Origin of the sequence: Stutzerimonas stutzeri, assembly GCF_002890915.1 — a bacterium.
Taxonomy (GTDB): Bacteria; Pseudomonadota; Gammaproteobacteria; order Pseudomonadales; family Pseudomonadaceae; genus Stutzerimonas; species Stutzerimonas stutzeri_AF.
The window spans coordinates 1-46,478 of record NZ_POUT01000021.1; the positions used below are offsets into that span (position 1 = coordinate 1).

Here is a 46,478-nt window from a genome sequence, read left to right on the forward strand (position 1 = left end):
TCAAACCCAGGCAACCGTTCGGACTAGTGGGGAGAAAAACCTGCTTCGACCCAAGCTCTCTCACGGTCTCGTAACCAGAGGGAAGTACGGCCTGAAGCAGGCTAAGTTAAGACTTACAAGGGAAGTCGGTTCCATATCGCCCCTATGAGCGGGAGGCTCCGCCCAGTCGCGGCGACCGAACGCCGCTTCGCTCGCCTCGTCCGGCCGCCATCCAGGCTCGCTAGCTCGCTTCGGCCTGGCGCTGGCTGACGCGGGGGCGTGGCGCGGCGATGGTGCTCTGCAGTTCCGCCACCAGCGCATCCACCTGACGCAGCGCCTCGGCCACCGAATTGGCCAGCAGCTCGCCCCCCACCTCCTGGCCCTCGATGGCGATCTGGTGGATGCGGGTGATGCCGATGAACCCCAGCGCGGTCGCCAGGTTCGGCTCCAGATGGTTCATATGCGCCATCGCCCCTCCGGGGCCGAAGCCTACGCCGCCCCGGGCGGTGAGGATGACCGCGTGCCGCTCCCGATCCGCCAACATGGGCACGTAGGGATCAAGCGGGTTGCTGTCGTCCAGCCCGACCGTGCGGTTCAGGCGCACCACCTGATCGATCCAGGCCTTGAGCGCCGCCGGCATGCCGAAGTTGTAGAGCGGCGTGCCGATGACCAGCACATCGGCGGCCAGCAGTTCGTCCACCAGCCTGTCGCTTTCGGCCAGGGCATCCTTCATCCAGGGTTGTTGACGCTCCTCTGGCGTGAAGGCCGACGCGATCCAGTCGTGGCTGACGAAAGAGGGCGGGTTCTGGCCGATGTCCCGGTAGGTCACGCCATCCTGCGGGCGACGCGCCAACCATTGACTGATGAAGCGCTGGCTGAGGTTGCGGCTGTGAGAACCGTGTTCGTCCTTGCCGGCAAGGCCGGGGCGGGCGCTGGCGTCGAGGTGCAGAAGGTGCGTCATGGCGAATCTCCTCTGTGATTCAATTCATCTGTCGTTCGCGGTAAATCCAGCCTAGGGCTAGGCTGTACGAGCGACAAACGACCATTTCTTCCAACTACAGATGAGAGAAACTCAGCCATGGCGCACCGCCGCTTACCTTCGCTTTCTGCGCTGCGAGCCTTCGAAGCCGCCGCTCGCCACGAGAGCGCCAAACAGGCTGCGGAGGAGCTGTCCGTCACGGCTACGGCGATCAGCCACCAGATTCGCTCGCTGGAGGAGTCGCTCGGCGTGGCGCTGTTCCTGCGCAAACCGCGCAAGCTGGAGCTGACCGACCCGGGGCGCGAGCTGCAACAGACGCTGGAAGCCGCGTTCGACAGCATCAGCGCCACGGTCGAACGCCTGAGCGCGAAGCCCTGCCGCCAGGCGATCACCCTCAGCACCACACCGGCCATCGCGGTGCGCTGGCTGGTGCCCTGGGTGTGCCTGCTGCGCGATTCGCATCCGGATATCGACCTGCGCTTCCACACCTCCCACGAGCCGGTGGCGCTGGATGGCGTCACGGCCGACATCGCCATCCGCTACGGCGACGGCCGCTGGCCCGGGCTGGTGGCGGAGAAGCTGTTCGATAACACCTTCGTCCCTGTCTGCAGCCCGCACCTCGGCTTGCGGGATATAGCCGAGCTGCCCAAACACCCGTTGATCCATTTCCGTGCGCAAGCCGCCTTGTCCGCGCCGATTCATTGGGCGTCGTGGCAGAAACTCGCCAACGTGCCGGGGCTGGATGTGAGTGCCGGGCTGGTCTTCTCCGACGAGACCCACGCCATCTCCGCCGCCATCGGCGCGCAGGGCGTCGCCTTGATGAGCCGTCAGTTGATTGAGGATGAACTGAGGGAAGGGCGGCTGGTGCAGCCATTCGGGCCGGAGATGGAGGGCAAGCCGTTTCATCTGGTGTACCCGGAGAGCCGTCGGGATGATCCGACGGTTCGGGCGGTGAGGGAGTGGGTGATGAAGGTGCCGGGTGGGTTGTGTGAGCTGACTGGCTAGTTCACCGCAGCGTAGGGTGGAAAACGGCGAAGCCTTTTCCACGTATTTCTTCCAGATATCCTCGCTTACATCATCATTCGCTGACCTCAGCTCATCCGTAACCGCACCAGTCGATCGTATAGATGCCTTGTCATAAAGCCCGATGGAAGCTGGATCGTGGCCAGTCGACTACGCGCTCGATGAGTTTCGTCCAGCGGCTGGCATGTTGTCCTAATGCAACTCAGACATCCACTGCCAAGCGCCTTTCCGGGCCTCAAGGTTGGCAAGGTGCTCAAGTCCCAGCAATCCGTATAAATGATTTAACGATCAGTGGATGCCGGAGCTGTAACAACCACGTTGCGTCAGGAGTGGCGATCCGCGCCAAGGGTTCAATACCTCCTCTATTCATCGCGAATGGCTTCAGTGAAGGATTTGTCGATTAGCTCGCGCCGGCTGCATCTGTGCTGTAGGAAAAGCTGACAAGTTAGAGCTAATGGATCATTGGCAACAAACTCTAATTTGTTCACTGCCTGCCGCTTGCTGTCATCGCTACCGCTTCGCAGTGACTTGGCTGGTATGCCAAATATCTTCAGGCTAATCGATATGCCCAAAGCACTAAGGAAATCCTATCAGATTAGGTAGGTTGCAGCAGGCCTTGAATGATGAAACATTCGAAACTCTAAGGTGAAAGGATATAAAAATATTCTAATACTTTTAATCTTGCTAGGAACTACTTGGCCTAAGTGGCTAGATCCTACCGGTAGGAGATCGCAACCGGGCAGTAAGAAAGGGGAAGGCGGAATTATGTCTAAGCAATTAGAGCTTGACCAGGTTGGCAATACGCCAATGCATCGTGTAAGCAGTATTAATTTAAATGGAAATACTGTGTTTGCAAAATGCGAGTTTATGAATCCAACGGGAAGTCATAAGGATCGGACCTTCTTGTATATGGTAAATAAATTAGAGTCTGAGGGGAAGATAAGGCCAGGGATGACTCTCGTTGACTGCTCGACCGGTAATGGGGGAGCCGCTCTTGCCTGGGTTGGAAAAAAGAAAGGATATGATGTAAAAATATTTATGCCAGAGGGTATGACTGATGAGCGTAAAGCCCAGATATACGAATATGGTGCGGAACTATTTGAGACGGAAAAATCTTTGTTCTTGAATGGGGCTGTTCAGGCTGCCCAGGATTTTGTTAGGGGAAAAGATCCAAGGGAGATTTATTTTCTGGATCAGGGTTCGAATCTTCTTAATAAGGCTGCATGGCTAGAATGCGGCAATGAAATTGTTAGATACCTTGAGTCGGAGGATGTTGTCCCTGACTATTTTGTGTGCTCAATAGGAACTGGTGGCACTTTTTCGGGGATATCGGAAGTGTTGAAGTCTCGTTTTCCTAACATAAGTACAGTAGGTATTGAGGTCGATAAGTCAGCGCCTTTGTATGCGAAGAAAAATAATATGGAGTTTACGCATGCCCCACACAATATGATGGGTTTGGGGGCGGGTGTGCTTTCTAGTAATACAAATGAATCGGTTGTGGATAATATAGTGATAGTCAATGGGGAGAAATCTTGGAGTCGAATGAAACAGTTTATTGTGGAAGAAAATCTAGGGATTGGACCTACCTGTGGAGCGAATTTGCTTGTTTGTGAAGAATTGTGCCGCATGCTTCAAAGTAAGGTGGTTATAACTTTATTTTTTGATTCCTCTTGGAAGTATAAAAGTCGTTGGTCTGGTGTTTATCCTGAATACTCAGTAAGTTAATTATGACGCGAGGGTATGAAAATGCTTCTGAAAAGCGTATATGCGGCGGCAAGAGTTGTGAAGTCAGGGAAGCACCTAACAACTGTAAACGAATTTACGGATCAGCTTCCGGCTCTTAGGCCAACGGTTTTGTGGGAAGCTGCCTTAGCTGTAATGCAAGTCGGAGATTTAAAAGTAACTAAAATAGTTACTGAGGAAGATAAGGGTGCCCCCTTAGCAACCTTGGTTTCAGTGATGTCGAATACTCCACTTGCGATTGCGCGTTGGTACCCCTATGGTCTAGATTCTTACAATGAGGTAAAAGTTGAGTTGGAGTCGGAGTATTTCCAGGGGGTCTTATATTTGAATGGAATTGTGCCTGGGGATAAGGTTGCAATTATTGATGATACTATTAGTACCGGAGGAGCTTTGATAGCCCTTGTCAAAGCAATACGGGCTGCGGGGGCTGAGGTTAGCGAAATTATTTGTGTTGTTGAGAAAGTTGAAAATGGTGGTGTGGCCAGAGTATTAGAAGCAACCGGATTGCATGTCAAAACTGTGCTCAAGATTTTCGTAACTGAAAATGGTGTTGAGGTACTCGAAGATGCAAAGCATTCTTGAAAACTATCACTCCGTTAAAAATGAGATCCAAGCAGCATCAGTATTAAAGCCTAAATGTCGCCTCGTAGTGGTGTCAAAGTTTCAAGGGGCTGATAGAATACGTCTATTATTAGCTGAGGGACATAGGGTTTTTGGGGAAAGCAGATTAGAAGAAGCGCTTGGGAAATGGCCCTCTTTATTACAGGATTTCCCCGATACTAAGCTGCATTATATTGGTGCCCTGCAGTCACGAAAAATCAAAGATATCGTCCGGATGTTTGATGTTGTTCAGTCTATAGACAGAGTAGAAGCTGCTGCCCGGATAGCACGCGAAATTGTTGCGCAAGGTCGAAATTTGTCATGTTTTATTCAAGTAAATATTGGAAGGGAGCCTCAGAAGTCGGGGGTTTTTCCGGAGCATTTTGAGCGCTTGTTTCGGCAGTGTGTTGATGAGTATGCCTTAAAGATATCCGGCGTTATGTGTATTCCTCCTGCATGTGAAAAGCCTGCCCCTTATTTTTCGAGAATGAAAGCCATTCAGGAGCGATTTGATCTTCCCGAGTTAAGCATGGGGATGAGTAGTGATTATCTAACGGCTATAGAATATGGTGCTACAATAGTAAGAGTAGGGGCGAAAATTCTTGGCTCACGCTAGTTGACCACAGTAGAATGCAGATTTATTTGCGGTAATTTTGATTTGCGGCTTGGAGATTTGAGGTCTGGCTTTTTGATAGTGGCTTTCAGTAAGTATGAAATTATATTTTTTGTAAAACATTGCTATCAATGGAAAGGAAATGCATAAGAGTGCCTCTGGATTGCCAGTGTTTGCTTGTTTTTGTTTGGCTATTTCTATGTTTATGGTTGGAGCTAATATTGCCATTGGAAAGCTGGTGATTTTAGAGCTTCCTGTTTTTCTTTTTGCGGTTTTGCGATTTTTCATTGCTAGCGTGGTATTGCTCCCCGGGATGTTTCGATCGTCATTTCGACAGGGGCTAAATTTCTATGCGTGGCGTGGGCTTTTTATTCAATCTTTTTTCGGTTGTTTTTTGTTTAGCATATTTATGTTGTATGGTGTGAAGTATACAACCGCAATGAGTGCTGGGGTTATAACAAGCGCTCTTCCGTCCATAATAGCTCTGTTGGCTTGGGTATGGTTGCGTGAGCGAACACATGGCCGAGGAATAGTAGCAATTATTTTTGCGGTTACTGGTATAGCTGTTTTGAACCTACAAGATGCCGCTTTCTCCGGCACAATGACTGTTCTAGGGAATGCCTTGGTGCTGGGGGCCGTTTTGGCTGAGGCAATTTTTGCTGTTTTTTCTCGACACTTATCTCTTACAGTACATCCGTGGAGTATGGCGTTTGGCGTTAATGTTGTTGGATTTATCTTGTTTATGCCTTTAGCTATTCCACAAGCAATAAGATTCAATTGGACTGGCCCATCTGCAGAGCTTTGGGGTTGGGTTGTATTTTATTCTATCACTGCAAGTGTTCTTTCATTTCTATTTTGGTATAGGGGGATTTCGCAGGTTCCGGCAAGCGTAGCTGGATTATTTACTGGCGTGATGCCTATCAGCGCAGCGTTGATAGGTTTCGGAGTGTTAAGTGAGATTTTGTCATTTGGCCAGCTTTTAGGCATGGTTCTGGTTATTTTGGCAATATTATTAGGTGCTAGCCAGAAAGCGATTTAGTAACCATGATGCCTCTCTAAGCTATTATTTTTGTGCCACCTGTGGTTGGTTTTGAAAAAATAGCCATATGTTGGCTTCCTCCTTCAGCGATTTTGGATGTGGTCAATCAATCCAGAATCCCCAAACCATCCGCGTTTCCTGGTTCATAGCCGCTACGGGTAGTCGCGGCACTCCCTTTTCGCATTCAGACGAGCTTTACCTGCGGTGGCCAGCACATGCTGGCGTACTTTGGTGTGGCCGAACTGGTGCTTGATCATCTGGGATGGGCGATCTTGGCTCTAGCTGTTTCTTGGCTTTCTCTATCGTGCGCCTTCGGTGCCCAGAGCTTGCCATGTTTCTTGTGGCTGTTGCAGATGGTTTGTGACGGTGACGATCTCATGCTCGGGATGCTTTTCGATCTTGGCATATCTGGTGCGTTTCTGGGGTACGCTTGCCTCCTTGTTCTTGAGCAGACTCGGCGTATGATCCACATAGCGTCAACGATTGCGCTCTGGCACAGCGTGGCCATTAGCGGATAAGCTGGATGATTGCGGCCATTTTTATTTCTCAGTAACGTGGCATGATCAGCACAATCAAATCTCGGAGTCACCTGATCCCTCTTGAATCGGCTATTTCTTAGAGCGACTACTTAGGCCAATTCGTGGCTTTGAATCTATGGAGATGGCTAGTCTAAGCCATTAGTCGTATATGCACAGCGAGCTGGGGCGAGCATTCTCGACCATAGCTGTGTTGTTAGTTCTATCCGAGCAGATTTTAGGCGCGCAGGCGTTGTGTTTTGAGTGTATTCGTTAAAACTTGTGCTCAAGTATGCGGATTCATTCGGAATTGCATTCTTTGATTTCGTGTTCTCTGCGTCTAATTGGCGAGTAAAGCTTCAGAACAGGGCTGCATTTTGCAAGTGCCTTACGCGTCTATGCTAATTGAACTATGACAGCAAGCCAGCAAATGGCTCCACAGCTTTTAGTAGTATCAGCGCTAACGGCGCTATGAGATGTCTGTTGGAGCAAACATGCCCATAGACAGATGATAGCGAGCCTATATGTACGATTTTTCCGAACTCTTAACTGCCACGAGCTTGACGGAGTGGTTCTCTAAGCTTGTTCGCCTATCCGCAAGTGTCAATGCAGAGCAGGTTCTCTTCGCGCTAAAAAAGGAGAAGCTGGCTCCTAATGACAATGCGATAATTCTCAGCACCTATCCCAGTGAATGGCGTCAGAAATACGACGAAAATGGGTATGCTTCTGTCGATCCCGTAGTTCAGAAGAGTTTTGCTTCAGCTTTACCAATCCTCTGGGACCGGAGCATATATGAGACGTTTGAGCAGTTAGCATTCTATGAAGAGGCTGCGGCCTACGGTTTGATTCAAGGAATCACTTTGCCTCTGCACGGGCCGGGGGGCGAAACCGGCCTATTAAGCTTTAAATTTACTCTTTCAGACAGGATGAATTATACAAAAAACATTGAACGTTATCTGCCAATAGCCTCGTTGCTTAGAGATTACGCTATATCCAGCAGTACAGCGCTGCTCAAGCTAGATCAGAAGCAGAAGGTGAACCTAACGCGCAGAGAATACGAGGTACTAAAATGGTGTGCTGTAGGTAAAACCGCTTGGGAAACATCAATAATTTTGTCGTGTAGTGAAGCAACCATTAATTTTCATTTGAAAAATGTACGGAGGAAGTATGGTGTTGATTCCAAAGGGTTGGCGGTTGTAAGAGCAATACAGGGAGGAGATATAATTATTTGATGGTTGCTCTTCGGTTTAGGCATGGTGCGACAGTGGTTTTGTGGTTGGTAGGTGTGCGAGGGGAGTAAGTACAATATTGATAGAGATCTTCGTCGTCAATAATTCCTGCGAGATAGAGCTCTGCTAGTAGTAATACCGGTGAAGATATTTGACTGGTGCATTCAATTCGACTTGCTCCGGCTTGACTGATGCCAAATTTCATCCAGAATTCGCTTTGGCTTTGCTTTCTTAATAACCTCAGGCTTCGCATGCGCTCAATTATTAAATTGGCCCGCTTTCCCACGTTTTGCATGTATCACCTCCTGCTAAACAAGTTACTCTATCTCTCTGTACTTTAATAAGTAAGCTATCAGGATTGATAGCTGTTCCTATTTATTCATATTGAATAATGTGCACCTTCATTCTACGCGAGGTGCTGACTATGTATATAAAGATAGGGAAGCGTACGGAGTTTACCGAAATCCAATTGCGCGAAATGTATAGCCTGAGGGCTGAGGTGTTTAAGCATAAAAAGGGGTGGGAAGTACAGGTCATTGACGGTATGGAGCTAGATGGGTACGACGCGCTTGACCCCTATTATGTAATTGCTAACAGATCAATAGATAATAGAGTCAGCGGTTGTTGGAGGATCATACCGACTGTGCGCCCCTATATGCTTGAACATACATTTCCAGAGCTTCTTTATGGGCAGTGTGCACCAAAAGCAGCGAGCATTTGGGAATTGAGTAGGTTTGCTATTATCGCCGAGCAAAACAGGTCGATGGCATTTTCGGACATAACGCTAGAAGTGATAAGAAAAGTATTTGAGTTTGGTGTTAGTCAAGGAGTCTCTGAGTTTGTGACGGTAACGGTCCCAGGAATTGAGCGCATGCTCAGGCGTCAGGGCTTGGTTATCCGACGATATGGCCCCCCCATTCAAGTGGGAGTGGAAAGGGCTGTGGCCATCATGATTAAACTTAACAAAGTATCACTTGCCGCGGTTGGGATTGTAGATCAAGAGAAATTGCAGAATCAAGAGCTGGCGGCGTGACCATGTGAATAACAACCTGCCAAGTGCGGTGGGTTGTTATTAATATAAAGTATTGCAAACAATACTGCCTGTCGATATTCTGTCCCTAGATAAAAGTCGGAGATATTTATGGAGTTAGGCCCACCTCTGTCTGCCGCAGGTTATAACGATTTATTTTTAATAGTGGCGTTGTCGGGTAATCCGTAACGGGGATAAGTGGAGTGTTGCCCGTGCTACAGAGCTAATCCCGTAGGATGGACAGTGCCTGATTCATACGCGGTGTGGTCGAAAGGCGCGCTGCTGGATAAGCGGAGTGTTATCTAGCGTCATCACGTTTTTCTATCGATAATTGCCGAGCGTGGCGTGGAAAATGGCGAAAGCTTTTCCCTTCTATGCATTATATAGGGGACTTACTTTAAGATAAGGTTATATCAGGAGTATTAATGTTTAGAAAGATTTTTGATGGTGCCTTACTTTTAGCCCTGTTGACCGGGTTTCTGTTTTGTGCTGGCACAGCTAAGAGACACGGATACTTTCTGATGCTTGGCCTTGATTCTGATGTGTTGGGAGTCGATACGGCAGCCATTTTATATAACGGGTTGTTGATTTCTTACGGTCCTGTTTTTATTTTCGCACTTGGCTTGTTTCTTTGTGTTTTTGTATATTCCTATCTTATATTGCCGGCATATATAGACTATGGTCGCAGCTCTTTTGGGCGAAGGAGGAAGCTTATTAAGTTGAGACGATTGTGTTTGGGGAAGAGAAAAGATACTTTGGTGGAAAAGAAGGCAAAGCGCTTGGTGGTGAGTTTTGGTATTGTATTGATTTTGTTGATGGCTTTCTTGTTTTTCTTGGCTTCAATGGAGAGTAAAGGGAGGACTCAGGCTGCAGATATATTGGTGACTGCTAAAGGTGATGATTCGGCAAAGAATACTAAAGTCAGGATTCTTGGACAGGATATCAGTTACGTTTTGCTCGCATGTGGCTCAAGGAATTGTGCTGCATTGAATCCATTATCTATGGAGGTCCAGTATTTCTCGCAAGATAAAGGGTTCTCATACGTTGTGGAATAAGTTACTAGCTCACCAATCGAAGGGTATTGGTAGCGCTATATATTGTGCTCGATTAGTTTTATCGTGTGGAAAAACGTAACCACTCCACAAGCCTCGTCTCCCTTTGACGAGGCCCTCTATCAGGATGCTGTTCGCGGGCAGTTCCACGGCGGCATTATTAAGTTAATTATCTTTAACCCTTTTTTGATACCAGTCAGTACAATACCTTTCTATATCCCAGCTGCTAGTGGAACGTATTGATTTCATAGTGGGTGTCTTAGGCAATGTGTTTATAATCTCTTCTATTTTGTTTGCTAGCGGAGGGGCAACCGTTTTCCAACTTTGGTGTGCGTACAATAAGAAATAGAGGTAATCTTCGCTGCCTGATATTTTCAGCGTTTCGCCGATCCAGCTAAATGCATATCCTTTATTAAGCTCTTCATCTGCGGTGTTGTCTTTTGATATCAGAAGTGCTGATTTTGCATAACAGTTCAATGCATCTTCATATCTTTCCATAAAGTGAAGGCATCTTCCGGTATTTCCATATAGTGTATATGGTACTTCGCTATTAAAAGAGTTTGGAGATATGATTTCCTCAAGCTCGTAGCTGGATAAGAAGAAGTTTAGAGCGAGATTTATATTTTTTGCTATTTTCGAGTCTCTGTAAGCAAGATTTAATCGATGTTTCGCCGACCATATATCAGAGTCCCCACTCCTCGATATTAAGTGCTGGGCTTCTTCGCCGCACTTTATAGCGTCTGCGAAATTTCCATTGTACCAATGAAGGTGTGTGTATAATGATAAAGAAAGTATGTATTCGTTGTTTTTTCCGGCGATAGAGGTCTTGTAGCTTTCTAGATGTTTTGTTGCGGAGCTGTTGTCTCCATAGTCAATGATAGATGTGATGGCTTCGTTTATGAATTTTGGAAGGTTTTTTATTTGGCTTGTGTTTCTTTTGCTCCATTGTAATCCGTCTAGCAAAAGGCACGATAAGCGTACAAATTCTTCTATGTAGCCTGACCTGATTATTGCGTCATGTATTTCAAGTAGTAAGGCTATGGCGTCGTTATATTCTTTGTTGTTTATTTGGAGTTCAATTTTATTGGACCAGGATTTGAACTCGCCGAGGCTTAGTATTTGGTTGAGTCGAGGCTTTAGAAGTACGATTACTCTATCGTAATAGCTAATGAATAAAGATATGTATTTTTTTTGTTCGTGCGATGGGAAATTAGTTTTGATGAATTCTTTGACAAGTGGGTGCAGTTCTAGATACGACTCTTCACCCTTTACTACTATAAGATGAAGGTCTTTCAGTGTTCTTAGGGATTTTGAGAATTGATTATAGTTTAATTCGCTGCCAATGATCTTTGATATTTCCTCTTCAGTTTCAGAGGTGACTGCCTCCGCTAGAGTTCGCAGTAATATCTTTTGCTTGCTATTAAGGCTGTCCCATATCTCCCTCAAGATTCGCTCTGAAAGAAATGAGCTCTCAGATGGTGCTGTAATGTGTTTCTTTTCAATTTTTAATAAAAAATCGTCAACCTCGCGTAACCCTCTCTTGGCTTGAGCTAATATCAAGGATATCCATAGTGCATGACCGTCTGTAAATTTATGGGCCCGCTCGGCGATTTGCTCTATATGAGTACTGCCTATTGGTAGCTTTGATGAACTAAATAATTGAAGGACATCTTCTTTAGTTAGACCTGAAAGGCGAAGCTGTAAAAAGTCGACTCCGGCATAATGAATGAAAGGTCGACAGGTGAAAATAAATTTTGAGTTGTGGTGGTTTTTTAATGCTAGCTCTACAAGCTTTCCTATATTGCCTATGGGTTCGAATTTTTCAAGGTCAATATAGGAGTCTACATTGTCGAAAACAAAAAGGCAGCTTTTATCCTTTAGTTCTCTAAAGAAAATATTTATTAGCGTGTCGGTTTCAAGTCCTACCAGGTTTTCATGGGTTATATTGTTATAAGTTATTCTCTCTATGATGTTTATGATTTTTAAGTCGAAGTTGTGTTCTTGTTCCTTGAAGTCTCTCCAGTCTATGATTTCATATTTCTCAGATTTTTTACTTTGTTCGCTATAGTATGCAGCTAGAGAGGATTTACCTTCTCCTCCGATACCAGTGATAAAAAATACTTTAAAACTATCATCAATTCCTAAAGAGCGAAGCTCTGAGTCACGCCCTACCCAGTAGTCAATATTGGGTGGTATGTCTGTCCCTTCGTTTTTTAGCTCAAGCTCACTGCTTTTGTCCTCAAGCTGTTTCGAGGTCTCCTCAGGCAACTGCTGCAATGGCATAGGAGCTTGTTTTATATTGAGTAGATTGTCTATTAGCTCTTCTACTTCGTCATTTTTTGAAAGTTTAATTTTACTTATTCCATCGAATTCTCTCTCTGCAGTGGTTGCCCAGAAATGAGGGCGACCGAAACCGGAGTATAATGTTGATATCTTTTCAAATAATTTCTCTACATATGGATCGTTAAAGCTAAAGCCAATAAAGAGGCAGCTGCAGCTCGAGAATATCTTTTCAAGCTGGAATTTACCTAGTGTATTTCCGGAGTACAGCCTTATGTAGTCGTCGTTAAATACTATGCAACTATCGAGGCGGGAGATGTCGCCATGTATTTTTAATATGAACTCGCTCTGTGTGTCTATTTTGGATAGATTGTATGCGCTGCTGGTATCAATTACAGTGGCAGATTCTGAGTTATATTCTATTAGTTTATCATAGTTTGTGGTTATGATTTTATTTGAGATTTTACATAGTTTCTTGTGTATTTCGCTTTGGACTCCGTTGCTTAATTTTTTTTCAAAGCTCTCGTATATTTGCTTCTTGTACTTGTCTTTTAACTTTTCAAGTACCTCAATCGGTGAAAGTATTCCAACCTCAAGGTTTTGCTCGTACACATTGGCGTTTGGGATCCTATCTCTATTGTCAGTTAAAAATATTTTTACTAAATCTGCCCAAGTTGGTAGTCCTGCATTTGTTGAAAAGCCAGATCCAACAAAAAGCACAAGTGTGTTATTTTGCACTGATTCTTTAAGATCAAATGGGATGTTCATTTAACTTCTCTAGAAAAAAGCCCCGCACTAGGCGGGGCTTTTAAGTTAAATCCCAACATCCATGGCAGGTGTAGGGTTAATCTACGCCAATGTCAGTTGGCCATCAATCCCAGCTCAAAGCCCCACCCGTCTGATACTCAATCACCCGCGTCTCGAAGAAGTTCTTCTCCTTCTTCAGGTCCATGATCTCGCTCATCCACGGGAACGGGTTGGTGGTGCCTGGATACTCTTCCTTCAGACCAATCTGCGTCAGGCGGCGGTTGGCGATGAACTTGAGGTAGTCCTCCATCATCGCGGCGTTCATGCCGAGCACGCCACGGGGCATGGTGTCACGGGCGTATTCGATTTCCAGCTGGGTGCCCTGGAGGATCATCTGGGTCGCTTCGTCCTTCATCTCGGCGTCCCACAGGTGCGGGTTCTCGATCTTGATCTGGTTGATCATGTCGATGCCGAAGTTCAGGTGCATGGACTCGTCGCGCAGGATGTACTGGAACTGCTCGGCGGTGCCGGTCATCTTGTTGCGGCGGCCCATGGAGAGGATCTGGGTGAAGCCGCAGTAGAAGAAGATGCCTTCGAGTACGCAGTAGTAGGCGATGAGGTTGCGCAGGAACTGCTTGTCGGTCTCCGGGGTGCCGGTCTGGAAGGTCGGGTCGGAGATGGAACGGGTGTACTTGAGGCCCCAGCTGGCCTTTTTCGCGACGCTGGGGATCTCGTGGTACATGTTGAAGATCTCGCCTTCATCCATGCCCAGCGACTCGATGCAGTACTGGTAGGCGTGGGTGTGGATCGCCTCTTCGAAGGCCTGGCGCAGGATGTACTGGCGGCACTCGGGGTTGGTGATCAGGCGATAGGTGGCCAGCACGAGGTTGTTGGCGACCAGGCTGTCGGCGGTGGAGAAGAAGCCGAGATTGCGCTTGACGATGCGGCGCTCGTCTTCGCTGAGGCCGTCCTTGCTCTTCCACAGGGCAATGTCGGCGTTCATGTTCACTTCCTGCGGCATCCAGTGGTTGGCGCAACCATCCAGATACTTCTGCCAGGCCCAGTCGTACTTGAAGGGGACGAGCTGGTTGAGGTCGGCGCGGGCGTTGATCATGCGCTTCTCGTCGACGCGCACGCGGGCGGCTTCGCCTTCCAGTTCGTTGAGGCCTTCGCGCACGTCCAGTTCGTCCAGCGCACGCTTGGCGCGGGCGATGGCGTCGGAGTCGTCAGCGGCAACGGCGCGGGCTTCTTCCACGGAGCCGGCGGCTTCGTTGTCCAGCTTGGCGGCGGTCTGGCTCGCCGGCTGCGCGGCTGCGGTGGCCGGCGCGGCGGTGGTGGTTTCTTCTTCGTCGAATTCGTCCCAGCTCAGCATGTGCGGTTGCTCCTGATTGGGGACCGGGCATGGCCGGTCGGATGTATGGGTGGCTTTTGGTTGTGCACGCAAAAGCGCGGAAATTGTTGGTCGCGGTCGACCATGAGTGGGTCGCATCGGTGGATGCGGAAAGCGGCATCCACCCTACGAAACAGGCCACTCGGTGCGAGCGTGCAGCTGAGCGAGTGGCTGCAAGGCGCCCGGCAGGAGGAGCCCCTGAGCGTACTGATGTACGCAATGGGGGCCGACTCGCCGGGCAACGTCGCAGCCGCCGTTCAGATGCGCGCGACTTTCTTACTGACAGGCTTCGCAGTCGGGGTTATCGATGGAACAGGCCTGCGGTACCGGTGCCGGCTTCGGTTCAGCACTCAGGCTTTCGTCGATCACCGAGCTCACGGCGTTCAGCTTGCCGGTGTTGATGGTGGACTTCTCGGTGCTGGTCGCGGCCAGGGCACGGAGGTAGTAGGTGGTCTTCAGACCGCGGAACCACGCCATGCGGTAGGTCACGTCGAGTTTCTTGCCCGAGGCGCCGGCGATGTAGAGGTTCAGCGACTGGGCCTGGTCGATCCACTTCTGGCGGCGGCTGGCGGCCTCGACGATCCACTTGGTTTCCACTTCGAAGGCGGTGGCGTACAGGTCCTTCAGGTCCTGCGGGATGCGTTCGATCTGCTGCACGGAGCCGTCGTAGTACTTGAGGTCGTTGACCATCACTGGATCCCACAGGCCGCGGGCCTTGAGGTCGTGGACCAGGTAGGGGTTGATCACGGTGAACTCGCCGGACAGGTTCGACTTGACGTACAGGTTCTGGTACGTCGGCTCGATGGACTGCGACACGCCAACGATGTTGGAGATGGTCGCGGTCGGCGCGATGGCCATGATGTTGGAGTTGCGGATGCCTTTCTTGACGCGCTCGCGCACCGGCGCCCAGTCCAGCGATTCGGACAGGTCGACGTCGATATACTTCTGGCCACGGGCCTCGATGAGGATCTGCTGGGAATCCAGCGGCAGGATGCCCTTGGACCACAGTGAGCCGTCGAAGCTGGAGTAGGCGCCGCGCTCGTCGGCCAGGTCGCAGGAGGCCTGGATGGCGTAGTAGCTGATGGCTTCCATGGACTTGTCGGCGAAGTCGATGGCGGCATCGGAACCGTAGGCGATGTGCTGCAGGTACAGGGCGTCCTGGAAGCCCATGATACCCAGGCCCACCGGGCGGTGCTTGAAGTTGGCGTTCTGCGCCTGCGGCACGCTGTAGTAGTTGATGTCGATGACGTTGTCGAGCATGCGCACGGCGGTGCGCACGGTGCGCTCCAGCTTGGCCGCGTCCAGCTTGCCGTCATTGATGTGGTTGACCAGGTTGATCGAGCCCAGGTTGCAGACGGCGATCTCATCCTTGTTGGTGTTCAGGGTGATCTCGGTGCACAGGTTGGAGCTGTGCACTACGCCCACATGCTGCTGCGGGCTGCGCAGGTTGCACGGGTCCTTGAAGGTCAGCCACGGGTGGCCGGTCTCGAACAGCATCGAGAGCATCTTGCGCCACAGGTCCTTGGCCGGCAGGGTCTTGAACAGCTTGATCTTGCCGTACTTGGTCAGCTCCTCGTAGTACTCGTAACGCTCCTCGAAGGCGCGGCCGGTGAGGTCGTGCAGGTCGGGTACGTCGGACGGGGAGAACAGGGTCCAGGGGCCGTCATCGAACACGCGCTTCATGAACAGGTCCGGAATCCAGTTGGCGGTGTTCATGTCGTGGGTACGGCGACGGTCGTCACCGGTGTTCTTGCGCAGCTCGAGGAATTCCTCGATGTCCAGGTGCCAGGTTTCCAGGTAGGCGCAGACCGCGCCCTTGCGCTTGCCGCCCTGGTTGACCGCCACGGCGGTGTCGTTGACCACTTTCAGGAACGGCACGACGCCCTGGCTCTTGCCGTTGGTGCCCTTGATGTAGGCGCCCAGCGCGCGTACCGGGGTCCAGTCGTTGCCCAGGCCGCCGGCGAATTTGGACAGCAGGGCGTTGTCGCGGATGGAGTCGTAGATGCCGCCCAGGTCGTCCGGCACGGTGGTCAGGTAGCACGAGGACAGCTGCGGACGCAGGGTGCCGGCGTTGAACAGGGTCGGCGTCGAGGCCATGTAGTCGAAGGACGACAACAGGTTGTAGAACTCGATGGCGCGCGCTTCTTTCTGCTCTTCCTCGATGGCCAGGCCCATGGCCACGCGCATGAAGAAGATCTGCGGCAGCTCGAAGCGGACGTTGTCCTTGTGGATGAAGTAGCGGTCGTAGAGGGTCTGCAGGCCGAGGTAGGTGAACTGCTGGTCGCGCTCGTGATCGAGCGCCGCGCCCAGCTTGGCCAGGTCATAGCCCTTCAGCTTGGCATCGAGCAGTTCGAACTCGACGCCTTTCTCGATGTAGGCCGGCAGGGCCTTGGCGTAAAGATCGGCCATCTCGTGGTGAGTGGCGGACTCGGCTACGCCGAGGAAGCCCAGGGCTTCGGCACGCAGGGTGTCCATCAGCAGGCGCGCGGTGACCTGGCTGTAGTTCGGCTCGCGCTCGACAAGGGTGCGGGCGGTCATCACCAGCGCGGTGTTGACGTCCTTCTCGGCCACTCCGTCGTAGAGGTTCTTCAGGGTTTCACGCTCGATCAGCGCGCCATCGACTTCGGCCAGGCCTTCGCAGGCCTCGGTGATGATGGTCTGCAGGCGGCCCATGTCCAGCGGCTGCTGGCTGCCATCGGCGCGGGTGACGCGGATGCTCGGGTGCGGCTGGGCGATCTCGCCGGCAACGCTGGCGCTCTTGCGCTCCTGGGCGCGGGCTTCGCGGTAGATCACGTAGTCGCGGGCGACCTTCTGCTCGCCGGCGCGCATCAGGGCCAGTTCGACCTGGTCCTGGATCTCCTCGATGTGGATGGTGCCGCCCGACGGCATGCGGCGCTTGAAGGTGGCGGTGACCTGCTCGGTCAGGCGCGCGACGGTGTCGTGGATGCGCGAGGACACGGCGGCGTTGCCGCCTTCCACCGCGAGAAAGGCCTTGGTGATGGCAACGGTGATCTTGTCGTCGGTGTAGGGCACGACGGTACCGTTGCGCTTGATCACGCGCAGCTGGCCCGGGGCGGTGGCCGCCAGATCCGGGGTATCGGCTGAAAGCGGGTTCTCGCGAGTGGATTGGTTCTGCATGGGGGCTCCGGATTCTCTCTGGTCGCGGTATTCGTTCTGTGCCGGGCTCGGGTGAGCCCGGGCATTCCTTACTACATGACTGCATGAAGCATGCCCCGGCGGGCCGGCGCATGCGGTGTCGCAAAAAAAGGGATGACCCGACCTTCCCAGGTGGAGTCGACGTCCCGGAAGAATAGTCAGGCTGGATGAACTGTCAACACAATATGTTGTGTTTCTAGTCGATTCCTAGCACAGCTGCTTGGTCCGGGATTGGAGTCGCTGGCCAGCCGTCAGGACGCTGCATTCAGGCTTGACGGGAGGCGGATAAAGGTTGTTTCAGGTAGCGGAGAGAGGGGCTGCACGCTCGGCCTCTGGTGCTTCCGTGATTGTGTCGCAGTGCGCCTTCCACCCCAACATCTAGGGGGTAGGAAGCGAAGGGGCGACAAGATAATGCTGGCCCGGCGCCAATGCAAGGCGCATTGCCGGGATAAGCTGTGGATAACATGTGTGTGTTTTGTGGGTGAAATGCGCCACTGCCGGTACAGCCCGCATGGTATCGGCGCTTGCCCGGAAACCGACGAAATACGCATCGTTGAGGCATCTTCTTCCGTGGCGGCGCGACACTATATGTTGTGTTTGTTTCAGTACGGTTTTTCGGCCTCGTCTGGCATCCGGCCTTGGGTACAATGGCCGCCGTTCAGCGGGTGCCTGATGGATCACGGGAGGGCGGGGGATGGAACAAGAAGCGTGGCGGATTCTCATCGTCGAGGATGATCGGCGGCTGGCCGAGTTGACCCAGGAATACCTGCTGGCGAACGGCGGTTTCGAGGTCGCCATCGAGGCCGATGGCGCCCGCGCCGCCGAGCGCATCATCGAGGAGCGCCCGGACCTGGTGGTGCTCGACCTGATGTTGCCCGGCGAGGATGGCCTGTCGATCTGCCGCCGGGTGCGCGACCGCTACGACGGGCCGATCCTCATGCTCACCGCCCGCGCCGACGACCTGGATCAGGTGCTGGGACTGGAAACCGGCGCCGACGACTATGTCTGCAAGCCGGTGCGGCCGCGCCTGTTGCTGGCCCGCATCCGCGCCCTGTTGCGCCGCCGCGAGGGCCTCGAGGTGCCTCCCGCGGCCGTCAAGCGCCTGCAGTTCGGCCCGTTGGTGGTCGATAGTGCCCTGCGCGAAGCCTGGCTGCGCGAGCAGCCGATCGAGCTGACCGGCGCGGAGTTCGATCTGCTCTGGCTGTTGACCTCCAATGCCGGGCGCATCCTCTCGCGCGAGGAAATCTTCGCCCAGTTGCGCGGCATCGAGTACGACGGCCAGGATCGCTCCATCGATGTGCGCATTTCGCGCATCCGGCCGAAGATCGGCGACGATCCGGAGCATCCGCGGCTGATCAAGACGGTGCGCGGCAAGGGCTATCTGTTCGTTCCCGAGGCGGCCGAAGCGCTGCGATGAATTCCATTTTCCTGCGCATCTATGGCGGTGTGCTGGCGGTGCTGGTGCTGGTGGCGCTGCTCGGCACCGGCGGCCTGCAGTTGCTCAACGAGGTGCGCGCGGACGCGCATCGCGAGCGCCTGGCCGGCGGCACCTTCCGTCTGATGGCGCACAACATGAGCAGCATGACGCCCGTCGAGCGGCGCCAGGCGGCGAACCTCTGGGGGCGGTTGCTGGGGATTCCGCTGCGGGTGCGCACGCTGGACGATGTCAGCCTGGACAGCCGGCTGGAGGCACGCCTGCTGCGCGGGCAGGTGCTGGTCGAGCAGATTCGTCCGCGCAGCACCACGGTGTTCAGCCTGGTCAGTGCCCGGGATCGGCTGGTGCTTACCGGCGAGGTGGAGCAGGTCAGCGAGCAGCTGGCGCGCGCCACCATCTACCTGCTGATCGACGAGCTGATCCGCTACCCCGAGGCCGAGCAGCCGCGGCGCCTGGCCACGCTGAAACAGGCGCGCGGTTTCGGTTTCGACCTGGAACTGGTGACGCGCGACAGCGCCAACCTGGACGACGATCAGCGCCGCCGTCTCGACGAGGGCGACACGGTGATGGCGCTGGACCGGGGGGGCGAAGCCGTTCGCGTATTCGCCGCGATCGCCGGAACCGGCTGGATCATGCAGCTGGGGCCGCTGTATCCGCTCAATCCCTACCCGCCGCAGTTGCTGCTGCTGATCGGCGTGCTCGGCCTGTCGCTGATCGGCCTGACGGTCTACCTGCTGGTGCGCCAGCTGGAGCAGCGGCTGAGCGAACTAGAGGGCGCAGCCACGCGCATCGCCGCCGGTAACCTGGAAACCCGCGTGCCGGATGCCGGCACCGACTCGGTCGGTCGGTTGGCGGCGGCGTTCAACGGCATGGCCAAGCACCTGCAACGTCTGCTGGCGGTGCAGCGTGAGATGGTCAGCGCGGTGGCCCACGAGCTGCGTACGCCGGTGGCGCGCCTGCGCTTCGGCCTGGAGATGAGTGCCGAGGCGGCAAGCGACGAGGCGCGCCGCAAGTACCTGGAAGGCATGGACGGCGATATCGACGACCTCGATGCGCTGGTCGACGAGATGCTGGTGTATTCCCGCCTCGAGCGTGGCTCGCCGACGCTGAAGTTCCAGCGGGTCGATCTGCGCGCGCTGGTGGATCAGGTGATCGGCGAGCTGGCGCCGCTGCGGCCGGATATCGACGTCGCGCGTGGCGACTGCGTCGCGGCCGCGGATGGCAGCTGCTGGGCCGAGGCGGAACCGCAGTATCTGCGCCGCGCCCTGAGCAACCTGATCAGCAACGCCATGCGCCATGCCGAGCACCGGGTACGGGTCGGCTTCGCCATCGAGGCGCAGCAGGTGCGGCTGGACGTGGACGACGACGGTCCCGGCGTGCCGGAGGAGGACTGGGAGAAGGTGTTCACGCCGTTCCTGCGCCTGGACGACAGCCGCACCCGCGCCTCGGGCGGGCATGGGCTCGGCCTGTCCATCGTGCGGCGCATCATCTACTGGCACGGCGGCCGCTCGCAGCTGGCGCACAGCGAGCTGGGCGGCGCCCGTTTCAGCCTGGTCTGGCCGCGACGCCGGCCGGATTGAGCGAGGCGTCGGTGGTTGTGGTTGAGTCGGGCTCGAGGGCGGATGAGCGGGTTCGGCCCAGGTGTTGCTCTGCCGGTTCGTTTGTTGGGCTTCGCAGGCTCAACCCAACCTACGACCGGGTTTCGGCTCTGTAGGTTGGGTTGAGCGTAGCGAAGCCCAACGAGGGTGATGCCAGGCGATACGTTCGTGCGAGTTGGGCTTCGGCGCCGGGCGCCTCAACCCAACCTGCACGCCATTCAGTTCACCATGGGCGCGATGTCCGGAATGCGGCGCATGCAGCGTCATCCCCCGGTGATCTGCGGCTTCAACGTATCTTCCCGTCCTGCAGCTGCAGCTCCTCCTTGGCGAAGTCGTCCACGTCGATGACCGTGCGGCGCGCCTCTTCGGCGGTCTGCAGGCGCTGCGCTTCGGCTTCGTCGATGACCCCGGCGGCCAGCGCCACGGCGATCGGGTGGCCGTCGGCCTGCGGCATGATGGTGCCGGCCTTCAGCGCCTTGGCCAGTTTCTGCGCCGCGTCCTGGCTGGCGACCAGCACGTCGAAGGCGCGCTTCAGGGCGCCGAGCGGCTGTTGCGGGTCCTGTGGGCGGTACATGCCATCGAGGATGCGCTCCAGTGCCGGGTCGCCTTCCGGACGGCCGAGCAGGGCCGCCACTTCGGCATCCAGCGCATCGGACGGCCCCTTGTGGCGGGCGCCGAAGGGGAACACCAGCGCATGCAGTACGCAGCCCAGGGCACGGTTGGGGAAATTGGCGAGCAGGTTCTTCAGCGCTTCTTCCGCTTTGGCCAGGCAATCCTCCAGGGCCCAGCGCAGTAGCGGTTCCTGTTCGGCGGGCTGGCCCAGGTCGTGGAACCGCTTGAGTGCCGCCGAGGCGAGATACAGCTGGCTGAGCACGTCGCCCAGCCGTGCCGACAGCCGCTCGCGGCGCTTGAGTTCGCCGCCCAGCAGCATCATCGAGAGGTCGGCGAGCATGGCGAAGGCCGCGGCGATGCGGTTCAGTGCGCGGAAGTAGGGGCGGGTGAGGGCGGTGCCCGGCACGCGGCCCATGAGACCGAAGCTCAGCCCCAGCAGCAGGGTGCTCGCGGTGTTGCCGACGGCGAAACCGATGTGCTGCATCAGCAGGCTGTCGAATTTCGCCACCGCCGCTTCGCGGTCGGGTTCGTGTAGCACTTCCATTTCCCGCAGCACGAACGGATGGCAGCGGATCGCGCCCTGGCCGAAGATCATCAGGTTGCGCGAGAGAATGTTGGCGCCTTCGACGGTGATGGAGATCGGCGCCGACAGCCACAGGCGGCCGAGGTAGTTGTTCGGCCCGAGGATGATGCCCTTGCCGCCGTGGATATCCATGGCGTCGCTGACGCAGGCGCGGCCGCGTTCGGTGAGGTGATACTTGAGGATCGCCGAGAGCACCGAGGGCTTCTCGCCGAGGTCGACCGCGTTGGCGGTGAGGGTGCGCGCGGCGTCCATCAGCCAGGCGTTGCCCGCGATGCGCGCCAGCGGTTCCTGGATGCCCTCGAAGGCGGCCAGTGGCACGTTGAACTGTTCGCGGATCTGCGTGTAGCGGCCGCAGGTGTAGCTGCAGATCTTGGCGGCGCTGGTGCCGGTGGCCGGCAGTGAAATCGAGCGGCCGACCGACAGGCAGTTCATCAGCATCATCCAGCCTTTGCCGATCATCTCGCGCCCGCCGATGATCGCTTCCAGCGGCACGAAGACGTCCTTGCCCCAGTTCGGCCCGTTCATGAAGGCCGCGCCCAGCGGCAGGTGGCGACGGCCGATGGAAACGCCGGCGGTGTCGGTGGGGATCAGCGCCAGGCTGATGCCGAGTTCTTCCTCTTCGCCGAGCAGATGTTCCGGGTCGTAGGTCTTGAAGGCCACGCCGAGCAGGGTCGCGACCGGGCCGAGGGTGATGTAGCGTTTCTCCCAGTTCAGGCGCAGGCCGAGCACTTCCTCGCCTTGCCAGTGGCCCTTGCAGATCACCCCGCTGTCGTTCATCGCGCCGGCGTCGGAGCCGGCATAGGGACCGGTGAGGGCGAAGCAGGGGATGTCGGTGCCGTCGGCCAGGCGCGGCAGGTAATGGTTGCGCTGTTCGTCGGTGCCGTAGTGCAGCAGCAGTTCGGCCGGGCCGAGGGAGTTGGGCACCATCACGGTACTGGCCAGGTCGCCGCTGCGGGTGGCCAGCTTCATCACGATCTGCGAATGGGCGTAGGCCGAGAAGCCCTTGCCGCCGTATTCCTTGGGAATGATCAGGGCGAAGAAGCCCTCGGCCTTGATGTAGTCCCAGGCGGCCGGCGGCAGGTCCAGGCGCTGGGCGATGTCCCATTCGCTGACCATGGCGCAGAGCGTTTCGGTCGGGCCGTCGAGAAAGGCCTGTTCCTCGTCGCTCAGGCGTGCCGGCGGGTAATCGAGCAGGGTGTCCCAGTGCGGCCGGCCGCTGAACAGTTCGCCGTCCCACCAGACGCTGCCGGCCTCGATGGCGTCGCGCTCGGTGGCGGAAATCGGCGGCAGCACTTTCTTGAACCAGTCGAACATCGGGCCGCTGAAGTATTTGCGGCGAAGGCCGTCGGCCAGCAGTGGTACGGCGACGGCGATCAGCACGAGCCAAAGCACGAGCATCAGCCAGCCGGGTGGTTCCTCGGCGGCGCTCATGAGGATCAGGTAGGTCGCGACGATCGCCAACGCCGGAATCGGCGAGACGCGCAGATGAGCGATCACCGCGATGCCGAGCAAAAGAACCAGCAGCCAGAGCAACGTCATTGGTTTTTTCCTTGTAGGGCCGAATGTCTTCCTTGTTCAGCATAGGCCCTGGCCGCCGGGGCGACGAAGCGGCCCATTGCCGCCATCATGCCGTCGGTTGGGCATCCTGCGGCGGCTGGGAGGACGGCGCATCCTGAGTGGGCGCGGACTCCTCGCGGGGAAGCCCGGCCACGGTGACCTCCGGGAGCCTGCCGCCGATGAACTCGACGCTGCGGGTCGGGAAGGCGAACTGCACGCCCATGCCGCGGATGCCGTCCAGCAGGGCGAGGTTGATCTCCTGCTGGGTGTCCATGTAGCGGTTGTAGTCCGAGACCTGCATGATGTAGACGACCTCGAAGGTCAGCTGGCTGTCGTCGAAGCCGAGGAAATGCGCGCGGTCGAACTTGGCGATCTCGATGCCGTCGATGATCCGCTTCACCAGCGCCGCCACGTCCTTCACCTTCTCGCTCGGCGTGTTGTAGGTGATGCCGAACTTGAAGACGATCCGCCGGGTGTTCATGCGCTTGTAGTTGTGCACGATCTGCCGCAGCAGGTCGGCGTTGGAGATGACGATCTGCTCACCGCTGAGGGCGCGGATGCGGGTGGTCTTCAGGCCGATGTGCTCGATGGTGCCGGCGACCTCGCCGAAGACCACGAAGTCGCCGATCTCGAAGGGCTTGTCGACGCCAATGGACAGCGAGGCGAAGACGTCGCTGAGCAGCGTCTGCACCGCCAGGGCGATGGCGATACCGCCGACGCCGAGGCTGGCGACCATGGCGGTGATGTCCACGCCCAGGTTGGCCAGGATCGACAGCAGCATCATGGTCCAGACGACGATGCGGATCATGATGCCGATGATGGTGGTGGTGACCGGATTGCGTGCCTTGCCGTCGCGGGTCAGGCTTTCCATCCACAGGCGCACGCCGGTGTCCATCCACAGGGCGATCTGGAATGCCAGGGCGATGAACCAGCCATGGGACATCGTCGATTCCCAGCGCTCCGGCAACTCCACCGCCTTGAGAGCGATGAGCAGCGAGAAGGCCAGGATCAGCAGGCGGCTGGTGCGCGCGAGCAGTTCGGCGGCGATGCCGAGAAATGGGGTCTTGGAACGCGAGGCGAGTGTGTTCAGGCGCCTGGTGACGATGCCCAGAATGGTGCGCAGGACCAGGTAGCTGACGAGGGTGATGCCCACCACGATCGCCATGTTGATCCAGAATGTTTCGTTGAGCAGGGCGTCCCAGTTCATCTAATCCTCCGGCAAGGGTGCGCGTGAGCGGCGAAGACCACGTTTTTCAGTGGTCCTCACCGTCCAGAAGTTCCCGAGACGAAGGAGGAGGGCGCCGGCCCGGCGCGTCGGGGTGGCCGGGCTGGTCAGTTCTGGCGCAGCGCCGAGTCGAGCTGTTCGTAGCCGCCGGCGTTGATGACCTGGCGATAACCAAGCTCCTGCAAGAGATCCTGTGCCGCCGAAGAGCGTCGGCCGCTGCGGCAGTAAACCACCACCGGTGTGTCTTTGTCCGGTACCAGGCTGCCGATGCGTTGCGCCAGCTGTTCGGGGTCGATGCGGTTGGCCCCTGGCAGGGCCCCCGCCGCGAATTCTTCCGCGCTTCGCACGTCGATCAGCACGCTGCCGGGTTGCTGGAGCGCTTGCAGCGCCGCGTTCTGGTCGATGTCGCCTGCCATGGCGCCGAAACTCGAGGCGAGCAGTGCGATGAGGACGGGCATGCGCATGAGGCTTTCCTCGCAGCGCCGCCGGGGTGCGGCGCTCAGCTGAATATACGGGACAGATTGGGCAGGATCAGAATCACCGCCGTGGCGATGACGATCAGTGTTGCCTGCCGCAACTTCTTCTGCTTGAACATGGCGTGGCCTTTTCTTCTTCTGTGCCGCGAATTGTGGCGTGGCCGAAATGGTCGGGCGACATGCTGGCTCAGTTCTTTTCAGCCCTGCTCCGGCGCGAGAGGCACCGGACGCTCGCCCATGGGCAATTGACCAAGCAAGTTCCACACCAGCGCAGGCGTGGGGTATCGCAGCCGTAGGGCTCATTTCGTTGTCTTCATTGGGTAAGCCCTTGTACGGAGAGCGAGATGAGCAAGCACGAACTAGCGCTTTACCTGCTGCTTGCAGGCGCGTCGGCTGGTGCCCTGGCGCAGGAAGATGAGATGACCCTGCAGCAGGAGCGAGACCGGATGGGCGCCGAGATGGAAGAGAATCGCCAGCAGATCGGCAGGGATATCAACCGTATCCGTGAGCCGAATGGGCCGCCGGCGGATGCCGAAGGGATCGATCGCGGTGGCGTGCCGAGCGATGCAGTTCCTCCGCGGCCCCGCGCACCGGGTACCGCCAACCCGCCGGCAGGTACGTCGCGACCGGGTGGCGATGACGTGCGGCAGCCGACCAGCGGTCCCGGCGCCGATCCGGTACCGGTCATGCCGGGTGGTGCCAATGGAAACGTCAGCCCCGGCAGCGGCGTTTCGCCGGGTGGAATCGGAACAGATGACGGTAACGGCGCCGCTGCGGGAAGCAGCAGTGGCGGTGCGGCGACTGGCGGCCCGATGGGCGGAGCAGCCGACCAGCCTTGATCGCAGGTCGCTCGGGTTGCGCCGCATTCGTGCGGTTGTCTTCGAGGCTCAGCCGCCGAGGAGGGCAAGGCTCGCCGGGTCCGGCCGGCCCTCGAAGAATGCCTGCAGCGCTTCGTCGAACGGTGCCGGCGGCGGTGCGACGCGGGCGAACAGCGTCAGGCAGGAATGGAATTTCAGATCGTCCGGCGTGCCGAGAATCCGCTGCGCGCTTTGCCCGCGATGTTCCAGCATGGCGCGGGTACAGGCTTCCAGGCGCGGGCCGAGCAGGGGGTGTTGCAGGTAGGCGAGCGCTTCGGCCTCGCCCGAAATGGCGTAGCGGCTTGCCATGGCACTGTGTCCGAGGCCGCTCAGCTGGGGAAATATAAACCACATCCAGTGCGTACGCTTGTGGCCGTCGCGCAGCTCGCCCAGCGCCCGCTCGTACACCGGGCGTTGGGCGTCGACGAAACGCTGCAGGTCGTATCGATCATTCATAGGGGTAGCCGGGTTCCGGGTATTCCCTTGAACGGCCAGTTTGCTCCGGGGGATCTGGCTGAACAATGAGGTGCCGACGTGCGGCCGTGTTAATTGTTCGGGATAACTGTCGCGCAGGTTTCTGGATCGAATTCAATACGCGCGATCAGTAACTAAGCCCGTACACTTTGAGGGTAATTCTGGCTTGGTTTTGCAATGCCGTGAGTTGAATGGGGCGGGCGTAATTGGCGATTCATTCAATAAGCGAACCGATGTCGAAGTAATACGTTATTGCCTGCTTTCGGTAAGGCGAATGGTAAGCTGGATTTCTTGCTCAGCGAGAAGATTTCTTATGACGGGCCAGAATCTTTTTGGCCGAGGCGACGATTTCCTTCAGCGTATCCAGGTCGTCGGTCTGGTAGGCGATATCGCAAAGGCTGTGCCGCAGCTCCTGGCCGCTGGGTTCCGAGGGCAGGGATGCCGGCGCTACGGTGACGAAGAAGGATTCCATCGAGCACTCCAGGGCACGGGCCATTTCCTCCAGCGCCTCGAGCCCGGGCGCATAGCTGCCGCGCTCGTAGCGGCTGATGGTCATGGGCTCGCACCCTAGAGCCTCGGCCAGGTCCGCCTGCGTCCATTCCTTGGCTAGTCGAAGCGACTTGATCCGCTTGCCGAGGGTTTTGGTGGCATTCTGACTCATAGGAAAGCCCCGAAAAATCAGATACTTGCATCTGACTCCCCTCCCCATGAAGGTCAAAAGATGGCTACTAGCCATGTTTTGACTAGTCATATCTAGTATAGTTCTGTCGACGCCGCCGCGTGAAATCAGCGTGGGCGGTGGTGAAGAAATGGCTTTCCCGCGCAGCATTTATCCGGCATGACGGCGATCGCTTTATTGCAATAGAGACACAGGGGCGAAGTTAAGGTATCGCCGATCGGAACTTCGCCGTGGCTGGATAAATGAACCTGTAGTTTTCCAAGGGGAAGCAATAAGACACACACCGTATTTGCAATCAGATGGCCTGGGCAGACGGATCTAGCATGGGAGGTTATTTATGAAGTGCATCTCCGTATACGTGGAAAAACTAAAAGCCGGCTTCAGAAAGAACCAGCAAAGGGAACAACTGCAATTGCGGTATGAAGCCAAGCGAAATGCGGAACTGATAAAGATCGTGAAGGACGATGGAATCTTCGGGGCGCGCGAAGAGGAGCGGCAGGCCGCCTTGGCCATCCTGAAGAAACGCAAGGAAGCCGCGGGCGCCCAGAAGCCGCGCGGCTAGAGGCTCGGTCAGTGGGGCACGGCTTCGTCGTGCCCGTCCATGGCGGCCTGCTCGACGATCAGTCGTGCGAGCAGGCGGGCCGGTTCGCTCAGGTTTTGCCGGGCACGGTGCACCAGGCCTACGTCGCGGTGGAACGTATGTTCGACGAGGTCGATGGCCCGCACCGAGCTCGGCCAACGCCTGCCGGAGGCGGTTTCCGGCACCAGGGCAACGCCCAGGCCATTGCCGACCAGTTTGACGATGGCCTCCAGTTCGTCCAGTTCGCTGACCTCTTCCAGGGTGAAGTGCATCTGCCGCAGGAAACGGTCCACCTGGCGACCGCCGAAGGACGACCGGTCATAGCGGATGAAGGGCTGCGAGGCGAGCAGTTCGCGCCAGTCGTTCCCCGCCAGCGCCTCGGGAACGAGCAGCCGATAGGGCTCCCGCGTCAGGCTGGTCCATCGCAGGTCGCTCTGCAGCTCGAACGGCGGGCGGATGATTGCCGCGATATCGATCTCGCCGGCATCCACCAGGTTGAGCAGTTCCATCGACAGGCCGGGCAGCACCCGCGTCCGGCAGCCGGGGCTTTGCCGGTGGAACCGCGTCAGGGCATCGGGGAGCAGGGCGCGCTGGATGGAGGCGATCGCCCCGATGTTCACCCGCGCCATCTGCACATGCTCCGCACTCGCGGAGCCGAGATTGTCGTACAGGCGGACCAGTTCCTGCGCTTGCAGCAGGGTCTGCTGTCCCATCGGATTCAGGTATGCCTTGCGGCCCCGGCGTTCGAACAGTTCGAAGCCGAGCTGCGCCTCGAGCCTCTGCATCTGTGCGCTGACCGCAGCCTGGGTCAGGCCGATCCTGGCGCCCGCGGCGGCGAAGGTGCCTTCGCGCGCAACGGCGATGAGTGTCTTGAGTTCGCGGATCATCGATAGATTCTGTTTGTGTATCGAAGAAAAATATATTGATTTTTGTAGTGCTTGGCGAGCCGTAGGATGGTGGGTGGGCGAACCGGTCCGACCGATGCCTGCGTGTGCGCGACTACACCTCCAACCAACAATGACCTCGGAGCCTCGGATGAGCCTTTCTCCTTTCCACCTTGCGATTCCCGTCTACGATCTTCCGGCCGCGCGTGAATTCTACGGCGAGACCTTTGGCCTGGCGGAGGGACGCTCCAGCGACCAGTGGGTCGACTTCGATTTCTACGGCCATCAACTGGTCATCCACCAGCACCCCAGAACCGCTTCGCAGGAGCAGGCGCACAGCAACCCGGTGGACGGGCACGACGTGCCGGTACCGCACTTCGGTATCGTGTTGCCATGGGAGCAATGGGAGGCCCTGGCCCAGCGCCTGAAGGCCCTGGGCACTTCGTTCGTGATCGAGCCCTATGTTCGCTTCAAGGGCCAGGTTGGCGAGCAGGCCACCATGTTTCTCTTCGATCCCTGCGGCAATGCCCTGGAGTTCAAGGCCTTCAAGGATATCGGCCAGCTTTTTGCCAAGTAGCCGCACTGGGCGCGACAGGCGTGGTCGCGCGGGTGCCGGAAAAGCAAAAGCCCCTGGTTTCGCCGGGAAACCAGGGGCTTGCTTGAATCGAATCTGGCGGTGAGGAAGGGATTCGAACCCTTGATACGATTTCTCGTATACACACTTTCCAGGCGTGCTCCTTCAACCGCTCGGACACCTCACCGGATCGACGGAGGTTCAAGTCCGTCGAGGCGCGCTAATGTAATCGAACGGATTGCCTTTGGCAAAAACTTTTTTAGCTTATTCATGTGCTTAAGAAAAACGCCCGTGGCAAGTGACAGGTTCCACGTTCCAGTGGATCGACATTGTCGCCCGTGCTGCTGCCTGGAGTAACGTGGGCGCCGAAGGACACGGAGCGCAACCTCACCCATGAGACGGATGGACAGCCCAGACAACGAAATGGATGCCGTACGGGTGCCCGGTCGCCGACGAGTGAATGTCGGCAACCTGGAGCTGGGCATGTTCATCTGCGAGCTCGATCGACCGTGGGCGGAAACGGGTTTCGCCTTCCAGGGTTTTCCACTGCTGCGCTTCGATGAGCTGCAGGCCGTGCGTGCCTGTTGCGATTACGTGTACATCGATGAAACCCGCTGGGTGCGCCTGTCGCAGCCGGCTCGCGGTTCGTGCGCCGGAGCCGTGCCGGCCGCCGAGCGCAGGCAACGGGGCCAGGGGGCGTTGTCGGCGGAAGTCGAGGAAGCGAAGGCGGCCTATCACGACGGCTCCCGCCTGATCGAACAGGTACTGGAGCAAGTGCAGCACGGGCGGGCGATCGATACGCGTGCCTGCCATGCGGCGGTCAGGCGCAATCTGCAGAGCCTGTTGCGTAATGAAAGTGCGATGCTCTGGCTGATCCGGCTGAAGCGCCAGGATCTCTACACCGGCTTGCACTGCCTGTCCGTGTCGATCATGGCGATGGGGTTCGGCAATCATCTGGGGCTGGCGGACGACGATCTGGAAGTGCTGGGCATGGCGGGCCTGTTGCACGATGTCGGCAAGATGCGCATCGATCCGCTGGTCCTCAACAAGCCCGGCAAGCTCACCGCCGAGGAGTTCGAGTTGATCAAGCGCCACCCGGAGTTCGGTTTCGATGCGTTGCGCTCGGGGCCGGGCATTCCGCAGGCGGCATTGCAGGCTGCCTACGGCCATCACGAGCGGCTCGATGGCACCGGCTACCCGCTTGGGCTGGTGGCCGAGCAGATTCCCTACATGACCCGCCTCATCACCATCGTCGATGCCTTCGATGCGATCACCAGCCATCGTGCCTATGACCGTGCCAGACCGGTGCAGGCGGCTTTCGACATCCTGCGCGACGCCAGCGGCCGGCAGTTCGATGAGGCACTGGTCCGGGAGTTCATCCGCTGGCTCGGTGCGTTTCCGGTGGGCACGCTGGTGCAATTGCACACCGGCGAAGTCGCCGTGGTGGTGGAGAAACACGAGCACCTGCAACTGCGGCCACGCGTGGCGGTGCTGCGCGATGCGCACAAGCAGCGCTGTACACCGCGCTACCTGGACCTCGCGCGAGTCTGCACGGATAGCCTGGGCGTGCCCTACCGGATTTCCAGCGGGCTGCCGGACGGGGCATATGGGCTGCACGTCGCCGATCCGGAACTGCAGGGCATACTGCATCCGCGGGCGCTGGCCGAGTTCGAGCTGGAAATCCAGTGACCTTCGAACGGCGGCGTGCGGGCTCGCGGTGACCGGCTGGTCAGTCATCGCGCTTTACCTGGGCCGGGGGGCTGGGTAACGTCTGCTCACTTCAATAACAAGGAATCTCGTCATGAGTGAGCTGGTCTCCTACCAATTCGAAGACGGCATCGCCACGCTGACGCTGTGCAATGGCAAGGTCAACGCGCTGTCTCCCGCGGTTTTCGAGGCGCTCAATGCCGCGCTGGATCGCGCCGAGCAGGACCGTGCGGTGGTGATCCTCACCGGGCAGCCGGGAATCCTTTCCGGTGGCTACGATCTCAAGGTCATGACCTCCGGCCCGCAAAACGCCATGGCGCTGGTCGCCACCGGCTCGACCTTCTCCCGCCGCATGCTGGCGCACCCGTTCCCGATCATCGTCGCCTGCCCGGGGCATGCCATCGCCAAGGGCGCCTTCCTGCTGCTGTCGGCCGACTACCGCATCGGCACCGAGGGGCCGTTCCATATCGGGCTCAACGAGGTGCAGATCGGTATGACCATGCACCACGCCGGCATCGAGCTGGCGCGTGATCGGCTGGGCAAGGCGGCGTTCCAGCGTTCGGTGATCAATGGCGAGATGTTCGACCCGGCTGCGGCCGTGGACGCCGGCTTCCTCGACAAGCTGGTGCCGGCCGGCGAGCTGCTGGCGGTGGCCAAGGCGGCAGCCGAGCAACTGAAGAAGATCAACATGGTGGCGCACAAGAACACCAAGCTGAAAGTGCGCAAGGCACTGTTGGAGACGCTGGACCAGGCCATCGCGCTGGACCAGCAGCACTTCGGCTGATCCGTCCGGCCGGGCGCGCAAGAGAATTTCTCCACGAGTGCGCACGAGGGCCGGCCCTGCGTTTACACTGCGCGAGTGACGCCCCGCCGATGGCGGGGCGTTTTCATTTCCCATCAGTGTCGCATCGCAGGAGAGTCCCGATGTCCGCCCCGCATACCCCGGTAGAACGCGCCGATTTCGACCAGGTCATTGTTCCCACCTTCGCCCCCGCCGCCTTCGTGCCGGTGCGCGGCCTGGGTTCGCGAGTCTGGGATCAGAGCGGTCGAGAACTGGTGGACTTCGCCGGCGGCATCGCGGTCAATGCACTGGGCCATGCACATCCGGCGCTGGTGGCGGCGCTGACCGAGCAGGCCGGCAAGCTCTGGCACATCTCCAACATCTATACCAACGAGCCGGCGTTGCGCCTGGCCAAGAAGCTGGTGGCGGCGACCTTCGCCGACCGCGCGTTCTTCTGCAACTCCGGTGCCGAGGCCAACGAGGCGGCGTTCAAGCTGGCCCGTCGTTACGCCCATGATGTGTATGGCCCGCAGAAATTCGAGATCATCTCGGCACTCAACAGCTTCCATGGCCGCACCCTGTTCACCGTCACGGTGGGCGGGCAGTCGAAATATTCCGACGGCTTCGGGCCGAAGATCGAGGGCATCAGCCATGTGCCCTACAACGATCTCGAGGCGCTGAAGGCGGCGATTTCCGACAAGACCTGCGCCGTGGTGCTGGAGCCGATCCAGGGCGAGAGCGGCATCCTGCCGGGCGAGCAGGCCTACCTGGAAGGCGCGCGCCAGCTCTGCAACGAGCACAACGCGCTGCTGATCTTCGACGAGGTGCAGACCGGCATGGGCCGCACCGGCGAGCTGTTCGCCTACATGCACTACGGCGTGGAGCCGGACATCCTGACCAACGCCAAGAGCCTTGGCGGCGGCTTCCCCATCGGCGCGATGCTGACCACCAACGGGATCGCCGCGCACCTGAGCGTCGGTACCCACGGCACCACCTACGGCGGCAACCCGCTGGCCTGTGCCGTGGCCGAGACGGTGGTGGATATCGTCAACACGCCCGAGGTGCTGGAGGGCGTCAAGGCACGGCATGAGCGCTTCAAGACCCGGCTGCTGCAGATCGGCGAGCGCTACGGCGTGTTCAGCCAGATCCGCGGCCGTGGCCTGCTGATCGGCTGCGTGCTGACCGACGCCTGGAAGGGCAAGGCCGGCGCCTTCTGCGCCGCCGCCGAGAAGGAGGCGCTGATGGTGCTGCAGGCCGGTCCGGACGTGGTGCGCCTGGCGCCGAGCCTGGTGATCGACGAGGCCGATATCGATGAGGGCCTGGAGCGTTTCGAGCGCGCCATCGCCACCCTGGTCCAGGCCTGATCAATCCCTTGCGCGCGGCGTCGCTGGCGCCGTGCGCCCCATCAAGCGAGAGCATTCGAAATGAGCGATAGCCTGCAACTGGTTCTGGAAGATGTCGACGGAACCCAACTGGAAACCTCCTGCACCCGCTTTGCGGTGGTCTGGCAGGGCCGCGAGGTGTGGATTCAGCAGGTCGGCAACGGCCAGCTGATGATCGGCGTGGACGTCGAGGACGGCGACACCGAATACGCCAACCTGGTGCTGCGTCCGCTGGCGACCAACCTGGTCAGCCTGCAACTGGAGATGGAGCCGGTCGAGGCCGATGACGACGAGCACGTCCACGGCCCGGACTGCAACCACTGACGGCAAGCCGGCATGCTCGCCCTCGGCAAGCTGCTGGAGCTGACCCTCGCCGGGCGCGAGCCCTGTGAGAAAATCCAGCTCACCCCGCAGGGGGTGAAGCTGCGCTGGCTGGCCGAGGGCGCACTGCTGGTGTCGCCGCCGGCCAGCCAGGACCAGGGCCTCGACCTGCTGCTCTCGGCAGGGGTTCACGGCAACGAGCTGATCCCCATCCATGTGCTGGACCACCTGATCCGGGCGATCGCCCGTGGCGAGGTGCAGCCGCATGCGCGCCTGTTGCTGGTCTTCGCCAACCCGGCGGCGATGCGGCGCACGGCGCGGCAGGTCGACCTGGATCTCAACCGCCTGTTCCTCGGCGCCCATGGCGACGTCTGGGGATGCGAGGCGCTGCGTGCGGCGGAGCTGGAGGCGCTGGTCGCGGGCTTCTTCGAACCGGGCGGACGGCAGCGCCGGCACTATGACCTGCATTCGGCCATGCGCCCATCGCGGCTGAAGCAGTTCGCGATCTGCCCCTGGCGGGAACGCGAGCAGGCCACACCCGAGGCACTGGCGCGCCTGCATGCGGCGGCCGTGGACGGTGTGCTGCTGCAGCGCCAGCCGACCAGCACCTTCAGCGCGCTGAGTGCCACGCGGCACGATGCCGAGGCGTTCACTGTCGAGTTGGCGGAGGAGCCGGGCGGGGCGCTGGTGCGGCTCCAGCAGGCCCTGGTCGCCATGATCGAGGGGCGGGAACTGCCGGCGCTGGCCGCAGCGCCTTTGCACGTGCTGCGCGTCGCCCGCGAGATCGTCAAGCGCACCCCGCAGTTTCGCCTGTGCCTGCCGGCCGATATCGAGAACTTCGCGCCATTGCCACTTGGCAGCGTACTGGCCGAGGAGGGCGACGGGACCCGTTGGATCGTCGAGGAGCCGCAGGCGCGCATCCTCTTTCCCATGGCCGAAGCCGCGCTCGGCCAGCGCGCCGGGCTGATCGTCGTGCCGCTGGTCGGGCCGGCAAGCGTCGCGCTGAAGGCGAGCGGTATCCAGGATGCGCCCTGATCGACGGTTGCAATTGGCGATACGCGCCCTTATCTAGCTTCACTCCCCTTGCGTTGTGTGCACCTTCTTATGAGTACTGCTCTGTCCATTCGGCAGTTGACCAAGACCTACGGCAACGGCTTCCAGGCCCTCAAGGGCATCGATCTGGATGTCGCCGAAGGCGACTTCTTCGCCTTGCTCGGCCCCAATGGCGCCGGCAAGTCCACCACCATCGGCATCCTCTCCACCCTGGTGAACAAGAGCGGCGGCACGGTCAACGTATTCGGCCACGACCTGGACCGCGACCCCTCCGGCCTCAAGCGCTGCCTGGGCGTGGTGCCGCAGGAATTCAACTTCAACCAGTTCGAGAAGGCCTTCGACATCCTGGTGACCCAGGCCGGCTACTACGGCATCCCGGCGAAGGTCGCCAAGGAGCGCGCCGAGCGCTACCTCAACCAGCTGGGCCTGTGGGACAAGCGCGACGTGTCCTCGCGCATGCTCTCCGGCGGGATGAAGCGCCGCCTGATGATCGCCCGCGCGCTGATCCACCAGCCGCGCCTGCTGATTCTCGACGAGCCGACGGCGGGCGTGGACATCGAGCTGCGCCGCTCGATGTGGTCGTTCCTCACCGAGCTCAACCGCGAAGGCATCACCATCATCCTCACCACCCACTATCTGGAAGAGGCCGAGCAGCTGTGCCGCAACATCGGCATCATCGACCACGGCCAGATCGTCAAGAACACCAGCATGCGCGAGCTGCTCAAGCAGCTGCACGTGGAAACCTTCCTGCTCGACCTGAAGGAATCGCAGCTGGTGGCGCCGGAGCTGGGCAACTACCCGTCGCGGCTGATCGATCATCACACCCTCGAGGTGCAGGTCGAGAAGAGCCAGGGCGTCACCGAGCTGTTCCGCCTGCTGGCCGCCCAGGGTATCGAGGTGCTGAGCCTGCGCAACAAGACCAATCGGCTGGAGGAACTGTTCGTGTCGCTGGTGGAAAACAACCTGAAGGTGACGCCATGAGTGCCGAACTGCGCCCCAACCTGGTCGCGCTGCAGACCATCGTCCACCGCGAGATCCGCCGCTATACCCGTATCTGGCCGCAGACGCTGCTGCCACCGGCGATCACCATGGTGCTGTACTTCGTCATTTTCGGCAGCCTGATCGGCGCGCGTATCGGCGAGATGGACGGCTTCAGCTACATGGACTACATCGTGCCCGGGCTGATCATGATGTCGGTGATCACCAACTCCTACAGCAACGTGGTGTCGAGCTTCTTCAGCACCAAGTTCCAGCGTTCCATCGAGGAACTGCTGGTCTCGCCGGTGTCGCCGCACGTGATCGTCGTCGGCTTCGCCCTGGGCGGCATCACCCGCGGCCTGGCGGTCGCGGTGATCGTGACGCTGCTGTCGATGTTCTTCACCGATCTGCAGGTGCACCACCTGGGCGTCACGGTGCTGGTCATCACCCTGACGGCGAGCATCTTCGCCCTCGGCGGCTTCATCAACGCGGTGTTCGCGCGCAATTTCGACGACATCTCGATCATTCCGACCTTCGTGCTGACGCCGCTGACCTACCTGGGCGGGGTGTTCTACTCGATCCACCTGCTGTCGCCGTTCTGGCAGACGCTGTCGCTGGCCAACCCGGTGCTGCACATGGTCAACGCCTTCCGCTACGGCATTCTCGGCGTGTCGGACATCCGCATCGGCGTGGCCATCAGCTTCATGCTGGTCGCGGTGGCGTTGCTTTATCTGGTTTCCGTGCGCCTGCTCGTGAGCGGCAGGGGGATGCGCCAGTAATCGCGTCGCAAGCTGAAAAAGACGCCGCGAAGCGTTAAACTTCACGGCGTTTTCGTTCCAGGTTCTCTCCAGATGCAGCATCCCGCCGAACATTCTCCGCTGGGCAAGTCCAGCGCTTACGTCGCTACCTACAGCCCCGACCTGCTGTTCCCGATCCCGCGCGCGCCGAAGTGGGCCGAACTGGGCCTGAGTGCCGAGACGCTGCCGTATCGCGGTGTGGATATCTGGAACTGCTACGAGCTGTCCTGGCTGCTGCCCTCGGGCAAGCCGGTGGTGGCGATCGGCGAATTCGAGATTCCGGCCGACTCGCCGAACATCATCGAATCCAAGTCGTTCAAGCTCTACCTCAACTCGCTGAACCAGTCGGTGTTCGCGTCGCGCGAAGCGCTGCTGGAGGTGGTGAGCCGTGACCTCTCTGCGGCGGCGGGCAAGCCGGTGGCGGTTCGCCTGCGCACGCTGGATGCGGTCGGTGCCGAGGGTGTCGCGGCGCTGCCGGGGCGCTGCATCGACGAGCTGGAGATCGCCATCGAGCATTACGACCAGCCGCGTGCCGAGCTGCTGCGCTGCGATCCGGCGCGCCAGGTCGAGGACTGCCTGCACAGCCACCTGCTCAAGTCCAACTGCCCGGCCACCGGCCAACCCGATTGGGGCAGTGTGGTGGTGGAATACCGTGGCGCGGCGCTGCAGCCGGAGAGCCTGCTGGCGTATCTGGTGAGCTTCCGCCAGCACGCCGATTTCCACGAGCAGTGCGTGGAGCGCATCTTCCTCGACCTGCAGCGCCTGCTGCGGCCGGAAAAGCTCACGGTCTATGCGCGCTATGTGCGGCGTGGCGGGCTGGATATCAATCCCTACCGCAGCACCGAGGCGCTGTCGGTGGACAACCGGCGGCTGGTGCGCCAGTAGCTGGCGAGTGGTTTGCCGCGGGGCCGGGATTTTTGCTACCACCCCGCGGTCTCTTCATTCCGACGGCTCAGATTCCCATGTTCGCCAGGGTTTGCATGATGTTGCGCAGGGTCAGGGCCATGCTCGGATGGCTGACTTCGAAGCGCTCCACCGCCAGGTTGACGCCATCCACCAGCGAATCGTTGTACTCGGTCGTGCCCCGGGTCGCCAGGCGGGCTTCGATGTCCTGGGCGATCGCCTGCAGCGAAGCGCGCTCCTCATCGGTCAGCGGAGTGTCCTGGGCCAGTTGATTACGCAGTTCTTCGAGCTGCGACTGCAGATCATGTTCCGGCATATTGCTTCCCTCTCTGGACAACATGGATATGGACCTCGATGAGCAAAGGGTAAACCAGCGGTGCGGGGCTTGTCTGTTCCTTTAGAGCGGCAGGGCGACAGGGTTTATCCGCAGGATTCTGCAACGATGTGTTTCGTATCCGCGACTGCCGAAAATGAAAATGGCTCTATACTGCGCGGTCTGCGTTGGCGCGTCGCACACATATTCAAAAGGGAGAGTTGCTATGCCTAATATCGCTACGGACTGGTTCGTCGTGCTCAGGGCCAGCCTGGTCGCTGCCGCCGCCGTGTTGGGTTCGACTTTCTCGCAGGCCGCCGAAGAGGACCCATGGGAAGGTGTGAACCGCGCGGTGTTCCGCTTCAACGACACGGTCGACACCTATACCCTCAAGCCGTTGGCCAAGGGTTACCAGAAGGTGACGCCGGATTTCCTCGAGGATGGCATCGGCAACGTGTTCGGCAACCTCGGTGACGTGGTGGTGCTGACCAACGACCTGTTGCAGGGCAAGGTCCGCGATGCCGGCATCGACACCAGCCGCATCCTGTTCAACACCACCTTCGGCCTGCTGGGCTTCTTCGACGTGGCGAGCCGCATGGGGCTGCAGAAGAACGACGAGGATTTCGGCCAGACCCTGGGGGCCTGGGGCCTGGGTAGCGGGCCCTATGTCGTGTTGCCGCTGCTCGGCCCGAGCTCTGTGCGCGATGCCTTCGGCCGGGTGCCGGACGCCTTCCTCGAGCCCTATCCCTACATGGATCACGTGCCGACCCGCAACGTGACGCGGGCGGTGGACGTGGTCGACACGCGTGCCGGGCTGTTGTCGGCCGAGAAGATGATCACCGGCGACAAGTACATCTTCGTGCGTAACGCCTACCTGCAGAACCGCGAGTTCCGTACCCTGGACGGCCAGGTCGAAGACGACTTCTGAGCGGGGAAGGTCTGGCGCTATAGCGGTTGGTCAATCAGCCTGGGGCAACGAATGATTGTGGCGCCTGATAGCTCGCATGTTGGGCTTCGCTTCCGCTCAACCCAACCTACGCGGGTCGAGATGCATCGCCTGGGTTGCGGCGTGCAGGTTGGGGCGGGGCGCGCAGCCTGAGGCGCGAGGCGCCGAAGCCCGACATCATCCTCAGGCCATCGCCAATATCGCCAGCCCCAGGCTTTGCCGGCCGTCGTCCAGCTGGCTGACGCGCACCACCTCGGTCTGTGCATCCAGCCCCTTGAGCGCGCTGTGCTCGGAAGGAATCAGCACCCGCAGCCGTTCGCCCGTCTGCAGCGCCGTCCGGGCGACGACCTGCATGCCGGTGCTGGACAGGTCGATGCAGGTTCCCTCCAGGCTGGTGCCGTCGATTTCCAGGGTCACGGCCGTTTCGATGTGCATGCGGATGAAATCGCGCTTTTCGCTGTAGTCCCGGTCGTTCTGACTCATGTTTTTTAGTCCTTTTATATATGGTTGCCGAGGTTCTTATAGTTCTCATCAATCCGGCCTGCAACGTGCCGGCCGGTCGGCTTGAAACCCCGATCGTATGGGAGTACCGTCTGCGCCTTGAAACGAACCCATGCCCGGCGTCCGCGCGGGGCCAATGCTTTCGCCAATCATCCTGGCGACACCGCCTGGTAGGAACATGCACAAACCAAGCGCGACGCTGCTGATCATAGATGACGACGATGTGGTTCGGGCCAGCCTGGCCGCCTATCTGGATGACAGCGGCTTTCGTGTCCTGCAGGCCGCCAATGGTCCACAGGGTATGGAACTCTTCGAGTCCGAGCAGCCCGACCTGGTGATCTGCGATCTGCGCATGCCGCAGATGGACGGGCTCGAACTGATTCGCCAGATCAGCGAGCGCCAGCTCGACCTGCCGGTGATCGTGGTTTCCGGTGCCGGGGTGATGAGTGACGCCGTGGAAGCGCTGCGCCTGGGCGCCGCCGATTACCTGATCAAGCCGCTGGAGGATCTGGCGATGCTCGAGCATTCGGTGCGTCGCGCGCTGGATCGCTCCCGCCTGCGGCTGGAGAACCGGCGCTATCGCGAGCAGCTGGAAACCGCCAACCGCGACCTGCAGGCCAGCCTGCACCTGCTGCAGGAGGACCAGGACGCCGGTCGCCAGGTGCAGATGAACATGCTGCCGGTGACGCCCTGGAGCGCCGACGGTTTCGATTTCGCCCACCAGATCATTCCGTCGCTTTACCTGTCCGGTGATTTCGTCGATTACTTCCGGGTGGACGAACGGCGTATCGGTTTCTACCTCGCCGACGTTTCCGGCCACGGTGCCTCGTCGGCGTTCGTCACCGTGCTGCTCAAATTCATGACCACGCGGCTGCTGTACGAGTCGCGTCGCGGCGGTACGCTGCGCGAGTTCAAGCCGTCGGAAGTGCTCGATCACATCAACCGCGGGCTGATCAACTGCAAGCTCGGCAAGCATGTCACCATGCTCGGCGGCGTGATCGATCAGGAGCGTGACGTATTGCACTACAGCATCGGTGGTCATCTGCCGATGCCGGTTCTGTACACGGGCGATAGCGCCCATTATCTGGAAGGACGCGGGTTGCCGGTCGGGCTGTTCGCCGAGGCGACCTACCAGGATTTCGAGCTGAAGCTGCCACAGACCTTCAGCCTGACCTTGCTCTCCGACGGCATTCTGGACCTTTTGCCCGGCGAGACACTCAAAGAAAAAGAGTCTGCGTTGCCCGGTCTGGTCACTGACGCTGGCGGCACGCTGGATGGATTACGTCGAGTCTTCGGGTTGGCCGAACTGGCCGACATGCCCGACGATATCGCCTTGCTGGTGTTGAGCAGGAACCTTGCATGAGTACTGGTAGAATCCAGTTCGCCGAGATGGATGGCACCTTTGTACTGAAGTTCGTGGGTGAGATCCGTCTGACGCTCTGTTCGGCGCTGGATGCGACAATCGAGAAAATCTTCTCGTCGCTGAACTTCTCCTCCATCGTCATCGACCTGACCGAGAGCCGCAGCATCGACAGCACCACCCTGGGCCTGCTGGCCAAGCTGTCGATCCTGTCGCGGCAGAAGGTGGGCATGTTGCCGACGCTGGTCACCACCCACCCGGACATCACCCGCCTGCTGCAGTCGATGGGGTTCGACCAGGTGTTCAATATCGTCAACACGCCGCTGCCGTGTCCGGAATGCCTGACCGACCTGCCGTCGCAGGATCAGTCGGAAGACGTGGTCAAGGCCAAGGTGCTGGAGGCTCACCGGATCCTGATGAGCCTCAACGAGTCCAACCGCGAGGCCTTCCATGACCTCGTCACCGCGCTGGAGCGTTCCTGACCGGAACTCAGGCCAGATCTGCCAGTAGCGCTTCGAGCTTCTCCTGATCCCGGGCGAACTGGCGAATGCCTTCGGCAAGCTTCTCCGTCGCCATGGCGTCTTCGTTCAGCCCCCAGCGGAAGGCCTTTTCATCCAGGCTGATGCGCGGTTCGGCTTCGCGCCCCGGCTCGAGCTTGCGTTGCAGCGTGCCGCTGGCCTCGGCGAGCTGGCCGAGCAGTTCCGGGCTGATGGTCAGCCGGTCGCAGCCGGCCAGCGCCTCGATCTGGCCGATATTGCGGAAGCTGGCCCCCATCACCACCGTCTGGTAGCCATGCGCCTTGTAGTAGTCGTAGATCCGGCTGACCGAACGCACGCCCGGGTCCTCGCTGCCCTGGTAGTCGCGGCCTTCGTGCTTCTTGTACCAGTCGTAGATGCGCCCGACGAAAGGCGAGATCAGGAATACGCCGGCCTCGGCGCAGGCGACCGCCTGGGTGAAGGAGAACAGCAGGGTGAGGTTGGTCTGGATGCCGGCCCGTTCCAGCTGCTCGGCCGCGCGGATGCCTTCCCAGGTGGAGGCGATCTTGATCAGGATGCGCTCGCGGCCGATGCCGGCCTGTTCGTAGAGGCCGACCAGGCGCTCGGCGCGCTGGATCATGGCCTGGGTATCGAACGACAGGCGCGCGTCGACCTCGGTGGAGATGCGCCCGGGGATCAGTTCGAGGATCTGCTTGCCCACCGCCACGGCGAACAGGTCGCAGGCCAGGCCGATGTCGCCCTGGCACTGCTTCATCGCATTGCCGAGCAGGTCGGCATAGCGCGGCATGGCGGCCGCCTTGAGCAGCAGCGATGGATTGGTGGTCGCGTCCACCGGTTTCAGGCGGGCAATGGCATCGATGTCGCCGGTATCGGCGACGACGGTGGTGAACTGCTTGAGTTGTTCCAGCTTGGAAGTCATGGAAAGGCGGGCTCCATCCTGTGAGTGACATGACCTTACCCGAGCCCATCGGCCCGCTCAACGGGCGCATGGGCGCGGATGCGCCTGGCCTTTGATCGAGTTGGCCGGCGAGCGTTCCGCGCGCTCAGTGCCCTTCCAGCAGCAGGATGGCCTGCTCCAGCAGGGCCAATGGATCGTTCGCCTTGTGGATGTCCGCCGAGAGCAGCTGGCGGAAACGCCGGGCGCCGGGGAAGCCCTGGCCCAGCCCGAGCACGTGGCGGGTGACATGGTGCAGGGCGCCGCCCTCGGCCAGATGCCGTTCGATGTACGGGCGCAGATTGCGCAGCGCCTGGGCGCGGCTGATCGGTGCGGCCGTGCTGCCGAACAGTTCCTGATCGACCCGTGCCAGCAGGTAGGGGTTGTGGTAGGCCTCGCGCCCGAGCATGACGCCATCGAACGTCCGCAGATGTTCCCGGCATTCGTCGAGTGTCTTGATGCCACCGTTGAGGACGATTTCCAGATCGGGGAAATCCCGCTTCAGTTGCGCCGCGACGTCGTAGCGCAGCGGTGGTACTTCGCGGTTCTGCTTCGGCGACAGGCCCTCGAGAATGGCGATGCGCGCATGCACGGTGAAGCTGCGGCAACCGGCGTCGCGGACCTGGCCGACGAAGTCGCACAGCTCGGCGTAGCTGTCGCGTCCGTTGATGCCGATCCGGTGCTTGACGGTGACCTCGATACCGACGGCATCGCGCATGGCCTTCACGCAGTCGGCCACCAGCTGTGGGTGGCCCATCAGGCAGGCACCGATCATGTTGTTCTGTACCCGGTCGCTGGGGCAGCCGACGTTGAGGTTGACCTCGTCATACCCGGCGGTTTCGGCGAGCTTGGCGCAGGCCGCCAGTTCCGCCGGCACGCTGCCGCCCAGCTGCAGCGCCAGGGGATGCTCGCTCTCGTCGTGGCGCAGGAAGCGCGCGGCATCGCCATGCAGCAGCGCGCCGGTGGTGACCATCTCGCTGTAGAGCAGGGTATGCCGGGAGAGCTGGCGCAGGAAGAACCGACAATGACGGTCAGTCCAGTCCATCATCGGTGCAACAGAAAACCTCCTGCTTGGCGCTCTTCGAGGATTTACGCCGCTCTGGCTATAGTTTGGCAGGATATCTGTTTCTCTCATTTGCTACCGTTTCTGCTCGTTTTTGCTTGTTTCTGGGTGGGCGTTGCTACAATGTAGCAAGTCAATTTAACTATGTAGCAAAATTTATGGGCACTATTACTACCCGCAAGCGCAAGGACGGGTCTGCGCGGTATACAGCGCAAATCCGGATCATGCAGCAGGGCGTTACAGTATATCAGGAAAGCCAAACCTTCGACCGGAGGTCTACGGCCCAGGTATGGATCAAGCGCCGAGAGACGGAGCTGGCCGAGCCTGGTGCTATAGCAAGGGCAAATAGGAAGGGCGTGACCGTCAGGCAGATGATCGAGCGTTACCTCGACGAGTACGAAAAGATCAGGCCGCTCGGGAAAACCAAGAGAGCCACCCTCAAAGCGATTGGGGAGACCTGGCTGGGGGCGTTAGAGGATGTGCAGATCACCAGTCAGCAACTTGTCGAGTACGGGTTGCGCCGAATGCAGGAGGATGGCATTCAGGCCCAAACCGTTGGCAATGATCTGGCCCACCTCGGGGCTGTGCTTGCTGTTGCCCGACCAGCCTGGGGCTATGACATTGACCCTATGGCGATGCCTGATGCTCGTCAGGTGTTGCGCAAGATGGGGGCGGTGACCAAAAGCAAAGAACGCACTCGTCGACCGACCTTGGAGGAGCTGGATAAGCTCCTGAACTACTTCTGTGAAATGCGTGATCGCCGAAAGCAGCAGATCGACATGGTGCGCATCATCGTGTTCGCGCTGTTCTCGACTCGCCGACAGGAAGAGATCACTCGCATTCGTTGGGATGCTATGGATGAACCAGGCCGGAGGGTGCTAATCACCGATATGAAAAATCCAGGTCAGAAACAGGGCAATGACGTGTGGTGCCTGGTGCCGGGCGAGGCATGGAGTATCCTGCAGTCAATGCCGCGTGTAGCTGATGAGGTGTTTCCCTACAACGCCAAGTCAGTGTCTGCCTCGTTTACACGAGCCTGCCACTTCCTTGAGATTCAGGATCTGCGCTTTCACGACCTGCGCCATGACGGCGTGTCGCGTCTTTTTGAGATGGGTTGGGATATTCCGAAAGCTGCGAGCGTGTCGGGTCACCGGGATTGGAACTCGATGCGACGCTACACGCACCTGCGGGGGAATGGGGATCCGTATAAGGATTGGCCATGGTTGAAGAGGGTGATAGACGGCCCCACGATCGGGGCCGGGTCGGATTAAGAACTACGGCGAATGCCTCGCCCCATTAGCTTATCGTGCTCAAGCTTTGCCTTGCTGTGCTGGGCATCCAGGTAGGCGGCCAGATCGGTCAGATGAACTCCTCTTGCGGACTTCTGACTGCTCTCCATCGGCACCAAAGTCAGGTCGATCTGGCCGGTGGCAACCTTGATCTTCAACTTCTCCGGCGTCAGGTGGCTGAAGTAATCCCTGCATAGCCGCTCCAGGGGGATGATGGCAGCTCCTCCATATTGAGCCATCAATAGAAAAATGGTGTTCATCGCTGTGCTCCAGCTGGTTTCATACCCTGATTGCGTGCGTATTCAGTCGCGTGGTGCCGTGTGATGCCTATTCTTGCCTTTATGTAGGCGCCTGATACTCGTTCCTTACCCATGAATTACTCGGCTCGCTGATTGCTTGTAATCCCATTTTGAGCGCTTGAAATCTTCGTAGGGTGGCAGTTTGTACCCTAAACAGGGTCTAGTCTTCGTGAGCGGCTGGTGCCCGGTTTGCTGTATGGACGAGCAAAGATGTGCCGTTTCTGGCTGATGCTCATGAGCTGGTGATAGCGTGACCGGCCATGAGGGCTGCTGCTGCAAGTAGATTTTTGGTGGAGACGAGTTGAGAGGTTACTTCTGGCCCATCAGGGTGGTGAGCGAGCTTCTCTCGTGCAGGTGGGATTCAGCATGGTGGTCGGCGCGTTAGTAGCGGCCAATCCATGGCCAGCGAATATCTTTCGTCGCATCTTTGAAATCTGCTGCCATCCATTATGGATATCCCCTGATGTCTAATCGTTGCGTAGAAGTAACTTCGTCGGGGAGGCTGCTTCTGTTAAAGATCGCTGCCAAAGTGAGATAACTCGGAGCTGGAGGCTGCGGTTTGCATGTTGGCCAGAAGCTGGCAGGTGGTCTCCGTAAGTCAAGGCGATTCAGTCTATGGTTTTTGCATCCATCTAAATGTTGGCCAAGCTGGCGATCCCGGTTGCCGGGAGCTGAGACCTGTCGAACACTTGCAAGCTGAGGCGGCTAGAGGTCTGGCAAGAACAGAAGCTTTTTCTGGTGCCATTGCTTTCTGTCGGTACAGAAGCGTCGATTCGCACACGGCTTTCACGCTGCGATGGTCATCCCTTGGGTCAGGAAGCACAGTAGTATCAATTCGTGGGTGCAGAAGTAACTTCTACGAAAGAGTTTTCCTTCAATCTGAGCGATACGGTCTCGGACAGGCCTGGCGGGGTTGCACGAAGGCGTGGCTTTGGGCGCTATCGCAAACTTTGGGCCGGCCGAAAGTACTTCTGTAAGCTGTTGCCGGCGCTGCAGTGTCGTTTCGCTCCTGCAGAAGTATTTTCAACGCCTGCTGGTCATCCGCATATGTATCCAAACGCAAATGTTCGATGCGCCTAGGCCGCCCCTAGACACGATCGTCGGGCGGCTAGCGAGTGCCTAAGAGCGCAGGCTTATACACGGCACGCACATGCAGAACGGCACGAGTGTCATCGGCAACTGATTTGAGCCTGAAATGACCATCCCTCATGGTGACGTAAAATATCTGCCCATTTTCAGAAAGTGCTCCGGGCGGTAGGGACAGGTTGAGGAGATGCCAGATTTCAGACCTGACTAAAGCCGTAGTCGCTACTGCATGTACCGATCCCAGTGCGGCAAAGCCTAGGTGCAAAAAAATCTCTCTGGCTATGTTGTTCCAATCAGTGAAGCTGCGAGTGTCGCGTTGCATGATGTATCCAGACAGTCTCGTTTCTCCGCAGGGCGTTTTGACATGCTCACAGCTGTGGACGCTGAGCTCTTCTGCAATCCCTCGGAGGTAGTTAGCGACATAGTTCGCCACGTCTTGGGCGCTACTGAGAAACCCAGGGTGCGCAATCTGTTTTTTGCTTGGCAGGGTTGTGTTGGTCACTGGTTTTGCTCCGACTCAGTGGCGGCATAGAACCTGCGCTAGAGATGTTTCTAGGGCATCGGTGACCCTTATCATCCACACGATTTTCAGTGTGCAACCCCTCCGAGCAAAGGGCCCTCCAATGTGTTTTAGGTGCACTTTTGTGCACCTAAACCGCTGTGCGATAGGTTCACAAAAGTGCACCGTGGGAGAAGCTTTTGAACCCAGCGTGCCATCGATTGGATATGCAACCCCTCAATTAGGGCCTGATTTAGGTCCTGGTCTTGTAATTTTCCATGCGCGAACCTGGGGCTAACTGTCGCGACAGAAGAGACAGATCCAAGCCTGCTGAAGCTTTTCCATTTGATAGCGGCTGAAGCTACTACTCCGCCTGGGGTGTGGGTGCTATGCGCGCAATGAGCGTGGGGGAGGGCAGGGGAAAACATGACTTTTGACTGCCCGGCTTACCTTGAAGCGGGTTTCAAAGCATTTTTCGGAATGTCCGGCGACCAATAAGGGGTAGACGTTCGCAAAGTATTTTGGCGCTAGCCCTTGTACTGCGTCGGGCCTGGGGTGTTCATCGGCCACAAATCTTTCGCACGTTCGGCGCCATATTTCACCCTATGGGCGGCTAAGGGTTTCCGCTTCCGATGGTTTTCAAAATAGCTGGAGCTGAGCAGCCTCTAATTCGGCGGAAGGTGTTATCTCGGAATCCCAAGAATAGCGGGGTGTCAGGCGAGGTATTTGGCCAGTAAGCGTCCAGCCAAGTCATCTTCCGAAGCTGTATCACATGGTGCACGGGTAGGCTGTATCACATGCTGCACGCCTACTCTGTATCACACGCTGCACGCATAAAAATCAGTGCGAGACTATTACGG

At 58.5% G+C, this 46,478-nt stretch carries 41 protein-coding genes and 1 tRNA gene; 25 read left to right on the plus strand and 17 right to left on the minus strand.

Annotated elements, in window-relative coordinates:
- Positions 1-220: 220 nt before the first annotated feature.
- Positions 221-940: an FMN-dependent NADH-azoreductase gene (locus tag CXK94_RS21445; protein ID WP_102895807.1), complete on the minus strand. Its 720-nt coding sequence runs from the start codon at positions 938-940 to the stop codon at positions 221-223.
- A 117-nt stretch (positions 941-1,057) separates the two neighbouring features.
- Between CXK94_RS21445 and gcvA the strand changes: the two genes are divergently transcribed.
- The 6 genes from gcvA to CXK94_RS21480 all read left to right on the plus strand — a co-directional run bounded on the left by gcvA (position 1,058) and on the right by CXK94_RS21480 (position 7,723).
- A complete protein-coding gene (gcvA, locus tag CXK94_RS21450) occupies positions 1,058-1,963 on the plus strand; it encodes a transcriptional regulator GcvA (protein WP_102895808.1) in 906 nt (301 codons plus the stop codon).
- A 783-nt stretch (positions 1,964-2,746) separates the two neighbouring features.
- Positions 2,747-3,706, plus strand: coding sequence for a cysteine synthase family protein (locus CXK94_RS21455; RefSeq protein ID WP_080977987.1), 960 nt, complete (start codon positions 2,747-2,749; stop codon positions 3,704-3,706).
- 15 nt (positions 3,707-3,721) lie between these two features.
- A complete protein-coding gene (locus CXK94_RS21460; protein WP_234462123.1) occupies positions 3,722-4,306 on the plus strand; it encodes a phosphoribosyltransferase family protein in 585 nt (194 codons plus the stop codon).
- On the plus strand, positions 4,290-4,940 hold the full coding sequence (locus CXK94_RS21465; protein WP_180984465.1) for a YggS family pyridoxal phosphate-dependent enzyme: 651 nt from the start codon (positions 4,290-4,292) through the stop codon (positions 4,938-4,940). The genes CXK94_RS21460 and CXK94_RS21465 overlap by 17 nt, the downstream gene beginning before the upstream one ends.
- A gap of 139 nt (positions 4,941-5,079) precedes the next feature.
- On the plus strand, positions 5,080-5,976 hold the full coding sequence (locus tag CXK94_RS21470) for a DMT family transporter (RefSeq protein ID WP_234462124.1): 897 nt from the start codon (positions 5,080-5,082) through the stop codon (positions 5,974-5,976).
- A 1,039-nt stretch (positions 5,977-7,015) separates the two neighbouring features.
- Positions 7,016-7,723, plus strand: a complete 708-nt coding sequence (locus tag CXK94_RS21480; RefSeq protein WP_102895810.1) for an autoinducer binding domain-containing protein — start codon at positions 7,016-7,018, stop codon at positions 7,721-7,723.
- Here CXK94_RS21480 and CXK94_RS22865 read toward each other — a convergent pair.
- A complete protein-coding gene (locus CXK94_RS22865) occupies positions 7,716-8,015 on the minus strand; it encodes a hypothetical protein (RefSeq protein ID WP_376778235.1) in 300 nt (99 codons plus the stop codon). The genes CXK94_RS21480 and CXK94_RS22865 overlap by 8 nt on opposite strands.
- A 129-nt stretch (positions 8,016-8,144) precedes the next feature.
- On the opposite strand from CXK94_RS22865, the gene CXK94_RS21490 reads away from it, so the two are divergent.
- Positions 8,145-8,753, plus strand: coding sequence for an acyl-homoserine-lactone synthase (locus tag CXK94_RS21490; RefSeq protein WP_053089822.1), 609 nt, complete (start codon positions 8,145-8,147; stop codon positions 8,751-8,753).
- A gap of 422 nt (positions 8,754-9,175) precedes the next feature.
- The gene (locus CXK94_RS22360) at positions 9,176-9,805 is read left to right on the plus strand and encodes a hypothetical protein (protein WP_146032324.1); all 630 of its coding nucleotides are present in this window, start codon (positions 9,176-9,178) and stop codon (positions 9,803-9,805) included.
- A 162-nt stretch (positions 9,806-9,967) separates the two neighbouring features.
- On the opposite strand, the gene CXK94_RS21495 is transcribed toward CXK94_RS22360, so the two are convergent.
- The 3 genes from CXK94_RS21495 to CXK94_RS21505 form a co-directional block, all read right to left on the minus strand.
- Positions 9,968-12,850, minus strand: coding sequence for an SIR2 family protein (locus tag CXK94_RS21495; RefSeq protein ID WP_080977990.1), 2,883 nt, complete (start codon positions 12,848-12,850; stop codon positions 9,968-9,970).
- 103 nt (positions 12,851-12,953) lie between these two features.
- Positions 12,954-14,201, minus strand: coding sequence for a ribonucleotide-diphosphate reductase subunit beta (locus CXK94_RS21500; RefSeq protein WP_102895811.1), 1,248 nt, complete (start codon positions 14,199-14,201; stop codon positions 12,954-12,956).
- A 294-nt stretch (positions 14,202-14,495) separates the two neighbouring features.
- Positions 14,496-17,357 carry a ribonucleoside-diphosphate reductase subunit alpha gene (locus tag CXK94_RS21505; RefSeq protein WP_102895812.1) on the minus strand — a complete coding sequence of 954 codons (2,862 nt, stop codon included), beginning with the start codon at positions 17,355-17,357 and terminating at the stop codon, positions 14,496-14,498.
- Between the two features lie 712 nt (positions 17,358-18,069).
- Here CXK94_RS21505 and CXK94_RS21510 point away from each other — a divergent pair.
- Positions 18,070-18,792 carry a winged helix-turn-helix domain-containing protein gene (locus CXK94_RS21510; protein WP_037039228.1) on the plus strand — a complete coding sequence of 241 codons (723 nt, stop codon included), beginning with the start codon at positions 18,070-18,072 and terminating at the stop codon, positions 18,790-18,792.
- Positions 18,789-20,390 (plus strand): ATP-binding protein, encoded by a 1,602-nt coding sequence (locus CXK94_RS21515; protein WP_102895813.1) that lies wholly within the window; start codon positions 18,789-18,791, stop codon positions 20,388-20,390. The genes CXK94_RS21510 and CXK94_RS21515 overlap by 4 nt, the downstream gene beginning before the upstream one ends.
- Before the next feature lie 304 nt (positions 20,391-20,694).
- Here CXK94_RS21515 and CXK94_RS21520 read toward each other — a convergent pair whose 3' ends face one another.
- The 3 genes from CXK94_RS21520 to CXK94_RS21530 form a co-directional block, all read right to left on the minus strand.
- Complete coding sequence (locus tag CXK94_RS21520; protein WP_102895814.1) at positions 20,695-23,142, minus strand: acyl-CoA dehydrogenase; 2,448 nt, start codon at positions 23,140-23,142, stop codon at positions 20,695-20,697.
- A gap of 85 nt (positions 23,143-23,227) precedes the next feature.
- Entirely contained in the window at positions 23,228-24,367 is a 1,140-nt protein-coding gene (locus CXK94_RS21525) for a mechanosensitive ion channel family protein (RefSeq protein ID WP_102895815.1), read from the minus strand.
- Between the two features lie 125 nt (positions 24,368-24,492).
- Positions 24,493-24,849: a rhodanese-like domain-containing protein gene (locus CXK94_RS21530; protein ID WP_037039220.1), complete on the minus strand. Its 357-nt coding sequence runs from the start codon at positions 24,847-24,849 to the stop codon at positions 24,493-24,495.
- Positions 24,850-25,205: 356 nt separating this feature from the next.
- On the opposite strand from CXK94_RS21530, the gene CXK94_RS21535 reads away from it, so the two are divergent.
- Positions 25,206-25,700 carry a hypothetical protein gene (locus CXK94_RS21535; RefSeq protein WP_102895816.1) on the plus strand — a complete coding sequence of 165 codons (495 nt, stop codon included), beginning with the start codon at positions 25,206-25,208 and terminating at the stop codon, positions 25,698-25,700.
- A 48-nt stretch (positions 25,701-25,748) separates the two neighbouring features.
- Here CXK94_RS21535 and CXK94_RS21540 read toward each other — a convergent pair whose 3' ends face one another.
- Together CXK94_RS21540 and CXK94_RS21545 are read right to left on the minus strand one after the other, a co-directional pair.
- The gene (locus CXK94_RS21540) at positions 25,749-26,174 is read right to left on the minus strand and encodes a DUF1810 domain-containing protein (RefSeq protein ID WP_102895817.1); all 426 of its coding nucleotides are present in this window, start codon (positions 26,172-26,174) and stop codon (positions 25,749-25,751) included.
- Between the two features lie 313 nt (positions 26,175-26,487).
- Positions 26,488-26,853 carry a helix-turn-helix transcriptional regulator gene (locus CXK94_RS21545; protein ID WP_037039213.1) on the minus strand — a complete coding sequence of 122 codons (366 nt, stop codon included), beginning with the start codon at positions 26,851-26,853 and terminating at the stop codon, positions 26,488-26,490.
- A gap of 355 nt (positions 26,854-27,208) precedes the next feature.
- Between CXK94_RS21545 and CXK94_RS21550 the strand changes: the two genes are divergently transcribed.
- A complete protein-coding gene (locus CXK94_RS21550) occupies positions 27,209-27,433 on the plus strand; it encodes a hypothetical protein (protein ID WP_037039210.1) in 225 nt (74 codons plus the stop codon).
- A gap of 8 nt (positions 27,434-27,441) precedes the next feature.
- On the opposite strand, the gene CXK94_RS21555 is transcribed toward CXK94_RS21550, so the two are convergent.
- Positions 27,442-28,338 (minus strand): LysR family transcriptional regulator, encoded by an 897-nt coding sequence (locus CXK94_RS21555; protein WP_102895818.1) that lies wholly within the window; start codon positions 28,336-28,338, stop codon positions 27,442-27,444.
- 148 nt (positions 28,339-28,486) lie between these two features.
- Here CXK94_RS21555 and CXK94_RS21560 point away from each other — a divergent pair, with 148 nt between their 5' ends.
- Positions 28,487-28,912 carry a VOC family protein gene (locus CXK94_RS21560; RefSeq protein WP_037039205.1) on the plus strand — a complete coding sequence of 142 codons (426 nt, stop codon included), beginning with the start codon at positions 28,487-28,489 and terminating at the stop codon, positions 28,910-28,912.
- A 94-nt stretch (positions 28,913-29,006) separates the two neighbouring features.
- Here CXK94_RS21560 and CXK94_RS21565 read toward each other — a convergent pair.
- Positions 29,007-29,096: transfer RNA gene (locus tag CXK94_RS21565), tRNA-Ser, on the minus strand.
- 206 nt (positions 29,097-29,302) lie between these two features.
- Between CXK94_RS21565 and CXK94_RS21570 the strand changes: the two genes are divergently transcribed.
- The 8 genes from CXK94_RS21570 (at position 29,303) to queF (ending at position 36,813) form a co-directional block, all read left to right on the plus strand.
- Positions 29,303-30,598, plus strand: a complete 1,296-nt coding sequence (locus CXK94_RS21570; protein WP_102895819.1) for an HD-GYP domain-containing protein — start codon at positions 29,303-29,305, stop codon at positions 30,596-30,598.
- 112 nt (positions 30,599-30,710) lie between these two features.
- Positions 30,711-31,400: a crotonase/enoyl-CoA hydratase family protein gene (locus CXK94_RS21575; RefSeq protein ID WP_102895820.1), complete on the plus strand. Its 690-nt coding sequence runs from the start codon at positions 30,711-30,713 to the stop codon at positions 31,398-31,400.
- Between the two features lie 140 nt (positions 31,401-31,540).
- The gene (locus tag CXK94_RS21580; protein WP_037039201.1) at positions 31,541-32,761 is read left to right on the plus strand and encodes an aspartate aminotransferase family protein; all 1,221 of its coding nucleotides are present in this window, start codon (positions 31,541-31,543) and stop codon (positions 32,759-32,761) included.
- 60 nt (positions 32,762-32,821) lie between these two features.
- Positions 32,822-33,103 (plus strand): hypothetical protein, encoded by a 282-nt coding sequence (locus CXK94_RS21585; protein ID WP_011912811.1) that lies wholly within the window; start codon positions 32,822-32,824, stop codon positions 33,101-33,103.
- A 12-nt stretch (positions 33,104-33,115) separates the two neighbouring features.
- Positions 33,116-34,135 (plus strand): succinylglutamate desuccinylase, encoded by a 1,020-nt coding sequence (locus CXK94_RS21590; protein ID WP_037039194.1) that lies wholly within the window; start codon positions 33,116-33,118, stop codon positions 34,133-34,135.
- Positions 34,136-34,204: 69 nt separating this feature from the next.
- A complete protein-coding gene (locus tag CXK94_RS21595; RefSeq protein ID WP_037039192.1) occupies positions 34,205-35,134 on the plus strand; it encodes an ABC transporter ATP-binding protein in 930 nt (309 codons plus the stop codon).
- Positions 35,131-35,910 carry an ABC transporter permease gene (locus CXK94_RS21600; RefSeq protein WP_037039190.1) on the plus strand — a complete coding sequence of 260 codons (780 nt, stop codon included), beginning with the start codon at positions 35,131-35,133 and terminating at the stop codon, positions 35,908-35,910. The genes CXK94_RS21595 and CXK94_RS21600 overlap by 4 nt, the downstream gene beginning before the upstream one ends.
- Positions 35,911-35,982: 72 nt before the next feature.
- Entirely contained in the window at positions 35,983-36,813 is an 831-nt protein-coding gene (queF, locus tag CXK94_RS21605) for an NADPH-dependent 7-cyano-7-deazaguanine reductase QueF (protein ID WP_102895821.1), read from the plus strand.
- A 67-nt stretch (positions 36,814-36,880) separates the two neighbouring features.
- On the opposite strand, the gene CXK94_RS21610 is transcribed toward queF, so the two are convergent.
- Positions 36,881-37,147: a DUF4404 family protein gene (locus CXK94_RS21610; RefSeq protein WP_037039184.1), complete on the minus strand. Its 267-nt coding sequence runs from the start codon at positions 37,145-37,147 to the stop codon at positions 36,881-36,883.
- A gap of 223 nt (positions 37,148-37,370) precedes the next feature.
- Here CXK94_RS21610 and CXK94_RS21615 point away from each other — a divergent pair, with 223 nt between their 5' ends.
- Complete coding sequence (locus CXK94_RS21615; protein WP_037039182.1) at positions 37,371-38,072, plus strand: MlaA family lipoprotein; 702 nt, start codon at positions 37,371-37,373, stop codon at positions 38,070-38,072.
- 201 nt (positions 38,073-38,273) lie between these two features.
- On the opposite strand, the gene CXK94_RS21620 is transcribed toward CXK94_RS21615, so the two are convergent.
- On the minus strand, positions 38,274-38,573 hold the full coding sequence (locus CXK94_RS21620; RefSeq protein ID WP_037039178.1) for a PilZ domain-containing protein: 300 nt from the start codon (positions 38,571-38,573) through the stop codon (positions 38,274-38,276).
- 196 nt (positions 38,574-38,769) lie between these two features.
- Here CXK94_RS21620 and rssB point away from each other — a divergent pair, with 196 nt between their 5' ends.
- Positions 38,770-39,954 (plus strand): two-component system response regulator RssB, encoded by a 1,185-nt coding sequence (rssB, locus tag CXK94_RS21625; RefSeq protein WP_037039175.1) that lies wholly within the window; start codon positions 38,770-38,772, stop codon positions 39,952-39,954.
- A complete protein-coding gene (gene rssC, locus CXK94_RS21630) occupies positions 39,951-40,433 on the plus strand; it encodes an anti-sigma factor antagonist RssC (protein ID WP_037039172.1) in 483 nt (160 codons plus the stop codon). Before rssB ends, rssC begins: the two co-directional genes overlap by 4 nt.
- A 7-nt stretch (positions 40,434-40,440) precedes the next feature.
- Here rssC and tal read toward each other — a convergent pair whose 3' ends face one another.
- Together tal and dusA are read right to left on the minus strand one after the other, a co-directional pair.
- Positions 40,441-41,367 (minus strand): transaldolase, encoded by a 927-nt coding sequence (tal, locus tag CXK94_RS21635; protein ID WP_037039170.1) that lies wholly within the window; start codon positions 41,365-41,367, stop codon positions 40,441-40,443.
- A gap of 124 nt (positions 41,368-41,491) precedes the next feature.
- Complete coding sequence (gene dusA, locus CXK94_RS21640) at positions 41,492-42,427, minus strand: tRNA dihydrouridine(20/20a) synthase DusA (protein WP_258005985.1); 936 nt, start codon at positions 42,425-42,427, stop codon at positions 41,492-41,494.
- 176 nt (positions 42,428-42,603) lie between these two features.
- On the opposite strand from dusA, the gene CXK94_RS21645 reads away from it, so the two are divergent.
- Positions 42,604-43,716, plus strand: coding sequence for a site-specific integrase (locus CXK94_RS21645; protein ID WP_049324674.1), 1,113 nt, complete (start codon positions 42,604-42,606; stop codon positions 43,714-43,716).
- Here the strand turns inward: CXK94_RS21645 and CXK94_RS21650 are convergent.
- Positions 43,713-43,994: a pyocin activator PrtN family protein gene (locus CXK94_RS21650; RefSeq protein ID WP_102895822.1), complete on the minus strand. Its 282-nt coding sequence runs from the start codon at positions 43,992-43,994 to the stop codon at positions 43,713-43,715. The genes CXK94_RS21645 and CXK94_RS21650 overlap by 4 nt on opposite strands.
- Positions 43,995-46,478 lie beyond the last annotated feature (2,484 nt).

Coding starts and splice junctions, on each gene's coding strand:
- CXK94_RS21445 (WP_102895807.1), bottom strand. CDS start 940: ATGACGCACCTTCTGCACCTCGACGCCAGCGCCCGCCCCGGCCTTGCC.
- gcvA (WP_102895808.1), top strand. CDS start 1,058: ATGGCGCACCGCCGCTTACCTTCGCTTTCTGCGCTGCGAGCCTTCGAA.
- CXK94_RS21455 (WP_080977987.1), top strand. CDS start 2,747: ATGTCTAAGCAATTAGAGCTTGACCAGGTTGGCAATACGCCAATGCAT.
- CXK94_RS21460 (WP_234462123.1), top strand. CDS start 3,722: ATGAAAATGCTTCTGAAAAGCGTATATGCGGCGGCAAGAGTTGTGAAG.
- CXK94_RS21465 (WP_180984465.1), top strand. CDS start 4,290: ATGCAAAGCATTCTTGAAAACTATCACTCCGTTAAAAATGAGATCCAA.
- CXK94_RS21470 (WP_234462124.1), top strand. CDS start 5,080: ATGCATAAGAGTGCCTCTGGATTGCCAGTGTTTGCTTGTTTTTGTTTG.
- CXK94_RS21480 (WP_102895810.1), top strand. CDS start 7,016: ATGTACGATTTTTCCGAACTCTTAACTGCCACGAGCTTGACGGAGTGG.
- CXK94_RS22865 (WP_376778235.1), bottom strand. CDS start 8,015: ATGCAAAACGTGGGAAAGCGGGCCAATTTAATAATTGAGCGCATGCGA.
- CXK94_RS21490 (WP_053089822.1), top strand. CDS start 8,145: ATGTATATAAAGATAGGGAAGCGTACGGAGTTTACCGAAATCCAATTG.
- CXK94_RS22360 (WP_146032324.1), top strand. CDS start 9,176: ATGTTTAGAAAGATTTTTGATGGTGCCTTACTTTTAGCCCTGTTGACC.
- CXK94_RS21495 (WP_080977990.1), bottom strand. CDS start 12,850: ATGAACATCCCATTTGATCTTAAAGAATCAGTGCAAAATAACACACTT.
- CXK94_RS21500 (WP_102895811.1), bottom strand. CDS start 14,201: ATGCTGAGCTGGGACGAATTCGACGAAGAAGAAACCACCACCGCCGCG.
- CXK94_RS21505 (WP_102895812.1), bottom strand. CDS start 17,357: ATGCAGAACCAATCCACTCGCGAGAACCCGCTTTCAGCCGATACCCCG.
- CXK94_RS21510 (WP_037039228.1), top strand. CDS start 18,070: ATGGAACAAGAAGCGTGGCGGATTCTCATCGTCGAGGATGATCGGCGG.
- CXK94_RS21515 (WP_102895813.1), top strand. CDS start 18,789: ATGAATTCCATTTTCCTGCGCATCTATGGCGGTGTGCTGGCGGTGCTG.
- CXK94_RS21520 (WP_102895814.1), bottom strand. CDS start 23,142: ATGACGTTGCTCTGGCTGCTGGTTCTTTTGCTCGGCATCGCGGTGATC.
- CXK94_RS21525 (WP_102895815.1), bottom strand. CDS start 24,367: ATGAACTGGGACGCCCTGCTCAACGAAACATTCTGGATCAACATGGCG.
- CXK94_RS21530 (WP_037039220.1), bottom strand. CDS start 24,849: ATGCGCATGCCCGTCCTCATCGCACTGCTCGCCTCGAGTTTCGGCGCC.
- CXK94_RS21535 (WP_102895816.1), top strand. CDS start 25,206: ATGAGCAAGCACGAACTAGCGCTTTACCTGCTGCTTGCAGGCGCGTCG.
- CXK94_RS21540 (WP_102895817.1), bottom strand. CDS start 26,174: ATGAATGATCGATACGACCTGCAGCGTTTCGTCGACGCCCAACGCCCG.
- CXK94_RS21545 (WP_037039213.1), bottom strand. CDS start 26,853: ATGAGTCAGAATGCCACCAAAACCCTCGGCAAGCGGATCAAGTCGCTT.
- CXK94_RS21550 (WP_037039210.1), top strand. CDS start 27,209: ATGAAGTGCATCTCCGTATACGTGGAAAAACTAAAAGCCGGCTTCAGA.
- CXK94_RS21555 (WP_102895818.1), bottom strand. CDS start 28,338: ATGATCCGCGAACTCAAGACACTCATCGCCGTTGCGCGCGAAGGCACC.
- CXK94_RS21560 (WP_037039205.1), top strand. CDS start 28,487: ATGAGCCTTTCTCCTTTCCACCTTGCGATTCCCGTCTACGATCTTCCG.
- CXK94_RS21570 (WP_102895819.1), top strand. CDS start 29,303: ATGAGACGGATGGACAGCCCAGACAACGAAATGGATGCCGTACGGGTG.
- CXK94_RS21575 (WP_102895820.1), top strand. CDS start 30,711: ATGAGTGAGCTGGTCTCCTACCAATTCGAAGACGGCATCGCCACGCTG.
- CXK94_RS21580 (WP_037039201.1), top strand. CDS start 31,541: ATGTCCGCCCCGCATACCCCGGTAGAACGCGCCGATTTCGACCAGGTC.
- CXK94_RS21585 (WP_011912811.1), top strand. CDS start 32,822: ATGAGCGATAGCCTGCAACTGGTTCTGGAAGATGTCGACGGAACCCAA.
- CXK94_RS21590 (WP_037039194.1), top strand. CDS start 33,116: ATGCTCGCCCTCGGCAAGCTGCTGGAGCTGACCCTCGCCGGGCGCGAG.
- CXK94_RS21595 (WP_037039192.1), top strand. CDS start 34,205: ATGAGTACTGCTCTGTCCATTCGGCAGTTGACCAAGACCTACGGCAAC.
- CXK94_RS21600 (WP_037039190.1), top strand. CDS start 35,131: ATGAGTGCCGAACTGCGCCCCAACCTGGTCGCGCTGCAGACCATCGTC.
- queF (WP_102895821.1), top strand. CDS start 35,983: ATGCAGCATCCCGCCGAACATTCTCCGCTGGGCAAGTCCAGCGCTTAC.
- CXK94_RS21610 (WP_037039184.1), bottom strand. CDS start 37,147: ATGCCGGAACATGATCTGCAGTCGCAGCTCGAAGAACTGCGTAATCAA.
- CXK94_RS21615 (WP_037039182.1), top strand. CDS start 37,371: ATGCCTAATATCGCTACGGACTGGTTCGTCGTGCTCAGGGCCAGCCTG.
- CXK94_RS21620 (WP_037039178.1), bottom strand. CDS start 38,573: ATGAGTCAGAACGACCGGGACTACAGCGAAAAGCGCGATTTCATCCGC.
- rssB (WP_037039175.1), top strand. CDS start 38,770: ATGCACAAACCAAGCGCGACGCTGCTGATCATAGATGACGACGATGTG.
- rssC (WP_037039172.1), top strand. CDS start 39,951: ATGAGTACTGGTAGAATCCAGTTCGCCGAGATGGATGGCACCTTTGTA.
- tal (WP_037039170.1), bottom strand. CDS start 41,367: ATGACTTCCAAGCTGGAACAACTCAAGCAGTTCACCACCGTCGTCGCC.
- dusA (WP_258005985.1), bottom strand. CDS start 42,427: ATGGACTGGACTGACCGTCATTGTCGGTTCTTCCTGCGCCAGCTCTCC.
- CXK94_RS21645 (WP_049324674.1), top strand. CDS start 42,604: ATGGGCACTATTACTACCCGCAAGCGCAAGGACGGGTCTGCGCGGTAT.
- CXK94_RS21650 (WP_102895822.1), bottom strand. CDS start 43,994: ATGAACACCATTTTTCTATTGATGGCTCAATATGGAGGAGCTGCCATC.